At 53.2% G+C, this 57,671-nt stretch carries 56 protein-coding genes and 3 pseudogenes (1 of these 59 running past the window's edge); 31 read left to right on the top strand and 28 right to left on the bottom strand.

The genetic code is table 11. The features are described from left to right. The 4 genes from mobP3 to BMZ81_RS10390 all read right to left on the bottom strand — a co-directional run. On the bottom strand, positions 1-1,346 hold the 5' portion of the coding sequence (gene mobP3 / locus BMZ81_RS10405; protein ID WP_091131762.1) for a MobP3 family relaxase. 598 nt of this gene lie to the left of the window's left edge; the window shows 1,346 of its 1,944 coding nt (coding positions 1-1,346); its start codon is at positions 1,344-1,346; its stop codon lies beyond the left edge, outside the window. Further along, complete coding sequence (locus tag BMZ81_RS10400) at positions 1,334-1,762, bottom strand: hypothetical protein (protein WP_091131761.1); 429 nt, start codon at positions 1,760-1,762, stop codon at positions 1,334-1,336. Before BMZ81_RS10400 ends, mobP3 begins: the two co-directional genes overlap by 13 nt. 339 nt (positions 1,763-2,101) lie before the next feature. Further along, positions 2,102-2,557 (bottom strand): helix-turn-helix domain-containing protein, encoded by a 456-nt coding sequence (locus tag BMZ81_RS10395; RefSeq protein ID WP_091131758.1) that lies wholly within the window; start codon positions 2,555-2,557, stop codon positions 2,102-2,104. Further along, entirely contained in the window at positions 2,554-2,769 is a 216-nt protein-coding gene (locus tag BMZ81_RS10390) for a helix-turn-helix domain-containing protein (protein WP_091131757.1), read from the bottom strand. The genes BMZ81_RS10395 and BMZ81_RS10390 overlap by 4 nt, the downstream gene beginning before the upstream one ends. A 263-nt stretch (positions 2,770-3,032) precedes the next feature. Between BMZ81_RS10390 and BMZ81_RS10385 the strand changes: the two genes are divergently transcribed. After that, positions 3,033-4,244, top strand: coding sequence for a hypothetical protein (locus BMZ81_RS10385; RefSeq protein ID WP_091131754.1), 1,212 nt, complete (start codon positions 3,033-3,035; stop codon positions 4,242-4,244). Positions 4,245-4,331: 87 nt separating this feature from the next. Here BMZ81_RS10385 and BMZ81_RS10380 read toward each other — a convergent pair whose 3' ends face one another. The 6 genes and pseudogenes from BMZ81_RS10380 to BMZ81_RS10360 form a co-directional block, all read right to left on the bottom strand. Then, a complete protein-coding gene (locus BMZ81_RS10380; RefSeq protein WP_091131751.1) occupies positions 4,332-4,958 on the bottom strand; it encodes a TlpA family protein disulfide reductase in 627 nt (208 codons plus the stop codon). A gap of 8 nt (positions 4,959-4,966) precedes the next feature. Continuing rightward, complete coding sequence (locus BMZ81_RS10375; RefSeq protein WP_091131750.1) at positions 4,967-5,629, bottom strand: cytochrome c biogenesis CcdA family protein; 663 nt, start codon at positions 5,627-5,629, stop codon at positions 4,967-4,969. Then, a complete protein-coding gene (locus tag BMZ81_RS10370) occupies positions 5,617-5,829 on the bottom strand; it encodes a hypothetical protein (protein ID WP_091131747.1) in 213 nt (70 codons plus the stop codon). Before BMZ81_RS10370 ends, BMZ81_RS10375 begins: the two co-directional genes overlap by 13 nt. Continuing rightward, complete coding sequence (gene trxB, locus BMZ81_RS10365; RefSeq protein WP_242942623.1) at positions 5,826-6,734, bottom strand: thioredoxin-disulfide reductase; 909 nt, start codon at positions 6,732-6,734, stop codon at positions 5,826-5,828. The genes BMZ81_RS10370 and trxB overlap by 4 nt, the downstream gene beginning before the upstream one ends. Before the next feature lie 63 nt (positions 6,735-6,797). Then, positions 6,798-7,082, bottom strand: a pseudogene (locus BMZ81_RS14290) (thioredoxin family protein); the annotation flags it as partial. Positions 7,083-7,247: 165 nt separating this feature from the next. Further along, a complete protein-coding gene (locus BMZ81_RS10360; RefSeq protein WP_091131742.1) occupies positions 7,248-7,622 on the bottom strand; it encodes a desulfoferrodoxin family protein in 375 nt (124 codons plus the stop codon). A 176-nt stretch (positions 7,623-7,798) separates the two neighbouring features. Between BMZ81_RS10360 and BMZ81_RS10355 the strand changes: the two genes are divergently transcribed. After that, entirely contained in the window at positions 7,799-8,455 is a 657-nt protein-coding gene (locus BMZ81_RS10355; RefSeq protein ID WP_242942618.1) for a Crp/Fnr family transcriptional regulator, read from the top strand. A 43-nt stretch (positions 8,456-8,498) separates the two neighbouring features. Here BMZ81_RS10355 and msrB read toward each other — a convergent pair whose 3' ends face one another. After that, on the bottom strand, positions 8,499-9,668 hold the full coding sequence (gene msrB, locus BMZ81_RS10350) for a peptide-methionine (R)-S-oxide reductase MsrB (RefSeq protein ID WP_091131741.1): 1,170 nt from the start codon (positions 9,666-9,668) through the stop codon (positions 8,499-8,501). A gap of 194 nt (positions 9,669-9,862) precedes the next feature. Here msrB and BMZ81_RS10345 point away from each other — a divergent pair, with 194 nt between their 5' ends. Further along, the gene (locus BMZ81_RS10345; RefSeq protein ID WP_242942617.1) at positions 9,863-10,522 is read left to right on the top strand and encodes a Crp/Fnr family transcriptional regulator; all 660 of its coding nucleotides are present in this window, start codon (positions 9,863-9,865) and stop codon (positions 10,520-10,522) included. 56 nt (positions 10,523-10,578) lie between these two features. Here the strand turns inward: BMZ81_RS10345 and BMZ81_RS10340 are convergent, their stop codons facing one another. The 8 genes from BMZ81_RS10340 to BMZ81_RS10305 all read right to left on the bottom strand — a co-directional run bounded on the left by BMZ81_RS10340 (position 10,579) and on the right by BMZ81_RS10305 (position 17,800). Then, on the bottom strand, positions 10,579-13,128 hold the full coding sequence (locus BMZ81_RS10340) for a heavy metal translocating P-type ATPase (RefSeq protein WP_091131738.1): 2,550 nt from the start codon (positions 13,126-13,128) through the stop codon (positions 10,579-10,581). Positions 13,129-13,230: 102 nt separating this feature from the next. Continuing rightward, positions 13,231-13,989 carry a glucose 1-dehydrogenase gene (locus tag BMZ81_RS10335; protein WP_091131736.1) on the bottom strand — a complete coding sequence of 253 codons (759 nt, stop codon included), beginning with the start codon at positions 13,987-13,989 and terminating at the stop codon, positions 13,231-13,233. A gap of 89 nt (positions 13,990-14,078) precedes the next feature. Next, a complete protein-coding gene (locus BMZ81_RS10330; protein WP_091131733.1) occupies positions 14,079-14,654 on the bottom strand; it encodes a hypothetical protein in 576 nt (191 codons plus the stop codon). Then, entirely contained in the window at positions 14,651-14,860 is a 210-nt protein-coding gene (locus BMZ81_RS10325; protein ID WP_091131730.1) for a 4Fe-4S binding protein, read from the bottom strand. The genes BMZ81_RS10330 and BMZ81_RS10325 overlap by 4 nt, the downstream gene beginning before the upstream one ends. 130 nt (positions 14,861-14,990) lie before the next feature. Continuing rightward, positions 14,991-16,682 carry an FAD-dependent oxidoreductase gene (locus BMZ81_RS10320; protein ID WP_091131728.1) on the bottom strand — a complete coding sequence of 564 codons (1,692 nt, stop codon included), beginning with the start codon at positions 16,680-16,682 and terminating at the stop codon, positions 14,991-14,993. Next, positions 16,683-17,003, bottom strand: coding sequence for a rhodanese-like domain-containing protein (locus BMZ81_RS10315; protein ID WP_091131726.1), 321 nt, complete (start codon positions 17,001-17,003; stop codon positions 16,683-16,685). 12 nt (positions 17,004-17,015) lie between these two features. Continuing rightward, positions 17,016-17,321 carry a thioredoxin gene (trxA, locus tag BMZ81_RS10310; protein WP_091131723.1) on the bottom strand — a complete coding sequence of 102 codons (306 nt, stop codon included), beginning with the start codon at positions 17,319-17,321 and terminating at the stop codon, positions 17,016-17,018. A gap of 86 nt (positions 17,322-17,407) precedes the next feature. Next, a complete protein-coding gene (locus tag BMZ81_RS10305) occupies positions 17,408-17,800 on the bottom strand; it encodes a rhodanese-like domain-containing protein (RefSeq protein WP_091131721.1) in 393 nt (130 codons plus the stop codon). Between the two features lie 654 nt (positions 17,801-18,454). Between BMZ81_RS10305 and BMZ81_RS10300 the strand changes: the two genes are divergently transcribed. Both BMZ81_RS10300 and BMZ81_RS10295 read left to right on the top strand, forming a co-directional pair. Beyond that, on the top strand, positions 18,455-18,703 hold the full coding sequence (locus BMZ81_RS10300; RefSeq protein WP_091131720.1) for a hypothetical protein: 249 nt from the start codon (positions 18,455-18,457) through the stop codon (positions 18,701-18,703). Positions 18,704-19,165: 462 nt separating this feature from the next. Further along, complete coding sequence (locus BMZ81_RS10295) at positions 19,166-20,377, top strand: MalY/PatB family protein (protein WP_091131717.1); 1,212 nt, start codon at positions 19,166-19,168, stop codon at positions 20,375-20,377. A gap of 447 nt (positions 20,378-20,824) precedes the next feature. Here BMZ81_RS10295 and BMZ81_RS10290 read toward each other — a convergent pair whose 3' ends face one another. Then, entirely contained in the window at positions 20,825-22,483 is a 1,659-nt protein-coding gene (locus BMZ81_RS10290) for a sigma-54 interaction domain-containing protein (RefSeq protein WP_091131716.1), read from the bottom strand. Positions 22,484-22,831: 348 nt separating this feature from the next. Between BMZ81_RS10290 and BMZ81_RS10285 the strand changes: the two genes are divergently transcribed. The 19 genes from BMZ81_RS10285 (at position 22,832) to BMZ81_RS10195 (ending at position 41,761) form a co-directional block, all read left to right on the top strand. Beyond that, positions 22,832-24,298, top strand: a complete 1,467-nt coding sequence (locus tag BMZ81_RS10285) for a sodium-dependent transporter (protein WP_091131714.1) — start codon at positions 22,832-22,834, stop codon at positions 24,296-24,298. After that, positions 24,295-24,552, top strand: coding sequence for a hypothetical protein (locus BMZ81_RS10280; RefSeq protein WP_143072769.1), 258 nt, complete (start codon positions 24,295-24,297; stop codon positions 24,550-24,552). The genes BMZ81_RS10285 and BMZ81_RS10280 overlap by 4 nt, the downstream gene beginning before the upstream one ends. A gap of 76 nt (positions 24,553-24,628) precedes the next feature. After that, the gene (locus BMZ81_RS10275) at positions 24,629-25,366 is read left to right on the top strand and encodes an SDR family oxidoreductase (protein ID WP_177187280.1); all 738 of its coding nucleotides are present in this window, start codon (positions 24,629-24,631) and stop codon (positions 25,364-25,366) included. A 73-nt stretch (positions 25,367-25,439) separates the two neighbouring features. Next, positions 25,440-26,246, top strand: a complete 807-nt coding sequence (gene proC / locus BMZ81_RS10270) for a pyrroline-5-carboxylate reductase (protein ID WP_091131705.1) — start codon at positions 25,440-25,442, stop codon at positions 26,244-26,246. A gap of 38 nt (positions 26,247-26,284) precedes the next feature. After that, complete coding sequence (locus BMZ81_RS10265) at positions 26,285-27,199, top strand: sulfite exporter TauE/SafE family protein (RefSeq protein ID WP_091131703.1); 915 nt, start codon at positions 26,285-26,287, stop codon at positions 27,197-27,199. A gap of 112 nt (positions 27,200-27,311) precedes the next feature. After that, the gene (locus BMZ81_RS10260; RefSeq protein WP_091131701.1) at positions 27,312-28,505 is read left to right on the top strand and encodes a CD0519/CD1768 family membrane protein; all 1,194 of its coding nucleotides are present in this window, start codon (positions 27,312-27,314) and stop codon (positions 28,503-28,505) included. A 45-nt stretch (positions 28,506-28,550) separates the two neighbouring features. Beyond that, a complete protein-coding gene (locus BMZ81_RS10255; RefSeq protein ID WP_091131699.1) occupies positions 28,551-29,513 on the top strand; it encodes a thiamine pyrophosphate-dependent dehydrogenase E1 component subunit alpha in 963 nt (320 codons plus the stop codon). 25 nt (positions 29,514-29,538) lie between these two features. After that, complete coding sequence (locus tag BMZ81_RS10250; protein WP_091131697.1) at positions 29,539-30,513, top strand: alpha-ketoacid dehydrogenase subunit beta; 975 nt, start codon at positions 29,539-29,541, stop codon at positions 30,511-30,513. A gap of 13 nt (positions 30,514-30,526) precedes the next feature. After that, positions 30,527-32,011: a 2-oxo acid dehydrogenase subunit E2 gene (locus tag BMZ81_RS10245; protein WP_091131695.1), complete on the top strand. Its 1,485-nt coding sequence runs from the start codon at positions 30,527-30,529 to the stop codon at positions 32,009-32,011. A gap of 44 nt (positions 32,012-32,055) precedes the next feature. Beyond that, complete coding sequence (locus BMZ81_RS10240) at positions 32,056-32,859, top strand: SDR family NAD(P)-dependent oxidoreductase (RefSeq protein ID WP_091131692.1); 804 nt, start codon at positions 32,056-32,058, stop codon at positions 32,857-32,859. A 36-nt stretch (positions 32,860-32,895) separates the two neighbouring features. Further along, positions 32,896-34,326, top strand: coding sequence for a dihydrolipoyl dehydrogenase (gene lpdA / locus BMZ81_RS10235; protein ID WP_091131689.1), 1,431 nt, complete (start codon positions 32,896-32,898; stop codon positions 34,324-34,326). Next, positions 34,323-35,171: a cyclophilin-like fold protein gene (locus BMZ81_RS10230; RefSeq protein WP_091131686.1), complete on the top strand. Its 849-nt coding sequence runs from the start codon at positions 34,323-34,325 to the stop codon at positions 35,169-35,171. Before lpdA ends, BMZ81_RS10230 begins: the two co-directional genes overlap by 4 nt. Before the next feature lie 526 nt (positions 35,172-35,697). Further along, positions 35,698-35,883, top strand: coding sequence for a hypothetical protein (locus tag BMZ81_RS10225; RefSeq protein ID WP_143072767.1), 186 nt, complete (start codon positions 35,698-35,700; stop codon positions 35,881-35,883). A 16-nt stretch (positions 35,884-35,899) separates the two neighbouring features. Then, positions 35,900-36,607 (top strand): polyphosphate polymerase domain-containing protein, encoded by a 708-nt coding sequence (locus BMZ81_RS10220; RefSeq protein WP_091131682.1) that lies wholly within the window; start codon positions 35,900-35,902, stop codon positions 36,605-36,607. Next, on the top strand, positions 36,600-37,295 hold the full coding sequence (locus BMZ81_RS10215; protein WP_091131679.1) for a DUF4956 domain-containing protein: 696 nt from the start codon (positions 36,600-36,602) through the stop codon (positions 37,293-37,295). Before BMZ81_RS10220 ends, BMZ81_RS10215 begins: the two co-directional genes overlap by 8 nt. 19 nt (positions 37,296-37,314) lie before the next feature. Further along, positions 37,315-38,397, top strand: a complete 1,083-nt coding sequence (locus tag BMZ81_RS10210; protein ID WP_091131677.1) for a carbohydrate-binding domain-containing protein — start codon at positions 37,315-37,317, stop codon at positions 38,395-38,397. After that, the gene (locus BMZ81_RS10205; protein WP_143072766.1) at positions 38,370-38,783 is read left to right on the top strand and encodes a hypothetical protein; all 414 of its coding nucleotides are present in this window, start codon (positions 38,370-38,372) and stop codon (positions 38,781-38,783) included. The genes BMZ81_RS10210 and BMZ81_RS10205 overlap by 28 nt, the downstream gene beginning before the upstream one ends. Before the next feature lie 184 nt (positions 38,784-38,967). After that, entirely contained in the window at positions 38,968-39,951 is a 984-nt protein-coding gene (locus BMZ81_RS10200) for a lipoate--protein ligase (RefSeq protein ID WP_091131673.1), read from the top strand. Positions 39,952-40,294: 343 nt separating this feature from the next. Continuing rightward, on the top strand, positions 40,295-41,761 hold the full coding sequence (locus BMZ81_RS10195) for a carbon starvation CstA family protein (protein WP_091131670.1): 1,467 nt from the start codon (positions 40,295-40,297) through the stop codon (positions 41,759-41,761). Between the two features lie 204 nt (positions 41,762-41,965). Here the strand turns inward: BMZ81_RS10195 and BMZ81_RS10190 are convergent. From BMZ81_RS10190 to BMZ81_RS10165, 5 genes and pseudogenes are all read right to left on the bottom strand, one after another. Continuing rightward, a pseudogene (locus tag BMZ81_RS10190) lies at positions 41,966-42,559 on the bottom strand (cytidylate kinase-like family protein). A gap of 5 nt (positions 42,560-42,564) precedes the next feature. Next, complete coding sequence (locus tag BMZ81_RS10180; protein WP_091131663.1) at positions 42,565-43,947, bottom strand: MATE family efflux transporter; 1,383 nt, start codon at positions 43,945-43,947, stop codon at positions 42,565-42,567. A 1-nt stretch (position 43,948) separates the two neighbouring features. Then, positions 43,949-44,557: a TetR/AcrR family transcriptional regulator gene (locus BMZ81_RS10175; protein ID WP_091131661.1), complete on the bottom strand. Its 609-nt coding sequence runs from the start codon at positions 44,555-44,557 to the stop codon at positions 43,949-43,951. Between the two features lie 343 nt (positions 44,558-44,900). Further along, on the bottom strand, positions 44,901-45,620 hold the full coding sequence (locus BMZ81_RS10170; protein ID WP_091131659.1) for a response regulator: 720 nt from the start codon (positions 45,618-45,620) through the stop codon (positions 44,901-44,903). Beyond that, positions 45,613-48,300 (bottom strand): sensor histidine kinase, encoded by a 2,688-nt coding sequence (locus BMZ81_RS10165; protein WP_091131658.1) that lies wholly within the window; start codon positions 48,298-48,300, stop codon positions 45,613-45,615. The genes BMZ81_RS10170 and BMZ81_RS10165 overlap by 8 nt, the downstream gene beginning before the upstream one ends. 208 nt (positions 48,301-48,508) lie before the next feature. Between BMZ81_RS10165 and BMZ81_RS10160 the strand changes: the two genes are divergently transcribed. After that, positions 48,509-49,855 (top strand): TrkH family potassium uptake protein, encoded by a 1,347-nt coding sequence (locus tag BMZ81_RS10160; protein WP_091131655.1) that lies wholly within the window; start codon positions 48,509-48,511, stop codon positions 49,853-49,855. A 16-nt stretch (positions 49,856-49,871) separates the two neighbouring features. Then, a complete protein-coding gene (locus tag BMZ81_RS10155; RefSeq protein ID WP_091131652.1) occupies positions 49,872-50,519 on the top strand; it encodes a potassium channel family protein in 648 nt (215 codons plus the stop codon). A gap of 43 nt (positions 50,520-50,562) precedes the next feature. Here the strand turns inward: BMZ81_RS10155 and BMZ81_RS10150 are convergent, their stop codons facing one another. Next, a complete protein-coding gene (locus BMZ81_RS10150) occupies positions 50,563-51,699 on the bottom strand; it encodes an S-layer homology domain-containing protein (RefSeq protein ID WP_278308889.1) in 1,137 nt (378 codons plus the stop codon). 71 nt (positions 51,700-51,770) lie between these two features. Beyond that, positions 51,771-52,847 (bottom strand): annotated as a pseudogene (locus BMZ81_RS10145) (potassium-transporting ATPase subunit KdpA). A 287-nt stretch (positions 52,848-53,134) separates the two neighbouring features. On the opposite strand from BMZ81_RS10145, the gene BMZ81_RS14100 reads away from it, so the two are divergent. From BMZ81_RS14100 to BMZ81_RS10130, 5 genes are all read left to right on the top strand, one after another. Next, positions 53,135-53,299, top strand: coding sequence for a hypothetical protein (locus BMZ81_RS14100; RefSeq protein WP_177187279.1), 165 nt, complete (start codon positions 53,135-53,137; stop codon positions 53,297-53,299). 888 nt (positions 53,300-54,187) lie between these two features. Continuing rightward, complete coding sequence (locus BMZ81_RS14185) at positions 54,188-54,409, top strand: helix-turn-helix domain-containing protein (protein ID WP_207645625.1); 222 nt, start codon at positions 54,188-54,190, stop codon at positions 54,407-54,409. Between the two features lie 27 nt (positions 54,410-54,436). After that, positions 54,437-54,586 carry a hypothetical protein gene (locus tag BMZ81_RS14180; RefSeq protein WP_207645624.1) on the top strand — a complete coding sequence of 50 codons (150 nt, stop codon included), beginning with the start codon at positions 54,437-54,439 and terminating at the stop codon, positions 54,584-54,586. A gap of 119 nt (positions 54,587-54,705) precedes the next feature. Next, positions 54,706-55,227 carry an IS630 family transposase gene (locus BMZ81_RS10135; RefSeq protein WP_278308888.1) on the top strand — a complete coding sequence of 174 codons (522 nt, stop codon included), beginning with the start codon at positions 54,706-54,708 and terminating at the stop codon, positions 55,225-55,227. A gap of 204 nt (positions 55,228-55,431) precedes the next feature. Beyond that, on the top strand, positions 55,432-56,355 hold the full coding sequence (locus BMZ81_RS10130; protein ID WP_091131643.1) for a LysR family transcriptional regulator: 924 nt from the start codon (positions 55,432-55,434) through the stop codon (positions 56,353-56,355). Positions 56,356-56,863: 508 nt separating this feature from the next. Here the strand turns inward: BMZ81_RS10130 and BMZ81_RS10125 are convergent. Next, the coding region (locus BMZ81_RS10125) for an electron transfer flavoprotein subunit alpha/FixB family protein (protein WP_091133049.1) at positions 56,864-57,671 on the bottom strand (808 nt) is incomplete at its 5' end.

Raw genomic sequence — 57,671 nt, 5'->3', positions numbered from 1 at the left:
TGGCGGGCATTGACCAGGTTCGGTGTCAGCAGAGGACCGTCCCGCCACAGCTTCCCCATGAGATACTGCGCGTGCTTGTCGCCGTGTTCAGCCAGTTCTTTCAGGGCAGAGACAGCTTCATCGCGTTCCTCCAGCGTCAGGCTCTCATCACGGATGATGTCCCTCAGAGTCCAGTAGTCATAGGAGGCGTTGCGGAATTCCTCCGGCTCGCTTTCCTGCTCCACGCCCTTGCCCTCAAAGAACAGTTTGCACTGGCGGATATTTTCCGCTTCCTTGATGACGGCGTTTTTGATTGCACGGAACTCTTTCTGCTGTGACAGTGGCACACGCTTCTGTTCTTTGTCATGGTAGTACGCATCCACCTTGCCCTGAAGGATCTGCCACTGCTCATAGCACTTTTTCACGCTGGGGAGCCGTTCCATCTCATCCACGATCCTGTCTACCAATTTCTTTTGCGGCTTTGGGAGATACCCGTAGGACTTTTTGCCCTTTACATTTTCAAGATGCATCGCCAGTTCCAACATGAGCCGTTCTGCATCGGGATGGTTGCAGATCCTCTCCTTCATGGTCCTCACCAGTTCTTGCATCGCCTTCCGCGCTTCGCGTACCAGTTCGTCGCGGGACACCGACTTCTGTTCATAGAGGTGGAGCATCTCGTTTTGGAAGATGTGGTTGGTCAGCGTGGACTTGATCTGCCGGATGCCGTCCTTGCTGAGATATGCTTGTCCCGATTTTGCAGACCATGCCATCATATGCACATGGGGATGCTCGCCCTCGTCATGGAAAGCGGCGTACCAGCGGAAGTCGTTGGGCGGGATCTTCATCGCGGCGGCGATGTCGTTACGATGAGCGCGGAGCAGGTCACGCCATGCTGCGGCGTTATCGAAGCCCAGCCTTGTAGCATCCTCCCGCTTGAGGGAGATGATGTGGGTCCAGACATTGCCGGTGTAGTTCTCCATCTCCTTCATGGCGTTGTCCAGCACCACACCATCTTCGTCACCGAACAGACCGTGTTCACCCAGACGCTCCGCTCTCGGTCGAGTGGCGATGTACTTCATGTACTGGTCTGACTCTTGGAGCGCATCCCAGTTGGACTCCAGCGCCAGTGTGATGAACGCGGAGGCGTTAGCCTTGGTCGGCTTTGCGGCATAGTCCTCATACTCATAGAGCGTTTTGCTGTCAGGAAAGTCTTTCGTGAGTTTGTTGATGAGCTGCTCCTGCTTTCGTGTGGGCGGACGGTCATCCGGGATGATCTCTACTCTCTCCCGTGTTGCGATGTATTTGAGGTAACCGGACGCGCCGCCGGTGCTTTTGATGTAGGGACTCTTGAGGATCAGCTTTGCCATTCATCATCGCTCCAATCATCTTCGTCCCACAGCTGCGCGCGCTTTTCCAGAGAGACGCGGCCATTGGTCTGCTTCACATTTTTCACGCTCTGTGTGCGGCGGCGCTTCAGGTCATCCCAGTCAAGCTGCATGGTATCCGCAATGATACCCATCATCATGTCCAGTTCCACCGCGTACCGGAAGGACAGCGAGGAGAGATTCTTCTCCAGGATCTTGAGCTGTCCGTTCATAGCGGAGGCAATCGCCATGGGGAGCATGTCGTTGCGATTGGCTGAGAGCCAGTCCGCGTAGAAGCTGACGGCCTTGTCGATGAACTCATTCATGCTGCGGCAGTTATCCGCTTCGTACCACTGCTCAATTTTCTGCCTGGTCTCCGGCTCCGGCCGGTAGGTCAGGCGCTCTTTGTTTTCGCTCATATTTTTCCCTCCAATCTGTAAGATGTCGTATTAGATGCCGCCGAAAAGCCTGCAACTGTTGGGGGTTCGGGGACGGTAGACGCCAGCCGTGAACAAACGCCCCGAAACAGACGCCAGAAACCGACCACCTGAAAGCCCCCGCAAACTGCCCGCACTGCGGGCAGTTGTGACCCGGAATGATGCCGCTTGCGGCGTCATTCGTTTATCCTGCTTTTTCTTTCGTCCTCGCAACCTCGCCCGAAAGGGGGCAAAACCGCCCCCAACCCCCTCGCCGGGGCTGGGCCCCACCCGGCCCGGTCGGGGCGCACACAGCGGCCCACAGGGGCAAACACGGGGCGCTCATGCGCTTTGCCCATCGCCTGCCGGGACGAACTGGATGCCCAGCTTTTCGGCTTTGGCTTTCGCTTTCTGTTGCGCGGCGGCGAGGTCTGCTTTTGCGAATTGCCGGTCGTAGTACGCCTGTGTGACTTCATGCATGGGGATGAGGGTGTAGAGCAGGTTGCCGTTTTTCTTGATGCCCCGCTTGGTGATGATCTTCGTGTTCTCCGTGACGATGAGTCCTCGATCCTCCAGCAGTCGGACATAGGTTGCCACCGTGTTTCGGCAGTAGTGCAGCTTCTTTGCGATGGTTGCTGTGCTGGGATGACACTGACCGGTTCTGCGGTCTGCGTGACGCAGTAGATAGACATAGACCGCGATGGCTCCACCGGGCAGATCGAACTCGAGGAGTTCATTGGGAACTGGGAAACAATTTTTCACGTGTTCCCAACCCACGGGAGGTTTCGTTCTTCTCATGTGCGCTCACCACCCTTCGTGTGTTTCTCCACCCACTGGATGAATTTTTCTTTCGGAACCATCATGCGATTGCCGATGCGCAGAGTAGGAAAATCTTTTTCATGCATCAGCTCATATGCGCTGGATGGCGCGACGCCCAGAGTCTTTGCCACTGTATCTGAGTTGAGGAACAGGGGCAGGTCGTCGTAACTTTTATAGACAGATGATTTCATTTTTCGATTCTCATTCCTTTCTTAATTTTGAGTTGCCGCACACCGTACACCTTCCTGCCCCAGACTTTCTGCGGCGTTGTCCCGTGTTGGCACGCTCTCCTCTTGGCTCATGGCGATGCTTCCCTCGCGGTGTATGCACTCCGGCTGCGGGTATTCAGTTGTCGAGGTGCAGTGAAACTTTGCGCTTTCGCTGTTTTCGCTTTCATGTTAGAATAATTTCAGAGAGGTTTACATCAGGAAGTGATCTTTTAGGAGGTGTCGGCATGGCTTCGGAATTGTATTTGATGGAGATAGAAGATGGACGGTTTTCCGTCCTGCTTTGGGATGGCAGGACAGTAACGCAGATGCCCGCGATGACTCCCGCTGAGGCTTTGATCGCTTTTCCTGAACTGGACTATACCGACTACCGCAAGGTGGTGCGATGGCTGCGGGATGAGCATCCTCTGTTTGAGGAGCGAATCGACATTCCTGTGAGCGATTTCGAGGACTTTGTTGCAGAGGCAATCCTGCTGACACCTGACTTGTATGAGATCGATCCTGTGAGCGGATTTGTTGTGACAGACATTCTGCACCGGACTTTGCAGGCAGAGGATGACGGCACGGCGATGTTCCTGCTGACCGCTGGACAGCAGATCCTGCGGGTGATGGAGGAACCTCTGCGTGTACAGAACTACCTTCGGAATATCATGGAGGTCACCTTTGACGGCACAGCCGGATTGACACCGGCAGAGCAGTACGAAAAGCTGCGAGAGACTTACGCCGACATCGCACGGATCTGCGACCCGGCGAAGTTGCCGCGGCGAGAAGAACCCCTTTCGATCCGGCTCCGCAGTCTGATGGAACTTTGGATGCTGGTACTGGCGCTCTACTTTGAGCAAGACAAACAACGGATTTGCCGGTGTGACTACTGCTGGGGATATTTCATTCCGAAAACGAAAAAGGCCACCCGGTACTGTGACAGGGTGACTGATGGGCAGAGTTGCAAACAGCGCGGCGCGAATTTGGCGAGGTTGGATAAGACTTCCGAGGATGAAGCGCTCCTGATCTATAAAAAACTGCGGGACAGAATGTACTCCCGCCTGCTGCGGTGGATCGACGCGGCACCCTCTGAGCGTTCCAACCTGATCCCCATGGACTACGAGCAGTACGACCGGTGGAGCGAGAACGCACGGCTGGCGCGGGAGGAGTATGTCCAGGGGAAATTGACCGCGGAGGAATTTCTACGGAAGATAGACACCACCCATGAGCTGACAAGCTACGAAGCGGGCAAGATCGACCTGCCTGATGGCCCGAGCAGATGGCAGCAGCTCGTTGCGAGGAACTTCAGATTTGATCCGGAGAGATACTTCCCAGAAAAAATGGCACATCTGAATCTGAGTGACCCTGACCCGCAGTGGCAAATACTGACCGCCGATGACCTGCGGAGGAAAGCGCAGAAAGGACACCAAAGCCTGAAAGAGAAATACGGGAAATGACAAAAACCACGGGATCAGTTCAAGAGAACTGGTCCCGTGGATTTCTATTGATTTCAGCAGCGCAGAATATAGATACTATAGATACTATCACTCTGTTAGAATCATATCGATTCCCCTCTGAAGAGTCTCGGCGTTGATCGCTCCCGTTGCCTGGGCAATGCCGTAGCCCTCCGCATCAATAAACAGAGTGGTTGGCAGAGAATACACACCATAGGTCATGGCGGCATCGGCGTCCGTATCATAGTACACTGGGAAAGAGTAGCCCTGTTCCTCAATAAAAGAAGCGGCGCTCTCCAGCGTTTCCCGTCCAGAGGTCATGTTGACCATGAGGAAATGGACATCCTCTCCCAGTTCGGCGTAGGCATCATCGAAATCCGGCATCTCCATCTTACAGGGGCCACACCAACTGGCCCAGAAGTTGAGCACGACAGGCTTCCCAGTGAAATCAGACAAATGCACCTCGTTACCCTCCGAATCATAGACAGTGAAGTCGGGAACCAGAACCTTCTCCGGCTCCATTGACTCCTCCCCGGAACCGCCCGTGTCCTGCTGCGGTTCCTCCGACTGCTGGGCCGTCTGCGCTTCCGCACCGCCCTGTACGGACAGCTGATCCGGAGCGGCGTCCTGTGCCAGTCTGTTATAGAGTACATATGCTCCGCCCAGCAACAGGACGAAAACCAACGCTATGATCAAAAGCGGTTTATTCTTGTTCATAATACCTCCTAACTGAGCAGGCTGAGCAGCCGCCCAAGAGTCCCGGCAGCCATCAGGATACCGATCAGAATCAGCAGACTGCCGCTGACGATATTGATGACCTTATAATTTCTCTTAATCCAGTCGAAGGCGGATTTCAGCTTGTCGATCAGCACCGCGCTGAGAATGAATGGCACACCAAGTCCCAGTGAGTAGGCCAAAAGCATGAGGGTTCCGACCAATACGCTCCCCTGCTGGGATGCCAGCATCAGTGCAGAACCCAGAAACGCTCCAACGCAGGGCGTCCACCCAATGGAGAAGACCACACCGAACAGAAGTGCCGAAAAGAAGCCCGTGTTGTCGGTGTTCACAGCACGGTGCCCCCCTTTGAACAGATTCAGGTTGAACACACCCAGAAAATTCAAGCCGAAGACGATCACGATCAAACCGGAAACGATGTTAACTGCCGTCTGATATTCCCGAAGGAAGCTGCCGACCGTACCAGCCAAAGCACCGAGAATCACAAACACGATTGTAAAACCTGTGACAAATCCCAATGCCCCCTTCAGGGTTTTGCCGGTGGATCGCTCACCACCTCCGGCAAAGTAGGAGATGTAGATGGGGAGCATGGGCAGAAGACAGGGAGAAATGAAGGTGATGATCCCTTCAAGGAATGATATTACATACTGCATCCACCTTCACACCCCTTCCCAGACACACCGGACAGCAGCCATCCGAGCACGCCCATGTAAATCATAGAGCTTATGGGATTGGCTGTGATGGGGCAGCTTCCTGTGGCGCAGCCGATAAAGTAATAATAGCCGAATCCCGCAAGCGCGCCGCCCGCAGAAAACAGGACAGGTCTCAACCATCGTTTCGTTTTCTCTTTCATGTGGCACCTCCAGCCAAATATTCCTCCGCCATGTGTACAGCTGCCGCGCCGTCAGCCACCGCCGTCACCACCTGACGGACCAGCTTTGTCCTCACATCGCCCACAGCGTAGACACCGGGGATGTTGGTCTCGGTGGTTTCATTGGCGACCACATAGCCGCTTTCGTCCAATTCCAGCTGTCCTGCAACAAGCTCGGTGGCAGGCTTTCGACCTATGCTCACAAATACGCCGTCGCAGGTGATCTCGCTCTCAGCTCCGGTTTGTACATCCCGCAGGCGAACACCTGTCACTTTATCGTCATGCAGCAGTTCTACCACTGCGCTGTTCCAGCGGAACTCCACATTCTCTGTTTTCATCAAAGGTTCGTGATAGATCTTGGTAGCCCGCAGAGTGTCCCTGCGGTGGACAAGGATCACCTTTTTGCAGACTCGGGCGAGGATCAGCGCCTCAGCCGCTGCGCTGTTTCCACCGCCCACCAGCACCACGGTCTTATCCTTGTAGAACATCCCGTCACAGGCTGCACAATAGGCCACACCCTTACCGATCAGTTCCTTTTCACCGGTCACTCCAAGCTCTCTGGGGTTGGCTCCGGTGGACAGCACCACCGTCCGGCCATACACAGGCCCCTCACTGGTTTCCGCCTTCTTGATCTCACCGGAGAGATCAAGGGACAGCACCTCGACCAGGCGGGTCTCTACGCCAAAGCGCTCCGTACCCTTACGCATCTTCTCGCCCAGCGAGAATCCGTCGATGCCATTTTCAAAGCCGGGGTAATTGTCGATCTGTTCCGTGAGCGCCATCTGGCCGCCTGCCGACAGTTTCTCCAGAACAATGGTATCCAGTCCGGCTCTGGCGGCGTAGAGCGCCGCCGTGTATCCGCCGGGGCCGCCGCCAATGACGAGCATATCATAGATGTGCTTTTCTTCAGCCAGATCCCCGCTGCGCTGTCCAAGAGATTCCTCAATGAACGCTTCCAACTGTGCTCTGGACTCCGGGGCAACGATGGAGCCGAGAAGCTGTCCGTTCTGATACAGAAGCAGGGTGGGCACCAGTTCGATCTGCTCCTCCTCCGCCAGTGCCGGTTCATCATCGATATTGATTTCTCCAAAGAGGATCTCATCTTCATACTGCTGGGCGGTCAGTTCCAGAGCCGGTGCAAGGCGGCGGCAGTAGCCGCACCAAGGGGCCGAAAACTCCACCAAGACAGGCTTGGCAGACTCGCTGATATACTTTCGGTAGGCATGCGCATTCATATTTAAAATAGCCATCAAACACAGCTCCTTTTTCTTATGTTGGTGTTAGTATATCCCATCCTTCAATGTATTTCCGTGATGTTATCACGCAAAAAGCCCGCCGTGGTTTTCTCACGACGGGCTTCGCAAATCAGCAAACAGCCGATGAAGACATATATGCACGTATTACGCCTTCCAAAGGCTGTGCAGGTTGCAGTATGCGTAGACAGCCTCTACCTCGTCTCCCTCGCAGATGGCAAAGCAGACCTTCGGAGCATCGCCGGGCTGCAGGACTTTGCGCTGGTTGCCCTGCTTGGTCTGGAGAGATACCCACTCGATGTAGTGCTCGGGCTGCATGGGATGCTCCACTGCACCTACGGTAACGGTGACCAGATTGCCCTCCACAGTATAGACTGGGACATGCTTCTCCTGAGATGCATCGGTGGTGCCGGGGACGATCTCAGTCATCTTCTGGCCACAGCACATGACGGGGACGCCTGCGTCCTTAACCTTGGCGATGATATTGCCGCAATGCTCACAGATGTAGAATTTCTGTTCCATGATGTACCTCCTAAAAAATCGTTGGTTCGCGCAGTAGCCATCCCCAAATGGAGATGCCAGTTTTTTGCCTTCTAAACTATGATTATATTCTTATGCGGCGAACCTGTCAATGCAGGAATTGACAGGCTTTTATCCCTATTTTATAATAATAGCATGACGAAAGGGGGCGTAAAACCGTGGATCTCAAGGATTATTTCCCGGTCTGGGACCGGCTGACGGTGCCGCAGCAGGAAATCCTCTCACAGTCTGTCGTCCGCCGCATGTTCAGCAAGGGAGCCATCATACATAGTGGAGAAGCGGACTGCATCGGGATCCTGCTGGTTCGCTCTGGCCAGCTGCGGGCCTACAACCTCTCCAGCGAGGGGAGGGAGCTTACCATCTCCCGGCTGTTTGAGCGGGATATCTGCCTGTTCTCCGCCGCCTGCATGATGAACAGCTTCCAGTGCGATGTCTTTATCTCCGCGGAGAAGGATTCCGAGGTGTGGGCCATCCCGCCGAGAGTGTATAAGGCTGTCATGGAACAGTCCGCCCCTCTTGCCAACTATACCAACGAGCTCATGGCCTCCCGCTTTTCCGATGTGATGTGGGTCATGGAGCAGGTCATGTGGAAACGGCAGGATCAGCGTGTGGCCGCATTCCTGCTGGAGGAAGCTGCAATCGAAGGGACAGACCAGCTGAAGATCACCCATGAGAATATCGCCAACCATCTGGGCGCCCACCGGGAGGTGGTCACCCGGATGCTCCGCTATTTCCAGAGCGAGGGGATGGTGAAGTTGACGAGAGGCGGGATAGAGATCGTCAACCCAGGCAAATTACGGGAGCTTTCAGAATAGGATTAGGGGGACCGTGGGCTGTGCCTACGGTCCCCTGTGTGTTTTACGGCTCGAACAGATCCAGCAGATATCCGTAGCCCTCCGCCTCCATCTCGTCGTAGGGGACGAAGCGCAGGGAGGCACTGTTGATGCAATAACGCACACCGTTGGGAGACTCAGGGTCGTTCTCAAAGACGTGGCCCAGATGGGAGTTGCCCGCCCGGCTTCGCACCTCGACGCGAACCATGCCGTAGCTCAGATCCTCCAGCTCCACGATGGACGGTTCTTCAATGGGTTTGGTGAAGGCTGGCCAGCCGCAGCTGCTCTCATACTTGTCCGTGGAGGAGAACAGCGGCTCCCCGGTGACGATGTCCACGTAGATGCCCTTGGCAAAATGATCCCAGAACTCGTTCTGGAAGGCGTATTCCGTGCCGGCCTCCTGAGTGACATAGTACTGCTCCTCCGTGAGCTTATCCCGGATCACCTCCGCCGCTGGCTTCTGGTAATCGCCTGGGTCGATGCGCAGATTGGAGAACAGCGCCATCTCCTCCCAGGGGATATGACAGTAGCCGAAGGGATTTTTCACAAGGTAGTCCTGATGATACTCCTCAGCGGGGTAGTAGTTCAGCAGCGGGCCGATCTCCACAACGAATTTCTCGCTGCGGCTGCGCTCCAGCTCGGCGATCCGCTCCACGGTCTCCCTGGACTTGTCGTTGGTGTAATACACGCCGGTCTGGTACTGGGTGCCGACGTCGTTGCCCTGCCGGTTCTCCACCGTGGGGTCGATGACATAGAAGTATGCCAGCAGCAGGGCGTCCAGACTGACCTGCTCCGGGTCATACTCCACCCGCACCGTCTCACGGAAGCCGGTGTCCTCAGCGCAGACCGTCTCATAGTTGGCGTCCTCCTCACCGGTGCCGTTGGCATAGCCACTCTGGGCGTCGATGACGCCGGGGATGGACTGCATCAGTTGCTCCAGGCCCCAGAAGCAGCCGCCGGCAAGATATATCACATGTTCGCTCTCGTTGGAAAAATCCATGATCTCCACCTCCGTAGTATTTAATGCGGGCTCATTTGCCGACAACTCATTGGCTTCCGACCCTCCGTCTGCCACTGTCGATGCGTTTTGAGCGGGGGTTCCTCCTTGCTGAAGAGCGGAACAGCCGCCAAGAACTAAAAGCACGGCGAGTAGAAGAAGTCCCTGCTTGCCAAAGTTTCTATTCTTATGTTTCATTGAGCGCCCTCCTTTATGAAAGAAATGATTGGAAATACCAGGCTGGCCGCTGTCAGCAGCCGTCTGCCTGGTATGTGGATTGCTTTCTGATTTTATTGTAGGTGTAGAGTCTGCGCTCCGTCCGTGATATTATCACATAAGTTGACAGGCTGTGCAGAATTCATTATACTCATAAGCAAAAGGAGGGATAAAAAGTGGACTTTCAAAGTTATTTCCCGATCTGGAATAAGCTGACTGCATCTCAGCAGGAACGCATCCTTGGCAGTCTGATGGAACGCAAAATCAGTAAAGGAACCGTGATCCACAACGGCAGCATGGATTGTACCGGCCTGCTGTTGGTGAAATCCGGCCAGCTTCGGGCCTATATCCTCTCCGACGAGGGGCGGGAGATTACCATCTACCGCCTGTTTGATCGGGATATGTGTTTGTTTTCCGCCTCCTGCATCATGCGCTCCATTCAGTTTGAAGTGACCATTGAAACGGAAAAAGATACCGAGCTTTGGATCATTCCTGCGGAGATCTATCAGAGCATTATGGCAGAATCCGCGCCTGTTTCCAACTATACCACTGAGTTGATGGCAACCCGCTTTTCCGATGTCATGTGGCTCATGGAGCAGGTTATGTGGAAGAGTCTCGACAAGCGTGTTGCTGCGTTTCTTTTAGAAGAAATGTCCATTGAAGGGACTGATCAGCTGAAGATCACCCATGAAACCATCGCCAATCATCTCGGCTCCCATCGGGAAGTGATCACCAGAATGCTTCGCTATTTCCAGAATGAGGGGATGGTCAAGCTGTCTCACGGCATGATCGAGATCACGGATGCTGAAAAGCTGGAAGGATTAAATGATATGTGATCGGATGTCCGCCGTGCGTTTTGCACCGGCGGACATCTTTTGTTATTTCATGTATTTTAGCTGATCTCGGTCAACTGATAACCGGCAGTCTCGACAGCAGCCTTGAATACTTCGTCAGTCACATTCTGGGTCAGCTTTACTTTCGCTGCTTTTTCTTCAAGGTTTACAGCCGCTTCCTCAACGCCGGGGAGCGCCGCCAGTGCCTTCTGGACGTGCATCACGCAGTGCTGACACATCATGCCTTCAATCTGTAAAGTCTTTTCCATCGTTCGTTCTCCTTTCGCACATTCGACCACCACCGGCTCTGCCGGGACGGCGTTGCTATTTTCAACAGTATGCTTGGGTTTGAACCATCTGAGCCGAAGGGCATTGGTCACCACGAACACGGAGCTGAAGCTCATGGCAAAAGCACCTATCATGGGATTCAGCTTCAGGGCAAAGGGGATGAAGAACACGCCCGCTGCCACAGGGATACCAATGATGTTGTAAATGAATGCCCAGAACAGATTCTGCTTGATATTCCGAATGGTAGCTTTGCTGAGCTGGATGGCGGTGGAGACATCCAGCAGATCGCTTTTCATCAGTACGATGTCCGCCGATTCGATGGCCACATCGGTGCCCGCTCCGATGGCAATGCCCACATCGGCCCTCGCCAGAGCCGGGGCATCATTGATGCCGTCTCCCACCATGGCGACCTTCTTGCCTTCGCTTTGCAGACGGCGGATCTCCTGCTCCTTATCCTGAGGAAACACCTCTGCAATCACCCGGTCAACGCCTACCTGACGGCGGATAGCCTCGGCTGTCTTGGCATTGTCACCGGTAAGCATAACCACTTCAATGCCCATGTTGGACAGTTCCTGTACGGCCTGTTTGCTGGTGGGCTTTACCACGTCTGCCACGGCGACCACGCCGATGAGCTTTCCTTCTTGGGCAAAGAACAGCGGAGTCTTGCCATTTACAGCCAGATCTTCGCCTCGCTGGAGCAGTTCTCCACCGAAGATACCATGAGCCTCCATCAACCGACGATTGCCAGCCAGGCAAAGCTGACCGTCGATGATGCCGGTGATTCCCTGACCGGGGATCTGGTTAAAGTCGCTTACAGACAGATACGTCAGTTCTCTTCTTTCTGCTTCCGCCACAATGGCGTCCGCCAGTGGATGCTCAGACAGCTTTTCCAACGATGCGGCAATCTGCAGGAGTTCCTCTTCCCTGACGCTCTCGCTACACAGAATATCCGTGACCACCGGTGCGCCCTGGGTGATGGTGCCGGTCTTATCCAGAACCACAGTGTTGATGCTATGAGCGTTTTCCAGCGCCTCTGCGGATTTGATGAGAATACCATTGGATGCGCCCTTGCCGGTACCGACCATGATGGCTGTGGGTGTAGCCAGTCCCAGCGCGCAGGGGCAGGAGATAACAAGAACGGAAATGCCAATGGAGAGGGCGAACTCCAGCCCATGACCGGCGATCAGCCAGACGCTCGCGGACACCAGTGCAATGCCGATCACAATGGGGACAAATACGCCGCTGACCTTATCCGCCGATTTTGCAATTGGAGCTTTGGAGCTTGTCGCTTCATCCACAAGGCGAATGATCTGTGCCAGAGCCGTGTCGTCACCGACTTTTGTGGCCTGCATCTTGATGTAGCCGGATTTGTTGATGGTAGCACCGATTACCTTATCTCCGGCGTGCTTTTCCACGGGAATGCTCTCGCCGGTCAGGGCGGATTCATCCACGGAAGAGAAACCCTCCAGCACAACACCGTCCACAGGGATGGACTCACCAGCTTTTACGATAATGACCTCTCCAAGCTGCACATCCTCAACGGGGATCTGAAGTTCTTCCCCATCACGCTCCACGGTGGCGGTTTTAGGCGCCAAATCCATCAGCTTGGCAATGGCATCAGAGGTCTTTCCCTTTGCGCGGGCTTCCAAAGTTTTGCCCAGCGTGATGAGCGTCAGGATCATGCCTGCTGACTCAAAATACAGATCCATCATAAAGGTATGCACCAGCTCCATATCGCCGTGACCCATGCCGACGCCGATTTTGTAAATAGCATAAATACCATAGACAGTGGCAGCCCCGGACCCAATGGCAATCAGCGAGTCCATGTTAGGTGCGCCATGGAACAGGGTGCGAAAGCCCACCTTGAAGTATTTGCTGTTGACCGCCAGCACTGGGAGCAGCAGAAGGAACTGGGTGAAGGCGAAGGTCATGGCGTTATCCATGCCCAGCAGCCAGACCGGCAGGGGCCAGTTCATCATGTGTCCCATGGAGATATAGAAGAGGGGGACCGTGAACAGGGCAGAGAGGACCAGCCGCTGCTTCATGGCTTTGTACTCCGCCTGTGCCGTGCTGACTTCCGGTTTTGTTTCTTTGCCGCTCTTGCCAGAGGCCTTTAGGGTCACACCATACCCGGTGTTCTCCACCGCAGCCACGATGGCGGCAGTATCCAAAACGCCCTCGTCATAAGAGACTGCCATGCTGTTCTTCAGCAGGTTTACGGACACCTCCGCAACACCGGGCAGCTTTGCCACACACTGTTCTACTCTGGTGGAGCAAGCGGAGCAGGTCATACCGGTGATATCGAATTGTTCCTTCTGCATGTTCATCCCTTCTTTCCGGTTTGCAAAGTGTTGATATTTCGTTTTTCTGCCATAGGGGCGGCTGCCACGCAGCCGCCCCATAAAGATTTGCTCTGATTTGGATCAGCCTGCGGCCCAGCCGCCGTCTACCAGCAGAACATCGCCATTCACATAGCTGGAATCATCACTTGCCAGAAACAGCGCCGCAGAGGCGATCTGCTCCGCACTTCCGGGGGCGGGAGCGGTTGCCATCACATTCTTGACCCGGTTATAGCCGTTCATATTAGGCATCCCCATGGAGGTACTGATCTCCGTCACAATGCCGCCAGGGGCGATGGCGTTGCATCGGATCCCATTGGGCATATACATATAGGCCGTATTTTTGGTGAGAGATACGATGGCCGCCTTGGACGCTCCGTAAACGGCTCCGGCAGCGGTACGCATGGCACCCAAAGAAGCCACATTGATGATATTGCCACCATCGCCTTGCTCCAGAAACACCTGAACCGCTTTGCGCATGGAGTACATGGGACCGTACACATTCACGGCAAAGACCTGTTCGATCTTTTCATTTTTGACATCACCAATGGGACTCATATCGTCCATAATGCCTGCGTTATTGACCAGGATGTCAAGACGCCCAAACTCCTTAACGGCCAGATCAATGGCTTCATTCATGATTTCTTCTTTGGACACATCCCCAACAAAGGGAATCACTCTTCCTCCGTTGTCCTTGAGGGCTTCTGCCAGTTCATCCAGCCGCTCCTTGCGGCGGGCTACCGCGATGATGTTCGCGCCCTCTTTTGCAAATCGCTCAACGATTGCCTTTCCCATTCCGGAGGAGGCTCCGGTAACGACTACGGATTTTCCATTCAACTTCATATAGTTCGCCGCCTTTCTGTCAGTTGTTATTTTGAATTTTGATTATGGTTTTATTGTAACGAATCATTTTTCTGTTTTCCGTGATGACATCACACTTTGCCGTTCCGGGCCTTGCAGATCAGTTGGGTCATGGTCCCCATGGGGCAGTAGACACACCAGCTGCGGGGTTTGAACAGCACCATGGTGATCAGGCCGAGAACAGTGGAGGTCAGCATCACGCTGTAAAAACCAAAGGCAAACTGGGCCACGCCGGGATGGAAGAATGTTCCGTGATAGGCCCACTGCCAGGGCAGCTTGAAAGTCCACAGCAGCGTCACAACCTGCTTTAAGTCCTGCGCTTCCGCAAATACCAGATAGGTGTTCCAGAGCATCACAAAGAACATGGCAAAAAAGAAGACCAGAAATCCATAGCGGAACCACTTGCTTTTCATCCACTTTGGAATGTCCTTCTTTCGGGAGAGACCAAACCGACCGCCCAACAGGCCAAAAAGCTGGCCTCTGCCGCAGTAGCGATTGCAGTAGCCTTTTGTTCCCTTTGTAACCGAGATGATCAGAGGAATGAAAAAGCAGAACAGGCCCAGCCACGCAAACAGGATATTAAAAAAGCCCAGAATTAGATAGGTCAGCGAGACGATCCAGAGGTAATCGTACCAATGCTTTTTCATACGTTCACCTCCCGAATCTCGATGACGCTGGCGGGGCACTCCTTTGCGCACTTCCCACAGCCCACGCATTTATCCATATTCACCTGTGCCATAATGCCTTTCACGATCTGGATTGCGCCCAATGGACAGACTTTTACGCAGCAGCCGCAGGCAACACAATCCTCCTGCGCAACAAAGGCTTTTCGTTTCTTTCTGATAGCAGACATAAGCACCCTCCAGTCATTGATTGACATCATTATACCGAAGGAGTTCTAATCTTTCCGTGATGACATCACCTTTTTGAACAGCAGAAAAGCCACGCTCTCCCGGAGGAAAGCGTGACTTTCAATCCTGTATCTATTTGTCCATTCCGCAGGCATACGCTCTTTCGATCAATGCACGGTCGTTTGTTACCGTATCATAGAACCGGAACCCTCCGGCAAAATTGTAGGCTTCGTGGCCGTTAGCCTCCAGAATGCGGCAGGCAATGTAGCTTCGCAGACCGCTCTGGCAGGTCACATACACCGGCTTACCTGGCTCGATCTCATCCAGCCGATCCCGCAGGTCATCCAGCGGGATATTGCGGAATCCCTCCATATGCCCTCCAGCGTATTCGACCGGGGTTCTGGCATCCAGCAGAATCGCACTACCGTCTCTTGGAAGATGGTCAAAATCCTCCAGATACCACTGCTTCATGGTGCCGTTTGCAATGTTGTCGATCATAAATCCTGCCATGTTGACAGGATCCTTTGCGGAGGAATAGGGCGGTGCGTAGGCAAGATCCAGATTTTTCAGCTGGGTAGCTTTCAGGTCGGCATGGATGGCAGTGGCCAGCACATCGATCCGCTTATCCACGCCCTCATAGCCTACGATCTGAGCGCCCAACAGGCGGTAAGTATCTTTCTCAAAGACCACCTTCATGGTCATCAGCTTTCCGCCGGGGTAGTAGCCAGCGTGGCTCATGGGGGACAGAATCACCTTATCCACATCCAGACCGGCCTTTATCGCGTTGGTCTCGTTGATGCCGGTGGTGGCCGCGGTCATACCAAATACCTTGATGACACTGCTTCCCTGAGAGCCCAAATAGCGGCTGTCACCACCGCAGATATTGTCCGCGATAATCCGCCCCTGCTTGTTTGCGGGACCGGCCAGAGAGATCAGGGTGTCCTCTCCGGTGACATAGTGCTTTACCTGCACGGCATCACCTGCGGCGTAGATATCGGGTACAGAGGTTTCCATCCGGTCGTTGACCACGATGCTGCCCTTGATACCCAGTTCCAGCCCAGCTTCCTTCGCCAGTGCCGTGTCCGGCGTGACGCCGATGGCCAGTACTATCATATCTGCATGGAGGGGGGCATTGTCCTTCAGCAGCACATCCACGCCGCCGCCCTTTTCCTCAAATCCTTCCACGGTATAACCGAGCGCCAGCTTCACGCCGCGTTTACGCACCTCCGCGTGGATAAAGGATGCCATATCCGCGTCAAAGGGATTCATCAGCTGCTTGGGACGCTGGACGATGGTGACATCCATGCCCAGTTCCCGCAGATTTTCCGCCAGCTCCAGACTGATGAAACCGCCGCCTGCCAAAACAGCAGACTTGGGATGATTTTTGTTGATGTACTCTTTGATACGGAAGGTATCCTCCACGGTGCGCAGCGTAAACAGTCTGTCCAGCCCAACGCCGGGGAGCCGGGGCTGGGCAGGCTTCGCACCGGGAGACAGGATCAGTTTGTCATAGCTCTCCTCAAATTCCTCGCCGGTTTTCAGGTTCTTCACAGAAACTGTTTTGCGATCCGGGTGGATGGCCGTCACCTCATGGCGAACCTTCATGATCACACGGAAACGGGAGAAGAAACTCTCCGGCGTCTGAAGTGTCAGCTCTTCGGGATCGGTGATGACATCGCCGATGTAGTAAGGCAAACCGCAGTTGGCGTAGGAAACAAAACCTGAACGCTCGAACACTACGATCTCCGCCTGCTCATCCAGTCTGCGGATTCTTGCTGCGGCTGTGGCTCCGCCCGCCACGCCGCCTACGATCACAACTTTCATTCAGACCTCCACTTTCCCCGCATAAGCGGCAATCCCGCCGATGTTATTTACATTACGATACCCCATACGCTGCAGCAGACCGGCAGCCTGACGGCTGCGGGCACCGGAGTAGCAGTAGACAAATAGTACCGTATCTTTATTTTCCGCTACAGAAGCAACCTTGTCAATGGCCTGAAGCGGAACATTCTTGCTGCCGGGAATATGGCCGCCTCTGTACTCTTCAGAGGTACGGACATCCAGCAGGACAGCGCCGGGCGTGGCTGTATACTCCTTTACGCCTTGGTTGATATCGGCTTGTTTGAAAAAATCAAAGAATCCCATCGTCACACCTCCTTACAGCATCCCAAGAATTGCATTCTTGGGTCTTGCCCCCATAGCCTGATTGACGATCTTGCCGTTTTTCATGACAACCAGAGTGGGTATGCTCATTACGCCAAACCGGCTGGCCAGCTCGGGCTGCTCGTCCACATTCACCTTACCGACTTTGATATCACTACGCTCTTTGGCGATCTCCTCCACGATGGGAACGACCATGCGGCAGGGGCCGCACCAGGGAGCCCAGAAGTCCAGAAGGACGGGCTTATCGTAATTCATCACTTCGTTCTGGAAGTTGTTCTTGTTGATATTGATAGCGGACATATTCAAATCCTCCTTGTTTTTTCTTTATGGCTCTATCATAGCCGGATGCTGGCTGCGTTTCCGTGATGACATCACCTAAACTGTGCTTACTCGCCATCAGATACAGTTTCGCCCGGCCAGTCGTTGATACCGCCGAACTCCACAATGTTCGTGTAGCCCAAACCCACCAGCTTGTCCGAGGCCTGCTTGCTGCGGTTTCCGCTGCGGCAGTATACGAGAATCAACTGATCCTTGTCAGGCAGTTCCGGGATATCCTCAGTACCGATGGTCTCGTTGGGGATGTTGATCGCATCGGGAATGTGTTTGTCGGAAAACTCCTCCGGAGTACGGACATCCAAAATGATGTAATTGTTCTCTTCCTCCATCATGGCAATAGCCCCGTCCGTGCTGATCTGCCGGTAGCTGGCCTCCGATTCCGCAGGAGCCGCGCAGCCTGCCAGCAGCAGGAACGAAAACAAAAATGGGACTAACCTCTTCATAGCGATACCTCCTTGGATCTGGTACAGCAGTTCTGTTACCCGATCTCGATCATGTTTTGGATTTCTATGGCTGTATAATAACAGAATTCTCCGGTGTATTCTGTGATGACATCACTTAGTGGAAGATTTTGCGACCCTAATGATGCTGGGATAAATAATGGGGTTTATATTGATTACAGCAGCGCAAAATATTGATGTGGTGAAGATGCCCTTTTGAAGCCTTTCAAGCAGAAAGAGTCCTCCGCCGAGTGAGGCGGAGGACTCTCTGACCACATTTCCACCACAGACAGGTGTGGAAACAACGGAGATAGTGCTTAGAGAAAGTTCTGGAAAGCATTTGCTCCGGAACGAAAACAACTAAAAACGAGCGGAAATTGTTATAAAAAACATCAAAAATCGCTTGGTAAGGATGAGGTCGGCGGTTCAAATCCGCCCAGCAGCTCCAGAAAAACTCCTGAAATCGTATGATTTCGGGAGTTTTTTGCTTTTTTGACCAAAATAGTGCCTTGACTGCCTTCAAGCAGGTGTGTATGCTCTTGACTGGCAGGATCTGCATTCCTATCTTACGAGATTTTGGAGCGATGAATCCTCTGTGGGGTTTCTGAGCCTCAGCTGTTCTTTTAGGGAACGTTCCAGAGGGACGTGGAGCATGAGATGGGTGCTGTATCCCGTGCTCTGGGCTTTGCCCGGGTGCGCCCGGCCACTTTCCAGCAGATCCTTGTAGAATTTCTGCAGGTGCCGGGTAGTCAGCTTGCAATCGCCGATTTGGGGAATGGCGTAGGTTTCAAGGATGAACTGGTAGCGGGTGGCGGTGATAGTGCGAACATTATTAGGCTACCGGTGGCAAGCCAAACGCTCTGCTTGCCCAACCCAAGGGGAAAAAATTTCTTTTCCGATGAGTAGTTCGTCTCTCCGGAGCATTTGGCTGTGTACAGATATTGTTCACTACGAAATTTATGAGCCGCTCATAAACTTGCTAATATCTTGTTCAACGTGAGCGAGGTTCCTATAGTGGATACAGTTACCGCCAAGGGAAAATGTGTGATACGAAAAGTGTTCATCGCCCGGAATTTATGCAGTGGCTGCGGGGGCTGTTTCAACGGCGCCCTCCCCAGATACGGGAAAAATCATACTTATAAATTTCATAGTTACTTTAAAAAGGCACTCCGGTCTGGTAAAATAAGTGCAGAAAAGAGCGTGCCGCTCCTGCAGAGCATTTGCCAATGGGCCGGCATGTATCATGTGGAGGTTCTGAGCATTTTCTGTCCCAATGTCAAAAATGCGATTATTATAGCTGAGAGATCATACAAAAGCAGATGCAATACGCACCGCGGACAGGCGCGACATACGAAAAGGTGAACAACGATGTATAATTTTGATGAGATTATTGACCGAAGAAACACAAACGCACTGAACACCGACGGCTTCCGGGGCTATATCTTCCATGCCGGGCCAGAGAAGGTCTTTCCCTATAAAGATGAAGAGTTCGTTCGTATGTGGGTGGCGGACATGGAGTTCGGTACGGCACCGGAGATCCTGGATGCTCTGCGGGCAAGGATTGACCGGCGGATCTTCGGCTATACTGGCGTGTATGACGACGGATATTACCAGTCCTTCCGGAAGTGGTGTCTGGACCGCTATGGCTGGGAGCCGAAACAGGAAGAGCTATGCATCTCCCCCGGCATCATCCCCGCCCTGTACCAGCTGACGGAGATCCTATGTGGTCCCGGAGAGAAGGTGCTCATCAGTACCCCCGCCTACGGCTATTTCCTCCACGCCGCCGAGTATGCCCATAAGGAGGCGCTCTTCTCACCGCTTCGAAAAGACGGGAAGGGTGCGTTTTCTCTGGACTATGAGGATTTTGAGGCCAAGTGCGCCGATCCCAAGTGCAAGCTGGTGTTCTGGTGCAATCCCCACAACCCCACCGGCCGGATGTGGACCCGGGACGAACTCTCCAGGGCTGGGGCGATCATGGCTAAATACAACCTGTGGGTGGTGTCCGACGAGATCCACTGCGACCTGAGCCGGCAGGGGAAGCGGCACATCCCCATGGCTTCTGTCATGGAGGGCTACCCCAAGCTCATCACCTGCATGTCTCCCAGCAAGACCTTCAACATTGCGGGTCTGGCTTTTTCCAATATTCTGATCCGGGACTCCGCCACCCGTGCGCAGTTCCGGAACCGGGACAAACTCTTCGGTATGGTGAATCCCCTGTCCCTCACCGCCGCCAAGGCTGCCTACGATCAGGGCGGAGCCTGGCTGGAGGCGCTGCGAGCCTATCTGGATGAGAACTTCGCCTTTGTGAAGAGATTCTTGGATACAGAGCTGCCGGAGGCGGTAATGAATATTCCGGAGGCCACGTACCTGGCTTGGGTGGATCTCTCCCGGTGCCTGTTGGATGTGGAGGACCTGCCCGCCTTCTTCGCCAACGAGGCCGGTGTCCTGCTGGAGGGCGGCGACGCATTGTTTGTGGGCAACGCAAAGGGGTACATCCGCCTGAATCTGGCCATGCCCCGTTCCGTCATCCGCACCGGGCTGGAACGGATGCGGGACGCCATTCTCAGACACCGCCTGTAAGAATTGTCCTTGCTGTAATTTTTGAGCGATTATTTGGGCGCTTACTGCCGTTAACCCTACCATGCAGACGAAGCCAAAGCAATAACGGTATTGTAAAGAATTTGAAGTGGCCGATTTGACTACTTTAAACATATGTAGTAAGCTTAATGCAGAGTAACACTCTATCCGAAATTTGAAGTACGAGTCCAAACTTACTCAAATGTTTCTGGAAATGATTTATGATAGAGGCCGATGGCTGTTTTTCAGCTGCTTTAAAAATTGTTAAGCTTTTTCAGACAAAACCCGGTAGCCTTGCTATTAAGCAAGGCTACCGGGTTTTTTATTTCGAAACTCCCGTTACATCTCTGTAGTACTCACGGCGCACGAGGGAGTCCATTACAACCATGCAGAAACTGCGTATGCGTTAAATAGAATGCAAAAGCATCTGTTTATCCGCTCCTTTTGGGCTCACAGAGACTGAAAATGGTATTTCTTCAACTTATACTGCAGGGACTGACGGCTCAGTCCCAGAAAATCCGCTGCTTTGGTGATGTTGTATCCGCTTTGGTGCAAAGCCTGCTTGATCAGTTCCCGCTCATAATGCTCCAGGCATTGGGCCAGGCTCTGCGAATTGGGGGAAGACAAGGGTAATTCTCCCGTGAACTTATCTTCATGAACATAATGCAAACGGTTTTGAATATAGCCGGGAAGGTGGTGAATTTCAATCCGTGGACCAGAGGAGATGTTGACCGCAAATTCTATGACATTTTTCAACTCTCGGATATTTCCAGGCCAATTATACTGCATCAAGAGACTGAGGACTTTTTCAGAAATGGCATGAACCGGCTTACGTGATTTACGGGAGTAATAGGACAGAAAATGGTCGACTAGCTCTTCTAGATCGTCCATCCGGTCCCGAAGGGAGGGAACCCTGATAACTGAGGCAGCCAGACGGAAGAACAGATCCTGGCGCAGCTTGCCGGTTTGCATCAACTCCCAGGGATCCTGGTTGCAGGAGGCTATTACCCGCACATGACAGCTGCTTTCCTTTATCGCCCCCACTTTCATATAGACACCCTCCTGCAGCACCCGCAGCAGACGGGCCTGGGTGCTGAGGGACAGGGAATTGATCTCATCTAAAAAAAGGACACCGCCGTCTGCTGCGGCAAAGAGCCCTTCGGCGTTGACACTGCCCGTAAAGGCACCTTTAACTGTACCGAACAACGTGGCATCCGCCAGCCCTTCGGTAATCGTGCTGCAGTTGACGGAGACAAAGCAGCGGCCCCGGGAGGCAGAGTAGATGCTCTGGGCAAAAAGCTCTTTGCCGGTGCCGGTTTCACCGACGATAAAGACATTGCTCTCCTGCCCGGCGACCATTTTGGCCAGGTTGACGGCATCCATCAGAAGCTGGGAATGCCCCACAATGTCATCAAAATGGTAATACTTACAGGTAGCCGACGCCCTTTCCGATTTCCCGGGAATAATCTTCTGTATGACCTGAGTGGTTGAAACCAGCCGATCAATGGAACGCTGGCTGTATTCCAAATTCACCACTGCATCCAAGGTTCCCTTACAGTCAAAAAATGGAATGGCGGTGTTGAGAACTGTGACTTGAGCACCGTTGAGGGTAGTGAAGCTGTCCGCTTTGTTGTAAATCGCCGTGTGGCTGGACAGGGTGGCCAGCACCGTGCTCTGGATTTCGTCTGTCTCATAGATGGAGGTCAGCCGCTTGCCCAAGACATCCTGCCGTTTGATGCGGGACATTTCTTCGCTGGCGGCGTTGAGAAACATCAGCGTAGAGTCTCCGGAGTAGATTTGCACGCCCACATCCATCAGATCCAAGGTGAACTGATAGATTTCCTCGTTGCTGGAAAGCTGGAAGATAAAAACCAACAACTGCCGATCAGGGGAAAGCTCTCTTAGGGCATACTGCACCCATTGACCGTTGATGTAGCCGGATCCGGAATGCATTCCGCCAGCAATGCCGGGAAACACTTCCTCCATCTTTTGATTCAAGAGGGACTCAGCATTGCATTGAAGCAGTTGCTCAAACACCGGGTCATAGGCCAAAACAGAAGTGATGTGCTGTTCATCCAGAAGGAGTACCGCCAAAGAAAATCGGTTCATTGTTTACCCCCAATGCTGCTTCAGCGCAAAATAACTAAGATGACAATTACTTTTTACTAAGATATACTACAAGTGCTACAGAATTGCAAGTGCAAACGCAAAATATCTTGCGCATGAAATTTTTCCCGCAAGATATTTTGCGTTTATTTGCTTTTGTATCAGCCCAAATGCGGCGTTCCCATTTGTGAAGAGAAGCTATGAATTTAGCGGAACGATTCATGTAAATAAAGACATTTTGTAAAAAACGGGACTTTTTTGGAGTACGCCACAATGTGGCACAAAAATTGCTTACATATATGTTAGAAAGAAAAGAGCCCAATCATCAAAACAGAAAGGAGCATACAAAATATGTCAAAGAAACCCGTGGCCTTGGCAAAGCGCGACAACTGGGGAACCCGCATCGGTTTTTTGATGACCACTTGGTTTGCCGCCATCGGTATCGGCAACATGTGGCGTTTTCCCTTCCGCTGTGCGGGAAATGGAGGCGGCGCATTCCTGCTGCCCTATCTGGTGTTTATTCTTTTGATCTCTCTGCCTTCTGTCATTCTTGAGAGCGCCTCCGGCAAATATGGACACTCCTCTACAGTGGATACCATGGGAAAAATGTCCGGCCTGCGCGGCATTGGTGTCATGATGCTGCTGTTAAACATGTTTGCCGCCTACTACATTGTCGTGGTGTCCCAAAGCCTTTACTGGGTAATCGAATCTGCCCGAAATGTTTTTGCCGCTGTGAGTCCGGAGGAGGTTTGGAGCACTTACCAGGGCAACAAGGCCCTGTGCTTCGGAATGTTTGCCATCACGCTGATTCTCTCTGCCATTCCGCCCTTTTTCGGCATCCAAAAGGGTATCGAGCGGGTGGCCAAGTGGATTGGCGGTTTTGCCTTCATCATCATCCTGGTGGGGGCGGTTCGCGGTGTACTGCTTCCCGGTGCCATCGATGGCCTGGTCTACTATCTGACTCCGGACTGGTCCAATATGTTCACTGCATCCACGCTGACCTCGGCATTGAGCCAGGCCTACTTCACCTTCGGCGCCGGCTGGGGTTGGTTCCTGGTCCTCTCCTCCTATTTGAAAAAAGAATCTGACGCAGGATACGGGAACCTTACCACCTGCTTTGCTGACACCTCCTTTGCTTTGCTGGCCGGATTTGCCATTATCCCCACCCTATTTGCATGCGGCTATACCAGTGAAACGGTCAAAACGCTGGGGGCATCCACCGCATATGTAGCAATGCCTCAGGTGTTTATGGGCATGAAGGGAGGCTATATCATCTCCTTGCTGTTCTTCCTGGCCCTGTTTGTAGCGGCCTATTCCTGCGCGTACGTACTGATTGAAGTCATTGCCTGCTTCATGGTGGATACCTTACATATGTCCCGCAAGAAGGGAACTGTGGTTTCCGCATTGCTTTTGCTGGTTTGCGGTGCAGCTCCCAGCATAAGCGAGTCCTTGCTGAACAACCTGGACAATGTGTTCGGAAGCTATGTGCTGCCCACCCTGGTGACACTGCTGGTTGTGGCTGTAGGCTACCGTTTTGGCGGCGAGCGGCTGCGCATTATGGTGATCAACACCTTCGGGAATGGTTATATCGGCATGTGGGTGACCGTCTTGATCAAATATCTGGTTCCGGCAGTGAACATCTTCCTGATGGTGTGGTTTGCCCACAGCAACCAGGCCAGCGGTATCTGGTTCTTAGGCTATGGGGGACTGGGACTGACGTGGCTGATCACAGTGACGGTGGTTGCGGGCCTGTGGTGGTATGACAAGAAGCACAATTATCAGTGGGACGGTACCTTGACAAGTAAGGAGGCTTCATGATGCAGGTCGGAACATGGCTGATGCTGATGGTTTGTTTGATTTGGTTTGGCTGTTTTATCTATTTCACGGTCAAAGACTTGGGGGATGAGGGCAAAAAAAGCGCCATCATAGCCAGTGGAGAACCATTGGATCCCTACTTATTCTCCGGTGAAAAAGCCCGGGCTGAGGCAAGGGCACTGTATGGGAAAGATCCTGTCGTGAAAAAGTACTTTGACGAAAATGGCATTACGCCATTCCTTACCCGCCCAGAGTGAGAAAAGAGGATGAGAAGAAGCGAAAGTGGACGAAAAGCCGCTTGCTGAGAATTTTATAATGGGAGGTCGATTCTCTATGTTGCTCAAGGGGAAGAAAGTCCTGGTTACAGGCGGTGAACGAGGTATTGGCAGAAAGATTGCATTGACAGCGGCTGAAGAGGGCGCGGATGTGATCGTGACTGGCATTCTGGAAGCCGAGATGGCGGAGACCACCAAAATGGTTCAGGCGCTGGGCGTGAAGGCCTACATGGCCAAAATGGATATCACCAACTATGAAGAAGCGGAAAAGACCATTCAGAATCTGGCAGGCCAGACCGGAGGCATCGATGTTCTGGTGAACAACGCCGGTATCTTCCAGGAAGCATTTTTTGTGGATATGACACCCGCCCAATGGCATAAGACCGTTTCTGTGGATCTGGACGGCGTATACAATGTGACCCATGCCGCAATCCCTTATTTGATGGAAAGTAAGGGCTCCGTGATCAGCATTTCCTCTGTCGATGCATTTCAGGGCTGTGTCGGTTATGCGCACTACGCCGCATGCAAAGCGGCCATTGTAGGCTTGAGCCGAACGCTGGCAAAGGAACTGGGCGGTTCTGTGCGTTTCAACTGCGTGGCACCAGGCATCATTCAAACAGATATGACCAAGGACCGGATTGAACGGGATCTCGACACCTACCTTGCCAAGCTGCCTGTGGGCCGGGTGGGGTTGCCGGAGGATATTGCAAATGCGGTGGTCTTTCTTGCATCTGACCGTGCCAGCAACATCACCGGCCAAGTTATCCACTGCAACGGAGGCATGTATTTCGGCTAAAGCCCGGATTCATGAATAACAGCATCCCCTGATCTAGAAAAAACGGCGCAAAGTTTGAAAGGAGTCAAAAGAAATGGGCAAAAAAATTGGATTTATTGGCTGCGGAGTTATGGGCAAGTCTATCATGGGCGGTATTATTGGATCCGGCATTGCTGCCCCCGGCGACATCACGGCGTCGGATGTATTTATTCCCGGGCTGGAGGCAGCCAAGGCAGAGCTGGGCATCCATGTCACCACCGATAACAAAGAAGTTGTCAAGAACAGCGATGTGATCTTCCTGGTGGTAAAGCCCTATATTCTGAAAGAGGCCATTGCCAGCGTTAAGGACTGCATCACGCCCGACAAACTATTCATCTCCATCGCTGCCGGTCAGACACTGGAGATTCTGAAGGGATATTTTGGTGAAGGCGTCAAGACCATTCGCGTTATGCCAAACACCCCTGCGCAGGTCACCGCTGGTATGACTGGCGTGTGCCACAACGAGCTGGTTACCGAAGAGGATATGGAGTATGCCATGGAGCTGCTTAACGCCTTCGGTAAAGCAGAACAGGTTCCGGAGCATCTGCTGGACGCCGTCACCGGCATCAGCGGCTCCGGCCCAGCCTATGTGTTTTTGTTCATTGAGGCCTTGGCGGACGGCGGCGTACTGGAAGGCCTGCCCCGTGACCAAGCCTACACCTTTGCCGCACAGACGGTGTACGGCAGTGCAAAAATGGTTTTGGATACCGGTAAGCATCCGGGTGTTCTGAAGGACGCCGTCTGCTCTCCTGCCGGCACCACCATTGCCGCTGTGGCTGCGCTGGAGCGCAATAATTTCCGCAATGCCGTCATTGAGGCTGTGCATGCGTGCGCAGAACGGTCCCGCGAGATGGGCAAGTAAGTATCCATACGATTGAAAGGGAGAGGGGAACTGTACATATGAAGAGCAGTCATGTGGTTATTATTTTCCTGTGGGTGTTTGCGCTCCCGCTGATTATGCTGATGATCCGGGAATACCTGGCACGCAAGAAGGACGGCACCATCAGCAACAATAATATTTTTGTCTCTGCCGGCGCAGGATTCATCGGCAATTTCTGCGACGCACTGGGCATCGGTTCCTTTGCAGTCATCACCCCAATTCTGCGCGCCACAAAAAATGTGGATGACCGGGTGCTGCCCGGTACGCTGAATGCTGGCTGTGCAGTTTCTGTGGCCATTCAGGGTACGGTCTGGATGTCCGATATCGGCATCGAGACGAAGACGCTGGTGGTAACGCTTATCTGCTCCGTCATCGGCGGATTCCTGGGCGCATTCGTGGTGACCAAGTTGGACCGCAACAAGGTTCGTGTCGTCATGGGGGTCGCATTTGTAATTGTGGCGTTCATCCTGTTGAGCAAGCAGCTGGGATTTTTCCCAAATATCGGCGGTGAGGCCAATGGTTTTCATGGTACCAAGCTGGCGGCTTTTGCCGTGCTGATGGGCTGTTTTGCAGCACTGATGAATGCGGGCATCGGCATGTACGCACCTGCTATGGCACTGTGTGCTTTAATGGGGCTGAACCTGTCCTACGCATTCCCCTTGGCGGCCGGCGGCTGCTGCGCCATGATGCCCACTGCCGGTATCCGCAGCATCGTGGCAAAGGCCATTGATATCAAAGTTGCCATGTGGATGTTCTTGGGATCGATTCCCGGCGTCCTGATCGCGGCGCTGATCGTCAAGTCTATGCCATTGACCGTTCTGACCTGGCTGGTCATTTTCGTCCTGCTCTATACTTCGGCCTCTATGATCTTGGCTGCAAAGCAGAACAAGGGTGCTGGAGATCACTCCGCCGCGACAGAACCCAGCGCAGAGTAAGTAAGAACCATACAGAGCAGTTCCCGGCAGGACGGGTTGAAAAGACATCAAAAAGATCTATCAAGGATCCCATAATCTCTATCGTATTTTATGAAATTATGAGGTGTTTTTCATGGCACAAGAGCTCAAGAACAATCCGCTGATTAAGAAAGAAGTTTCTGCAGAGACTTTTGTTTTTGGTATCGTTCTTCTGGCCGCCATTGTATATCTGTGTATGGCGATGGGGATTTCCAATTTTGCATCCTGCCTGATGAAAACGGCATTTGATCTGCTGATCAACACGTGCTTCTACATCATGGCCATCGCAGTTATTATGGGTACCTTGGCATCCTTGTTCACAGAATTCGGTATCACCGCCCTAATCAACAAGATAATCTCCCCACTGATGAAGCCGCTGTTCGGCTTGCCCGGCTGCTTCAGCCTGGCTGCCGTGGCCTGCTTCCTCTCCGACTGCCCGGCAGGTATTCCCTTCGTCAACGATCCCGGCTTTGCCCGCTATGCAAAGCGGTATCAGGCGGTAGCTGTAAACTGCCTGGGGTTCACCTTCGGCATGAACCTGATCGTCTCCACCTATTTTCTGGGCCGTGGCGAGGAGTTTATCCCCGCTGTGATTATCGGTAATATTGCTTGCATCCTAGGGGGGATTGTAGCTGTACGCCTGATGCTGCATTGGGCGAAAAAGCAGTACGGCAAGGAGGCAGAGGCGCTGGATGTGCTGGTGGAACTGGGCAATATGGAAGGCGAGGAAAGCGTCTTTACCCCCGGCGAGCGTCATATCCGTGCTGGCAGTGTGGTGGACCGCGTCCTCAACTGCATCAATGACGGAGGCAAGGCTGGTGTGAAGCTGGGCATGGACATTATCCCCGGCGTGCTGGTGATCTGCACCATCGTTATGATGCTGACCTTTGGACCATCCACCGTAGACGGCGTCCAGGTTTATACCGGCGCGGCCTATGAAGGCGTGGCACTGCTGCCCAAACTGGGCGATTTGCTCAGCTTCATCTTGACTCCGCTGTTCAGCTTCTCCAGCCCCGAGTGTATTTCCCTGCCGCTGGTGTCTCTGGGTGCTGTGGGATCCGCCATGGGGCTTGCCGGCACCCTGTTTGACCAGGGCTTGTGCAATGTCCATGACATCGCCACGTTTATCGGCATCGGCTGCTGCTATGCGGGCTTCTTGGGCGGAGTAGCCTTTATGATGGAAGGCGTTCATGCCAAAGAATTGACGCTGAAGTGCGCTGCAGCTCAGGCAATCGGCGGTGTTGTGGCAGGCGTCATCGCCAACTATGCGTTCCTGATTTTCTGCTGAACCACCGTATTCACACGTTCAAGACTTTAAAAGGAGGAATCTGTTGTGTTTGACAACGAAACCATGAAGCTTCTCTATAAGAGAATGAACATTGTCCGTGATTTGGAGTACGCCCTGAAAGAACAGCATGCGGCCGGAAAGATCCGCGGCCCCGTCCACCTGTGCGTTGGCCAGGAGGCCACCGGCGTCGGCGCCGGTATCTGCCTGCGGGACGACGATTACATCACCAGCACGCACCGCGGCCATGCCCACTTCGTCGGCAAAGGCTTGGAACTCAAGCCCATGGTGGCTGAAATGATGGGCAAGGCCAATGGCTACTGCGGCGGACGCGCCAGCCATATGCTGATTGCCTGTAAGGAAAAGGGCGTTTTGGGCGGCTGCGGCATCGTATGCGGCGCGCTGGGCATCGGCGCGGGATACGGCCTGAGCTTTAAGATGGATAAGAGTGACCGGGTGTGTCTGAGCTTCATCGGCGACGGCGCCAGCAACGAGGGGATGTTCCATGAGGCGATGAATATGATGGCTCTGTGGAAGACCAATAACATCATTTTTGCTGAGCACAACATGTACGGCCTGACTGTTCGTGCAGACCGTCATTTGTCCGTAGTCAACATCTCCGATCGTGCCAAGGCATATGGCATTCCCGGTGTCACCATCGACGGCAATGATATCATCGAAGTCATCCAGGCTACCCAGGAAGCTGTCGCCCGCGCGCGCAAAGGCGAGGGACCCACGCTGATCGAAGCAAAGACCTATCGGATTTTGGGGTTCTCCACCGGCGATAAGGGCGGCTATCAGACACAGGAGGAGATCAACGCCTGGTCCACACCGGAAAAAGACGCCATTGCCCGCTACGGCAAGTATCTGGTCGACAAGAAGATCTGCACCTCCGAAGAGATCGCCGATCTGGCACAGGCAGCCAAGGATGAGGTGAATGAGGCTATCCAGTATGGCCTGGACAGCCCGTATCCGGAGGCTTCCACGCTGATGAACGGCATCTACGCTTGAGTTCGGAGAAGGAGGAAAAGTTGCTATGAGTAAAATTATGTATAAAGACGCCCTGCGGGACGCTTTGATCGAAGAGATGAACCGGGATCCCAGCATCTTTTTGCTGGGCGAAGATATTGGCGTTTACGGCGGCGCATTCCGCGTTACGGAAAAGATGATGGATATGTTCCCGGGCCGTGTCCTGGATACCCCTATTTCCGAGGAAGCCATCACCGGCGTGTGCATCGGCGCCGCCATTGCCGGCAAGCGCCCGGTGGGGGAGATGATGTACGAGGACTGGGTAGGCCTGACACTGGATCAGATGGTCAACCAGGCGTCTTTGCTGCATTACGTGTACAACGGCCAGGTCACGATTCCCATGGTCATGCGCATGCAGGGCGGCGCCCGGGCTTCTGCGTCCGCACAGCACTCCAAGAGCCTGGAGGCATGGTTTACCCATATTCCCGGCCTGAAGGTGATGATGCCCTCCAATGCCTATGATGCCAAGGGACTGCTGAAAGCTGCCATTCGGGATGACAATCCCTGCATCTTTATTGAGCACAAGCTGCTTTACGGCACCCGCGCAGAAGTACCGGAAGAGGACTACGTGATTGAGATTGGCAAGGGTGATATCAAACGCGAGGGCAGCGATGTGACCATCGTGGCCACCTCTGCCATGGTGCTGGAGGCGCTGGATGCTGCTGAGATGCTGGCCAAGGAGGGCGTCAGCTGTGAAGTGGTGGACCCCAGAACCCTGATCCCTCTGGACAAAGATATCATCCGCACTTCTTTGGAGAAAACCAATCACCTGGTGGTGGTCAACGAAGCCTGGAAGACCGGCAGCTTCGCCGGCGAGATTGCAGCCATCGTGGCGGAGGAGATGTTTGATCTGCTGGATGCTCCCGTGGTGCGTCTGGGCGCCCTGGATATGCCCATTCCTTATTCTCCTGCGCTGGAACCGCTGACCGTGCCCAATAAGGACACCATCGCGGAGGCCGTGCGCAAGATGCTGAACAACTAATGGAGGCAGGACCATGTCACAGAAAGTCGATTTACAAGTACTTGCCGGCGACTATGTCAAAAAGGCCTATATTGCAGAGTGGAAGGTAAAGGTCGGCGACAAGGTGAAAAAGGACGACGTTCTATTGTGCTGCGAAACCGGAAAGGTCACCGTGGACATTGCTTCCCCCTGTGACGGCGTGGTAGAACAGATTCTTTATCCCGCTGGGGAGGAAGTTGATATTTCTGAGGCAGTGGCGGTAATCGGTGACGGCAGCGGGATACCCGCTGCCACCCCCGCTTCCGTTCCTGCTGCGCCGGCGGATGAGGCTGCCTTTCATTCCGCTAACGGTGCATCTCAGAACGTAGACCTGCAGATTCTTGCCGGCGACTATGTCAAAAAGGCCTATATTGCAGAGTGGAAGGTAAAGGTCGGTGACAGGGTGAAAAAGGACGACGTCCTGTTGTGCTGCGAAACCGGAAAGGTCACCGTGGACATTGCCTCCCCCTGTGACGGCGTCGTGGAGCAGATCCGCTACCCCGCCGGCGAAGAAGTGGACATTGCGGAAGTTGTGGCTGTGATTGGCAGCGGCAGCGGTGACAACGCACTCGAACCCGCCGCAGCATCAACTGCCGCTCCCACCCGCGTAGCGGTCTCTCCCGTGGCTATGAAACTGGCCAAGGAATTGGGCCTGGACATCGCGTCTATGAAGGCCTCCTTAGGCAAGCCCAGAATCTCGAAAGAAGACGTGCAGGCCTATGCCGACTCCTTGAAGGCCGCTCCCGCCGCCCTGGAGACTCCCACCGCCCCGGCTGCACCTGCTGCCGCTGCAGATCCAACTGTGAAGGAGATTGCGGTGAAGGGCCGCCGCCGCGCCATCGCACAGAAGATGGCCGAGAGTACGTCCACCAAGCCCCGGGTTACCCATATGATGGACGTGGACATGGAGGAAATGCGCAGGATAAAGCAGGCTCTCTCCAAGAAGTACCCCGGTCAGCGATTTACCATGACCGGCCTTCTGGCCGTGGCCGTGTGCAAAGCGCTCAAGGACTTCCCCTGTATGAACGCCACCTATGAAAACGATGTTATCCGTGAGCATTCCGAGATTCGCCTGGGCATTGCGGTGGATATGCCGGAGGGATTGATTGTTCCCGTAATACATGGCTGCGGCGGTAAAAGCGGCAAGGAGATTTGCCAGGCGGTCGACGATATCGCCCAAAACTGCCGCAACAATCAGCTCCCGCCCAGCGCGTATATGGGCGGCACCTTCACCATCAGCAACCTAGGCAGTGAGGGTGTGCGGTACTTCACACCCATCATCAATGCACCGGAGGTGGCCATCTTGGGTGTGGGTTCCATGCGCAAAGAGCTGATGCTGGTGAACGGCCAGGTGGAGGAGCACCGGGTCATGGGCCTGTGCCTGTCCTTTGATCACCGGGCAGTGGATGGCGCGCCTGCCGCGCGTTTCCTGCGCACTCTGTGTGACTATGTGGAAAATCCCTTCCTGCTGAGTTTTTGACCCGCATGGGTTCTGCGCCGATGTATGGAGAAAGGAATTGAATTATGAAGCCGATCGTAAAAGAGACCGAGATTAGTAAGCTCTTTCAATTCACCGATAAAGTCACCATCATCACCGGGGCTGGCGGCCTGGGCGAGGTACTGGCGCTGGGCTTTGCCCAAGCTGGTGCAAAGATTATCCTGATGGATGTGATCGCAAGTAAATGCGCCGAAACAGTCAAGGCCCTGGCCGATGCTGGCTTTAACGCAGAGTACATTCTCACGGATGTGACAAACCCGGAATCCGTCAACGCCGCAGTGGAGCAAGTTGTGGAAAAATACGGCCGGATTGATATCCTGCTGCACACGGCCGGCGTCACCCGCAATAAACCCTGCCTGGACTTCACCAAAGACGACATTGATTTCATCCTCGGCGTGAACCTGAACGGAACCATTTACATGAACCAGGCGGTAGGCCGGGTTATGAAGCAGCAGTGCGATGGAAAAATCCTGGACATTGGTTCCATCGGCGGACTTCTGTCCCATATGGATCAGTCTATGCCCTATGAGGCCAGCAAAGCGGCAGTCCATCAGCTGGTTCGCTCCTTTGCAAACGAGATGGCACCCTATCATGTCAATGTCAACTCCATCGCACCCTTCTGGATCAACACGCCCATGATTGCCCACCAGCCAAAGGAATATTTTGACCGCGTGTTTGCCTTGACCGCTTTCGGACGCTGCCTGGAGCCTGAGGAGCTGCTGGGGGCAGCCCTGTTCCTGACTTCCGACGCGGCGAACTTCGTCACAGGCCAGGTATTGGCCGTGGATGGCGGATATTCCACCATTAAAACTATGCACAGTCTCGAATAAACCCCGCAAATCCGTTTTAACAAAGGGAGATTCACTATGCAAATCATCATCATCGGCGGCGGTCCCGGCGGCTATGTAGCTGCAATCCGGGCCGCCCAGCTGGGCGCACAAGTGACCCTGATTGAAAAAGAACATCTGGGCGGCACCTGTTTGAATATCGGCTGCATCCCCACGAAGTGCCTGCTGCACAGCGCGGAGCTGATAGAGAACATCAAAAACCAGAGTACGGACATTGGTGTTGAAGTGAGTGGTGTAAAGGTTAACTTTCCACAGATTATCGCCCACAAAAACGACATTTCCAAAAAGCTCACCAGCGGCGTTTCCGGCTTGCTGCGAATGAATAAGGTCAAGGTGGTAAACGGCGAAGCAACGTTTACCGCACCAAAGACCCTGTCTGTCACCAAGGCCGACGGCAGCAAGGAGACGATGACGGCGGACGCCATCATCGTTTCCACAGGATCGGTCAACGCCCAGCCGCCCATTCCGGGATTGAAGGAAAACCCCAACTGCATCGATTCCACCGGGGCACTGTCCCTGGAGAAGCTGCCCAAGTCCATGGTCGTCATTGGCGCCGGTGTCATCGGCCTGGAGCTGGCTTGCGCTTATGCGGCATTTGGCACCAGGATTACGGTGGTAGAAGCCTTGGACCATGTCCTGCCCATGCTGGACGGCGATCTAACCAAGGTGGGTATGACCCATATGAAAAAAATGGGTATAGAGTTCAACCTGGAGTGCCCGGTGCAATCTGTGGAGGATTCCGCTTTGGGCGCCAAGGTTGTGTGCAGGAACAAGACCGGCGAGCGCGTTTGCTTTGAGGCGGAGAAGGTCTTGGTGGCGATTGGCCGCAAGGCGAACACGGCCTCCTTAAACCTGGAGGCGGGGGGATTGAACAATGACCGGGGCCGCATTATCGTCAATGAGCGGCAGCAGACCTCGGTCCCCGGCGTGTATGCCATTGGCGACTGTGTCTTCGGCCATGCACAGCTGGCCCACACGGCCTCTGCCATGGGCGAGGTGGCTGCAGAGAATATCTGCGGCCTGGACAGCGTATACAAAGAAACCACCAATCCAACCTGTGTGTATATCGAACCGGAGGCCGCCTCTGTGGGCTTGACGGAGGAGCAGTGCAAGGCCCGGGGAATTGCGTATAAGGTCGGAAAGTTTCCGATGTCCGCCAATGGAAAGGCACTGATTCTCAACGGCGGCGAGGGTCTGGTCAAAATCATCGCCGGGGAAACGTACGGCGAGATTCTGGGAATGCACATTATCGGTCCCCGTGCCACGGATCTGATTGCCGAGGGCGCATTGGCCATCGGCTGCGAACTGACGGTGGATGAATTGATTTCCACCATCCACTCACACCCCACAGTTACAGAGACAATGCGGGAGGCTGCCCTGGATGCGGAGGGAATCTGTATCCACGCTGCACCCAGAGCAAAGAGAAACGGAAAGGAACTGTCCGTATGAAAACAATCCATCTGAAACTCAATGATAAAATTGCCTATTTTGAGCTTTTTGAAAAAGAAGCGCCCATTACCTGCCAGCGTCTGCTGGACATTCTGCCCCAGAAGATCGATATTCACTACGCCAAGTTTGCCGGCCAGGAAATCTTTGGCGTGCTGCCAATGATGGCCCCCATCGAGGGCGGCAAAAGTCTGAATGAGATCGACCAGGGGTGTGTGGCATTCTATCCCGACCGTGCATTCTTCTGCATTTACTATGGCGCACTGCAGGACGAGGAGGTTAGTATTACGGTAATCGGCCAGCTGCGGGCGGATCCGGACTTTATCGGCGAGATGGAAAAGTGCCGCTTCCGCCAGGGGGATATCCTGGAGATCTACGATCCGGATGCCGCGTCCAGAGCGTATGAGCCCCACAAGTTTTTGATCGACACCAAGATGAGCTGGACAAAGCTCCCGGACGATATCCGCCATGTGTTTGAAAAAAGAGGCATCGCACTGCCGGGAGGACCCATCATTTACTCTGACGGCGAATCCCGGAAGCTGGCAGATTTGGTCTATACCATGTATCTCTCCGCTCTCAACGGCGAGGAGTATGGCAAGGATTTCATCGCCCGGCTTCTGGACTACTGTGCGTTCAAAATTGGCGGCTGGTGCGGCATGACTGACTGCGCAGAAGATGTCCTGCGCTATAAAGATCTGCTGCTGGACGGCAGGCATGATCCAAAGGAGGTCTTAGTGGACTTTGTCTATTGGGTCAACCGTATGAGTATGTGGATCGATCTTCTGATCCCTTGGGAGGATGTGACCGAGCTGATGCGCCGACCCAATGACATCGTTCCGAACTTTTGATTCCAGAACGCTCCCTTCTGACTGAAAATGTCCCCAAGGCCGCTTCTGCGGTCTTGGGGACATTTTTGAAAAAACGTTGTTTTACGCGTCTGCGGGTGATGGAACCCTGCGCCTGGAAGATCCATGTCCGCAGTGCCGTAACTGGCGGAAAAGTGATCATATGCTGTCTCCGCCGCCGCAGGACGCGACGGTTTTTTTATTGAATACAGACTCCGCCAGCATCCATTCAGCCGTGAACCATAGCAGAATTCACAGCTGCTTCTGCGTTTCACGCCGGACGCATCACCGTACTTTCACGGGAGTATGACTGGCGTGGTCAGAAGACTGCTGCTCTTAGCAAAAGATATCATTTTCAGACGGAAGCCCCAAATTGTTTTGAAGGTTTCAGGCTGTTTTTATGGACGGCAGTTATGATTTTACACAGATACCCTCGGCGAACAAGGGGCAATACGGTTTTTCGGGGCTGAAATAACATCCAGCTTCGTGATCCTCGTTGCCGGGCGCCAGCCCGGCTGCCTCGTCTGCCTTGCTGGCTGCCATTTCCGCTCCCGAAAAACTCCGCAGGACTTTCCAGCGAGCAAAAATCGGCGCTGGCAAGGAAGAGGACGAAGGCGGGCTGACACCCGCCGAGGACGAGGACACCACCAGCGTTGATTTGGGCCGCTGGAAAGCGTGTTGTCCCTTGTCCGCCGAGGGTATCAAAAATCCTTAACGAAAGGAGTACATCCATGAGCGCACAGATGACCTTTAAACGGGTCGAATTGAAATATATGCTGGATGCCAATCAGAAAGCTGCGGTGCAGGGCCATGTACGGCCTGACCAATTCGGCCGGAATACCATCCGAAATATTTACTACGATACGGATACCTACCGGCTGATTCGCGCGTCTCTGGAAAGGCCTGTCTATAAGGAGAAACTGCGTATCCGCAGCTATCAGCAGGCGGCCCCGGACACACCGGTATTCATAGAACTGAAGAAAAAATTCAAGTCTGTGGTCTACAAACGTCGGCTGATACTGGCTGAGGGCCGGGCATCATCCTGCTTTGCCACAGGCAGCCGTTTACCGGTAGATAGCCAAATCGCCCGCGAAATCGACTATTTCTGCGCATTTTACGGCCGACTGTCCCCAGCAGTATTTCTCAGCTATGATCGGGAGGCATATTACGCCCCTGACGGGACAGACCTCCGGATTACTTTTGATAAAAACATCCTGTACCGGCAGGAAGATCTATCCCTCTGCTCGCCGGTATGGGGAGAGGCACTTCTCCAACCCGGCATGACGCTGATGGAGGTAAAAACCTCCGCGGCACTCCCGCTGTGGCTGACAGAGGTGCTGACCCGCGAACATCTTTATAAGACCTCGTTTTCAAAATACGGCACCGCATATCAGAAGATTGTGCGGGCCTCCCATAAAGGAGATACAAAGTATGCTTGATCATCTGTTCCGGGGCCTGTTTGATACAGACATGACCAGTATCATTTCCGTGGCGGACTTTTTGATTTGTATTGCCTGCGCTCTGGCCATTGGTTTGATTTTAGCGGCAGTCTATATGATTCACTCCCAGTACACCAAAACCTTTGTAGTGACACTGGCGATCCTGCCTGCAGTGGTGTGCGTGGTGATTATGATGGTCAACGGGAATGTCGGCACCGGTGTTGCGGTGGCCGGCGCATTCAGCCTGGTGCGTTTTCGATCCGTACCGGGAACGGTCAGGGAGATAGGCGCACTGTTTCTGGCAATGGGGGCAGGACTGATAACAGGAATGGGCTATCTCGCCTTTGCCGTCCTGTTTACGATCATGATGAGCGGAGTCCTATTGTTTTATAACCAGTTGGACTTTGATGCAAAGAAGAACAGCGCACTGTACAAAACCCTCCATATTACCATTCCGGAGGATTTGGACTATACGGGTGTTTTCGACGAACTCTTTCAACGCTACACCAAAAGCTATGCGGTAACCCAGGTCAGGACGACCAACATGAGGAGCCTCTTTAAGCTTACGTACAATATCACCCTGCGGGACGCTGCCAAAGAAAAAGAATTCATCGACCAGCTCCGGTGCCGGAACGGAAATCTGGAGATCTCCATTTCCCAGCAGGAAACCGGCGTGTCCAGCCTGTAATTGAGAGGAGTGGATCCATATGAAAAAAATTTCCGCGCTGATATCCGGCATTTTGGCCTGCATCATGATCCTGACCGCCTGTGACGCAAAGACCACAGACGGTACTTCCAGTGAAGAGGGAAAGAGGAGCGGCGACTTCCCAATTTTGGGCATGCAGGGTGTTGATGCAGCGGATATGTTTACCGATCGGGATCTGGACACTGGCTATGAGGATGCCGCGGCAGGGCATGTGACCCTAAACGGAAGATCTGCTGAAAGTGACACAGACGCGGTGCAGATTGCCGACGGGATCATCACCATCACCGAGGAGGGGACCTATGTCTTATCCGGCACCCTAAATGACGGTATGGTTGTTGTGGATGCAGAAAAGACAGATAAGATCCAGCTCGTCCTCAACGGTGTCAGTATCCGCAGCAGCACCTCTGCCGCCATTTATGTCAAACAGGCGGATAAGGTGTTTATCACTCTGGCGGACGGTACGCAGAACAGCCTGCAAAACGGCGGTCAGTATGTGAATCTCGACGACAGCAATATCGACGCCGTGGTATTCTCCAAGGATGATCTGACCTTCAATGGAACAGGGGCTGTGACCATCAACGGCGCCGCAAACGGCCACGGGGTGGTGTCCAAGGACGATCTGGTGATAGCCGATGGAACATATGAAATCGTGGCCGCCAGCCACGGACTCTCCGGCAAGGACAGCGTGCGTATCGCCGGGAGCTCCTTTGCAATTACCGCTGGAAAGGACGGCATTCACGCGGAGAATGACGAAAACACGGACTCTGGATTTCTCTACATTGCAAACGGTAAATTTTCCATCACGTCCGGCGGGGATGGCCTGAGCGGAGAGGGATTCGTACAGGTTGATGATGGCTGCTTTGACATCATTTCAGGCGGCGGAACAGCGGCAGCGGCGCAGACTGCGGAGGAAGATGCCGCCAGTGCCAAGGCAGTCAAGGGGACCGGCGGCCTGTATTTGAACGGCGGCAGTTTTACCATTGATTCGGCACGGAATCTACCCAGGGCGTTATCAGCACATCCTTTGAGGCACAGGGCGCAGGGAGTACCGTTACCTTGGTGGATGCTGAAGGCAACACGCTGATAAGCTGGACATCTGACAAACCCTTTGGCCATGTGGTCATCAGTCATCCGGATCTGGTGGTGGGTGGCACTTATACGCTGACTGCCGGAACCCACACCGAGGAGATCACCCTTGACAGCCTCGTATATGGGCCTTCCGGAGGCGGCATATCCGGAGGTATGGACGGAGTCCGGCCAAGCCGTGACTCTGGGGCCGGGAATGGAACTGCGCCAGACATGCCAGGACCGCCCAGCGGCGGCGGACCTTCGGGAGATTTGCCCGAAAGGCCATCTGGCGAAGACCTGTCTGGGGTACTGGAAGGAGAACCGCCCCAGGGGGAACGGGATGGCAGTCACGAGGCTATTGACGCCTCTAGCCCCGGGGAAACACAGGCCTCCGAGAGCTAACGCCAGGACAATCCGCCCCATCCCAAAAGCTTCCGGTTGCCAAGCGGAGATTGCCGCTACAGACGGACGGGAGCGAGCCGACAGTACGTAAAAGGGAAGACATTGCAATGCAAATGCAGGTATGGTAAAATTGCTTCTGTCATTCCAAATGAGAAAGGGCGGGATGGCAAAAAGGGGGCATTTTATGATTTACCTGGAGTCACCCAGCACAGATCCCTATTTTAACCTAGCGCTGGAGGAATATGTTTTTGAGCGGATGGACCGCAGGCAGCCATATTTTATGCTGTGGCAAAATGACAATACCATCGTTGTTGGAAAATATCAAAACACGGCGGAAGAGATCAATCAAAGATTTGTGGAGGAGCATGGTATCCGTGTGGCACGGCGCCTTTCCGGCGGCGGCGCGGTGTACCACGACAAAGGAAATTTGAACTTCACGTTTATCGTCGATCAAGACGAGCTGGAAGATTTCAACTTTAAGGTATTTGTGCAGCCCGTGATTCGAACGCTGGCAGCCTTTGGAGTGAAGGCGGAGTTCAATGGCCGCAATGACATCGTCATTGACGGAAAGAAATTTTCCGGAAATTCACAATATGCCAGCCGGGGACGACTGCTGCACCATGGCTGTATCATGGTGGATTCCAATCTGACCAATGTGGGAGATGCACTGCAGGTGCGGGAGGCCAAATTTGATTCCAAGAGTGTCAAATCCGTTCGGAGCAGGGTGACGACCATCAATGCCTGCGCACCGGTGCCCATTTCTGTGGAGGAGTTTAAGACCGAATTAAAAGCACAGATTTCACAAGGAGCGGCTATGCAGTCCCATACCTGGACGGAAGAGGAGCTGCGGGAAGTCCAAAAGCTACGTGGTGAAAAATACGCCACCTGGGAGTGGAATTATGGGTATTGTGCCGACTACGATATGCGGCGGGAGATGAAATTTCCGGCTGGACTGATCACGGTTTATCTGCAGGTGGACAATGGCCGAATTCAGCACATCCAGCTATTCGGTGATTTCTTTGGAAATGGGGATTTGAAGGAGCTGGAGGCTGCTATGGTGGGGCTTCCATTGGACGATCATTTGCAACAGGCGCTGGAGCAGCTGCATGTGGAGTCCTATATCAACGGCATTATGGCTGCCGATCTCTGCCAACTGCTTTTATATTGAGAACAAACTTGATACCAGAGGGCCTCTCCTTGATTCCAGGGAGAGGCCCTTGCTGAACTCCGGATATGCGCCGGCAAATCAGAGAGGAAACAGCACCTGAAAATACACGCTGGGCTCACAACATGGTTTTGCGAAGACAGGAAAATTTAATGTTAAAAAATGACGAAAAACCGAAGATTTTTGATAGATTTTTTAAGAGGTTTTTGTAAAAATTGCCATGGACAGCCAAAAAGAAAACGATTAGAATAACGCTGGTATGGGCGATATGACATGTGTGTAATGAAGGCCCATTCACTTCCCACAGAAACCAAACTGTGGGAGGAAAAGAAAAGGAGGAATCGGCGTGATCACATTTTTTGTCTGTCTGGCACTTTTGATTGTGGGCTTCCTGTTTTACAGTAAGCTGGTCGAAAAGGTGTTCCACATTGATGACCGACAGACCCCGGCTGTCGCACACCCTGACGGCGTGGACTATGTTCCCATGAAAACCTGGAGAGTCTTTTTGGTGCAGCTTCTGAACATTGCCGGTCTGGGGCCCATTTACGGCGCCATCGCCGGCGCTTGCTGGGGACCTGCCGTTTATCTTTGGATTGTGTTCGGCACAATTCTGGGTGGCGGCGTCCATGACTTCCTCTCCGGCATGATGTCCGAGCGGAATGACGGCAAGTCCATTTCCGAGGTTGTGGGCCTATATATGGGTAAGGTGATTACCTTTATTATGCGGGTCTTCTCCGTCGTGCTGCTGGTGATGGTAGGCGTGAACTTCGCCAAGGGCCCCGCCGATCTGCTGGCAAAGCTGACGCCCGATGCGCTGAATGGTACATTCTGGCTGGCAGTGGTTATGCTGTACTACTTGGCAGCGACCTTTTTGCCTATTGATAAAATTGTGGGCAAGCTGTATCCCATTTTTGGTATCTGCCTGATTATTATGGCCCTGGGCGTGGGCGGCGCAACACTGCTGATGCACGGCGCCGATATGCCGGAGATTTCCTTGGCAAATCTCGCCGTGGTACATCCCTCCGGCACGCCCAAGTGGGCAATGATGTTTGTCACGGTGGCCTGCGGCGCTGTGTCTGGTTTCCATGCAACCCAATCTCCCATGATGGCCCGCTGTATCACGGATGAAAAGCAAGGCCGTACCGTGTTTTATGGCGCTATGGTGGCCGAAGGCATTATTGCTTTGATCTGGGCTGCGGCCGGTGTGACATTCTATACCCATGGCGGCTCTCTTCTGGACGGAATGTCTGGCCTGGCCGCGGCAGTCGGCGCACAGGGCCAGGGTGGTGTTGTCTATGACATCTGCACCACTCTGCTGGGATCTGTGGGCGGCGTTCTTGCGATGATCGGCGTTATCGCTTGCCCCATTACCTCCGGCGATACGGCATTCCGTTCCGCCCGTCTGACCATTGCCGACTGGTTCCATATTGACCAGTCTGATACGAAGAAACGTGCTGCACTGGCCATTCCTCTGCTGGCCGTAGGCGCTGTCATTGTGGTGGCTCTGCCCTGGACGGTCCTCTGGCGGTACTTCTCCTGGTCCAATCAGACGCTGGCAATGATTGTGCTGTGGACGGGCGCCGTATTCCTGCACAAGTACGGATATCCTCCTATTGCGTGCCTGATGTCCGCACTGCCCGCCGCCTTTATGACAGCTGTATCCGTGACCTACTTCTTCCAGGCGCCCGAGTGCCTGAATTTGTCCACTTCCATTGCTTATCCGGTGGGCATTGTGGTAGCAATCGCACTTTTCATCCTCTTCTACGTTCAGACCTTTGTCCGGCATAAGGATGAAAACCAGGTCAAGGAATAAGCACTTGAAAAGAACCGGAGGAAACCTGCAAAAAAGCGCTCAAAGCGAAAGAAGCATACAGATAAAAGTGGTGACGGCATAAGCCGTCACCACTTTTACTTTTCAGACGTATTTGATTTGGAAGAAAGTCCCACTTCCAGGAAAAACGGCTGAAATGGATACCAAAGGAGGATGAAGTACTTTCAAAGCAGCGGCCCTTGTATCTTACAGAAGTGTTTGGTAGGTGGCCGCGATAAGTTTCACGGCATTTTCAATTCCGATAACACCGCTGTCAATACAGAGATGATAGTTTTCCGCTTTGCCGAACACTTGGCCGGTGTATGTCCTCAAATAAGACGCGCGGCGTCTGTCGGTTTCCTGCAGGATTTTTTCCGCCTGTGCTTCCTTTACCCCATATTCCTCAATGATGCGCTTTTGGCGAAGAGATGCATCAGCATAAATAAAGATGTTCAGGACATCGTCTCTGAAATTTAAAATCCGATTTGCACCACGCCCCATAATGATGCAGGGCCCTTTTTCGGCGAGTGCCTGCATGGTGTTTACCTGCGCAATGAACATGCGGTCATCAAGAGAGAGCGGAAACCCGGTTTGCCCGGACTCAAAAGTGTGGGCAAACCACCGGTCATTGCGGATCTCCGCATTTTCAAAAAAACACTCATGAATATTGCTGCGTTGAGCGGCCTCCTAGAAAAGCTGTTTGTCGTAAAACGGAATCTGCAGCCTTTCCGCCAGGAGCACACCGATCTTCCGGCCGCCACTTCCATACTGCCGGCTGATGGTAATCACGGATGCCTTCATTCATATCACGTCCTTTCCCCAATATGCATGTTTTTGGAAGCCATGTTTTTCATCGGCTTAATCAGGAAGATGCACACGAAGATGGTCAGTATATCAGCAGCTGGCTGGGAGAGGTATATGCCCCAAACGCCAAAAAAGTTTGGCAGTGTCAGAATGAACGGTATATAGAATAGGCCCTGGCGGAGCAGGGAGAGAAAAAGTCCCATTCGGGAGGAACCGATGGTCTGGAAGGTAATTGTCATCATATAACATAGGCCGAAGGCAGGATACAGGATTACTTGGGAGATCAAGAGCTTTGCGCCATAGCCGATAATCAAAGGGTTCTGGTTAAACAGCATGATAAGCGGCTTGGACAAGATGATATATGTCAACTCCACAAGGACTGTCAGTATCATGGAGCCCAGGAGGGCAAAACGGACGGATTCGTGGAATCGGTCCGTATTTTTGGCACCGAAAGCAAAGGAGGCCACAGGCTGATAACCCTGCATAAAGCCCATGATCACATAGCTGCCAATGAGAATGAGCCGTTGAACTACGCCATAGGCGGCAATGATGTTGTCGGCTTCGGGCAGATTGCTGGCGGCGATGTTGGTCAGAGAGGAAGCCACAGCCAGACAGATCTGAATGATTGCGGTGGGAATACCGATGAGCGTGACTGCTTTCACAAGACTCCAGCTGGGGCGGAAGGAATGGACGCGAATTTTGATAACAGACCTGCCGCTGAGATAGAACCCGGCCATGATGAAGAAGGTGACGAACTGAGATACCGTGGTGGCCAGGGAGGCGCCTGCAACGGCCATACCAAGGCCCCAGTCAAACATAAAAATGGGATCCAGAACCACATTCAGCAGTGCGCCGGTGATGACGGCGACAGAGGAAATTTTCACGGAGGATTCTGCCCGGGCAGCACAGTTCATGCTCTGGGCAGGCAGGTTGGCAAGCGCTGCAATAAACATCCAGAATGCGTATTCTTTAGCCTGCGGCAGAGAAGCATCCGACGCGCCGAAGGCGTGCATTAAAGGTTGGATAAAAAGAATGCCGAAAACGCACAGCAAAATACCAATGATCATTGAGATACCGATGATGGTGGTGACTGTGCGGCTGGCGCCGTCCGCATCCTTAGCGCCCAGCTGCCGGCCGGCCAGAACGGCGGCACCGGCGGCGAAGATATTTTCAATGGATACCATGATGAGCAGCAGGGGAACCGTGACCCCCACTGCCGTCAGGGCGATATCGTCGTGCAGCATGCCGATATACGCTGTGTCCACAATATTATAGACAGCTTTTGCAAGAAGTGCCAGCGTGGCCGGAACCGCCAGTTTCACAATGGCTTTTGACGGCTTCATACTGCCAAGAACAGATTCACTTTGTTGGTTGCTTTCGTACATTTCAGGTCTCCTCCCGTGCAATCACACCGTACAAAAGAATGTCTAAAGCCCGATGACAGCAATATTCACGCGCATCAAAGCTGCGTCCTGACGGTGGTTCGCTGGCATTGATAAAATCTTGAAATTGCCGGAAGGTTTCGATGACATCCTCGCGGGAAATATGGGGCCGCAGCGAGACAGGACGGAGAAGCTCCTGCAAAATTTCAACATTCAACGTATCAAAGGGTGCCTTTAGCTTCTGAATTGCGGACTTCAAGTGGGCTGGAGGCGTAATAACAGCCTCGCAAAACAGCCGCTGGTAAAGAGGATGCTCTTGAAAAAAACGGGATCTGGCGTTGAAATAATGACCAAGACCTTCTTCTACAGACACACCGTCAAGCTGTACATGTGTCTGCAAGTAGGCAGTCAGCTGTTCCAGACACTCGCCTACACAGGAAAGATAAAGGCCGTCCTTGGTCTCATAGTAATGATAAACGATTCCCTTGGAGATATCCGGAGAATTACAAATCACATTGATTGAACTTGCTCCGTATCCCTGCTTTGCAAACTCCTCCAGCGCACTGTCCAGGATACGCCGACGCATTTGCTGGTTCTTTTCTTCTCGTTTCAATCATATCACCTCAATAATTGACTACATAGTCTGTTTTTTAATATAGCATAAATAGACCATGTGGTCAATTATAAAAAATTCCAGATACCAAAACAGATGATGTATTCGGGATTCTAAACTATTTCGAGGTGTGCAGGCCAGTAGGCAATGCCGAATTCAAGTTGCCGGCGGCCGGACAGGAGCAGAAGTCGACAGGAAAATGCACACGGAAAAACGGTATGTCAACACACTGGATACGTACGGTCAGAAAAGGACGACGCACCTGAAGATGCGTCGCCCTTTTTGCTGCCATTGCACGGCCAAAAGATGGTTCGGGACGGTGGAGAGGAGAGGCTTCCATGCTTTACGAGGGGTCACCTTCTTGCTTTTGCTGAATCATCCGGTACCCTACGCCAATGTGGGTTTGGATATATTGAGGGTGGCTTGGATCGGCCTCCAGCTTTTTTCGCAGGGTGGCCATAAACACTCGCAGGGATGGTGTATCCGAAGCGGCGGAGCTGCCCCATATCTCATTTAGAATATAATTGTGGGTCAGTACCTTGCCGGTGTTTTTGGCAAGCAGGCAGAGAAGCTTATATTCAATGGGAGTCAAGTGGATCTCGCTGCCGTCCCGGTAAGCACAGCCGGCTGCATAATCGATTTTCAGCCCCCCGTTTTTATAGACACTGGCCTTATCAAAAGTTCGCTCACTGTCATATCGTACCCGGCGCAGTGCCACCCGCAGCCGAGCCAGCAACTCTTCCACAGAGAAGGGCTTGGTCAGATAGTCGTCAGCTCCGGCATCCAGAGCTGCCACCTTGTCGCTGTCTTCACTGCGGGCGGAGACTACGATGATAGGCAGATTGCTCCAGGCCCGGACCTTTTTGATGATATCCACACCGTCCATGTCAGGCAGCCCCAGATCCAGCAGCATCACGTCCGGGCGAAAGCTGAGGGCGTCCATAACCGCCCCCGCGCCTGTATTGGCACGGTGGTACTGATAGTTCTGGGTTTCCAGGGTGGTGGCAATCAAATTGCCGATGGCTACATCATCCTCCACCACTAAAATCTGCGGTTTATTCATAAGGCGTCACCTCCGAAGCGCGCAAGGTAAATAAAAAAATTGTGCCGTGGGGCGGGTTATCAAGAGCGGAGATGCTTCCGCCGTGGGCCGCCACAATAGACCTGCACAGGGAAAGACCAAGGCCCAGTCCGCGCCGTCCGTCACCCCGGGCATTATTGACGGTATAAAACATATCGAAGAGTTTCTCCCGGGCCTCCTTGGGGATGCCGGGGCCGTTGTCGGCGATTGCCACTTGAACAAACCGCCCTGCTTTTTTTGCCGACACAAGAATGCTGGATCCCTCCGGTGTATATTTGATGGCGTTGTTAACAATGTTAATAACCACTTGGACAATGAGCTGGGCGTCCATGTCCGCCATCAGCAGGTCATCTTTTAGATCCACGGAGATATGGTGCTTGCCGGCATTCCGGTCCAGATGGGACAGGGCCTCTGTAAAGACTTCGTCCAGCAGCTCCGGCTGAATGTTCAGCTTCATGGCTCCATGTTCCATTCGTGTAATGGACAGAAGGTTCTCCACCAGGCTGATGAGCCACATGGAATCATCATAGATGGAGACATAGAGGGCCTGACGCTTTGCTTCGTCCAGCACCTTACCATTCTCCATCAGAATACCGGCATTGCCGGAAATGCTGGTCAGCGGGGTGCGCAGATCATGAGAAATCGCCCGCAGCAGATTGGCCCGCAGGGCTTCCTGCTGGGCGGTTTCCTCTACCCGCTGCTTGGCCCGGATCATCCGCTCCTTTTCCAGGGCCAGTCCGCACTCGTCCAAAATGGCCACCATCAGATTTTTTTCAAAGGCATCCGGCTTTCGGGCGGGGGCAATGACGATGCCGGCCACAGCCAAAACCTGTTCTGCTCCCCGCACCGCCAGATAAAGGCACTTGGAGCTTGGCAGGGTGCCGGTAGTTGCGCCAGCGTGTTTGCTGTTTTTTCGCACCCAATCGGCCACCGCTCGCTCTTCTGGAGTCAGATATCCGTCCATATTCGTACCAAAAACGGCAGGGAAGCACATAGCCTCGGCCAACTCACCGTCTTCCCCTACCGGGTAGAGAAGCAAATCCCGCTCCAGCAGCTTTCCAAGCTGTGCAGCAGTAACGGCGAGAATGGCAGCAGTGCCCTCGGACTTTTGCAGCTTCCGGCTGGTTTCCAGCAAAACCTCGGTGCGGTATGCCTTGTTGGCACTTTGGGTGGCCTGCCGCTTGATACGGGTAGTCAGGGAACTGCCCAGCAGGGCCACGATAAACATGATGCCAAAGGTGGCAAGATAACTGGGATCGCTCATGAGAGTAAAATAGGGGTGGGTAAAGAAGAAATTAAAGATCAGGACGGAGAGTACGGAGGAAAGCAAACTGTAACTGCGGCCCGTGGTCACCATGGACACCCCCAGCACGCCCAGAATATAAACCATGATGATGTTGTCGTTTTTAAAGCCCAACCCACGGAACAAATATCCCACGGCAGTACACAAAGCCAAAAGACTGAACATTCGCAGGCTATCTGTCCAGGAAAACCGTTCCTGCACCGGGCGGGATGCCAGCTTCCGGCGGGAGTTTGGCACAGACTGATCCGGAATGATATAGATATCCAGATCCGGAGCCAGTTCATTGAGCCGATCCACCAGATTCTTGGAGGACAGCAGGAACCCGCGCTGTCTCGGGCTGCGGCCCAAAACAATTTTGGAAATGCCACTGACCCGGGCATACGCTGCGATCTGGATGGCAGGGTCATCACCGTAGACCGTAGCAATTCGGGCGCCCAGTTCCTCCGCCAAGCGCAGGTTGGCCAAGAGCTGTCCGCGCTCCTCCTCACTCTGGCTGGAAGCAGCGGGCTCTACAAACAGTGCGGTAAAGAATCCGTGGAAGGCCTCCGCCATGCGGGCGGCGGTGCGGATAACCTTGGCGTTGGAGGGCGCTCCGGAAAGGCAGATGAGAATGTGTTCTCCCGTCCTCGCTTTGGTGCCGTCACCAGCGCCGGCGCCGCGCTCCAGGCGGTCCGCCGTTCTGCGCAGGGCGATTTCCCGCAGGGCGGCCAGGTTTTTGCCTGTAAAGAAGTGCTCTGTGGCCTGGCTGGCCTGGGCTTCTTGATAGATTTTACCGGCCCGCAGGCGATCCAGCAGGTCGGCCGGCTCCAAATCCATCACTTCCACCTGGTCGGCAGAGTCAAATACTGAATCCGGAATACGCTCAGTCACGGTAACGCCGGTAATGGAGGCAACTACATCGTTGAGGCTTTCCAAGTGCTGAACGTTGACGGTGGTGTAAACATCGATTCCAAAGCGGAGCAGTTCCTGTACGTCCTGATACCGCTTGGCATGGCGGCAGCCCGGGGCATTGGTGTGGGCCAGCTCGTCCACTAGGATAAGCCGGGGCCGGCGGCGGAGAGCTCCATCCAAATCAAATTCCTGCAGATCCATGCCTTTGTAAGAAACCACTTTGGGCGGCAGCTGCTCCAGCCCCTCCAAAAGCGCCGCCGTCTCAGGACGGGTGTGAGGCTCGATGTACCCGGCCACCACATCCACACCGGCATCCTTGGCACGGTGAGCGGCTTCCAGCATGGCATATGTTTTACCTACTCCAGCGGCATATCCGAAAAAAATTTTCAGTTTTCCAGTAAACTCGGGTTCTGTACACTGGATATTTTTCAATAAGGCCTCGGAGTTTGGACGTGTCAGTTCCGGCATCACGGCACCTCGCAGCAATTTCGTTTTATTCAGTATAGCACAGCTAATATCAGTATAGTATTGGCTTTTTCCGCACCGCGTTAAAAAGATATAAAGACGCCTCTTAATGCGAACTTAATGCCATACCGATTCCCTTAACCAAATCCTCATTCCACCCATGCTATAATCAAACTATATCTATAGCTGTATCTGTCTAAGGAGACATACTATGCCTTTTTGGAAAAATGAGCGGATTACCCCGGCGCAGGTCATCATTCTGGGCTTTCTTTTTTTGATCTTGGGCGGCTCATTGCTGCTGACGCTCCCATTTGCCGCCAATGGCCCCGGCGGAGCGCCTTTCTTTGACGCACTGTTCACCGCTACCTCTGCCACCTGTGTCACTGGTTTGGTCATCCATGACACGGCCCTGTACTGGTCGCCCTTTGGGCAAATGATCATTCTTCTGCTTATTCAGATTGGCGGCATGGGCGTAGTCACCATGGCGGTTGCTATCTTTATGTTTTCGGGTCGAAAGATCGGCCTGAAGCAGCGGTGGGTCATGCAGGAGTCCATCTCTGCGCCCCAGGTGGGTGGTATCGTTCGGCAGACCCGATTCATCCTCAAAACGGCCTTTACCATGGAGGGAGCAGGTGCCTTGCTTCTGGCCCTGCGATTTGTTCCGCGCTTTGGGCTGATAAAAGGGCTTTGGTATGCGGTGTTCCACTCGGTTTCCGCGTTTTGCAACGCCGGGTTCGATCTGATGGGCACCCATGACGGGCCGTTTGCCTCCCTCACGGCTTATGTAGGGGATCCTCTGGTGAGCCTGACTATCTCCGCTCTCATTATCCTGGGCGGCATTGGCTTTCTCACCTGGCACGATATTCGGGAGCATCATCTTCACTTTAAGCACTACAGGCTTCAGAGCAAGCTCATTTTTTGCACAACAGGGGCGCTGCTGCTGGGCGGCTTCCTGTTTTTTGCCCTGTATGAGTTCCACCGGCCCCAGTGGACGTCTCTCTCCGCTGGAGAGCGGATTCTTGCCGCCGTCTTTCAGTCGGCCACACCCCGTACTGCTGGGTTTAACACGGTAGACTTGGGACGGATCAGCCAGCCAGGTCAGTTACTTATCATCCTGTTGATGATTATCGGAGGAGCACCTGGATCTACGGCGGGCGGTTTCAAGGCCACCACCTTGGCGGTCCTGCTTCTTAGTGTCCGGGCAGTATTTCAGCGCCGGGGAAACGCCCAGTGTTTTGGGCGCCGCCTGTCGGACGACGCGCTTCGCAGCGCCATTTCTATTTTCCTTCTGTATCTGCTGCTGTTTTTGACTGGCGGCATTCTTATTTGTGCCATTGACGAGGTATCGTTGATGACCTCCCTCTTTGAGACTGCTTCAGCCATCGGCACCGTGGGACTATCGCTTGGCAGCACGGCGTCACTGTCTGTCCCGTCCCGCCTGATTCTCATTTTCCTCATGTATTTTGGCCGGGTGGGAGGTCTGACATTGATCTACGCGGTATCTGCAAATGGAAAAAGCACCGCTCAATATCCGTTGGAGCAGGTGACGGTTGGCTGAAAAAAGGAGTTGTGACATGAAATCTGTCTTATTGATCGGACTTGGCCGCTTTGGGCGGCATATGGCGCAAAAGCTTCAGGCGCTGCATCACGAGGTGCTGGCCATTGACAAAGATGAGCAGCGGGTTAACGACGTCCTGCCCTATGTGACCAACGCCCAAATCGGCGACGGCACCAACGAACAATTTGTTGCCTCCCTGGGCGTCCGCAATTTTGACTTGTGCGTGGTGGCCATCGGGGATGATTTCCAAAGCTCTTTGGAAACCACCGCCCTGCTGAAGGAAAACGGCGCGCCCTTTGTCCTCTCCCGGGCCACCCGGGATGTCCACGCCAAGTTCCTTCTGCGCAACGGCGCGGACGATGTGATCTACCCGGAGAAGCAGATGGCCTCTTGGGCGGCGGTGCGGTACAGCAGTGACCATATTTTTGACTATGTGGAGCTGACGCCGGATCACTCGATTTTTGAGACGGCAGTGCCGGCCTCCTGGGTGGGAAAGACCGTGGTGGAGCTGGCCGTCCGGCAGAAGCACCACATCAATATCCTGGCGACCAAGCGAAAGGGAAAGCTGGAGCCTCTGCCCGGTGCTGCTCACTGCTTTCAGGCGGACGAGACCATGTTTATTCTGGGAGATAATCGGGACATCCAAAAGTTTTTACATCTTTAAAGCGGGAACAAAACAGCCCCGGGAGTTACTCCCGGGGCTGTTTTTATATGCAGGAAGCTGTATTCTGCAAATACCGCATCAGGATGACCGCTGCCTGGGCCCTGGATACCTGCCCGGCCGGAAGCAGGTTGCTGCCAGCCGGGCCGCCGATCACGCCGTTTTCTACGGCCCAGCTCATGGCTTCGGCAGCGTAAGAGGATACTGCATGATAGTCCGCAAAGTCATCCAGTGCAGTCTTCGAGTCCGGACAACCGGAAAAGCGCCAAAGAGACGTTACGAACTGCTGACGGCTGACAACGGCAAATGGTGTGCTTCCGTCACTGACGCCGCTTTCCATCGCCCAGATCCTGGCCGCCATGGAGGCGGGCCGATGCCCGGACATACGGGCCAAAACCATCCACAGATGCTGCCGGGTCATAAACGCATCCGGGCTGAAAGCTGTGCTGGACGTGCCGGAAAACAGGCGGTTCTGATAGACATACATCACCCCGCTCCGGTACCAGGCATCCGCCGGCACATCGGTAAATGGCAGCGCGCCGTTTCCATAGATGACGGAAAATACCGGCTGCATCTCCGGAATCCAGGTGTTTGCCGCCCGATCATAGAAATGGGTGTCGGCATTCACGGCGAATGGAATGTCTGCATCTGTCAGCACTTGGGCCATGTAGGGGGCAAATACGGCCTGCTCCTGTACGGTGTAATCGTCACCGTCGTTATAATTTCCGGGCATCCAGGCGCCCACCCAGGTGGGGACATCAGTTGCCTCCTGCCATGCCAGGGCCAGGGTGATCTTCTCCTGAATGAGCTGCTTTTCGGCGTCCGTTCCCGTGGTCCACAGCTTGCGCTCGTTATCCTTGGAGGGGCCGACGGCATAAAAGTGCCATTCTGCCATCAGATAGCCGTTGGCTTGCGTGGGAATGGTCAGATCCTGAAGATAAGCGGCATCAGAGCGCACCCGGGGAGAGATCATGACAATCCGATTGGGATTGGTCTTGCGCACGGTAGAGACCAGCTGCTCATAGATCTCATTGAGACGCTCCGGCTGGTTATTCAGCGCGTCGGTGACCTCGATGATGAGATCAAAGGACAGCAGATAAGAAGTGCCCTGAAAATGCTCCGCCACAGCCCGCCACCAGGTCTCTACCTTGCGGAGATTTTTATCAGATGGGTCGTTTTTCAGCTCATCGGCCTGATAGGCAATAATGGGAATGAGTCCGAAATCTGCAACACATAAAATCGTTTCCTTTTGTTTTAGAGTCCTCCGGCCGTGGCGACAATCAGGTCGATGGCCTTAATGGCGATAAAGGGGATCACGATGCCGCCCAGGGCCACCACCAGCATCATAAATATGGCCAAAAAAATGGCGATGCCCTGTTTTCGCTCCTTTACCATTTTCCCGAAGGAAAAACACAGCGCCACGGGGATAAGTAGAATCAGGGTCATCTCGATGAGATTGCTGGCGGCGCTGGGGTTCTCGAAGGGATAGGCAGAGTTGGCGCCTAGGATACCACCGCCGTTGGTGCCAGCCTGCTTGGGGGGTACTTGGCTGGCCTGTGGATAAAGCGGCAGGTACTGCTCCGTAACAATGACGGCATCTGGGATCGCCTCACCGTCCACGGTGACCACTCCGTCATCAAGGTCGACCTTTGCATCGGGCAGAAGTTCATAGCCATCCACCGTCTCTGTGACGGCAATGGGCTCCAGCATCTCCACGGCCTTGCCGCCGCTCAGAGACTAGGGAACGCCCAACGCCATCAAGACCACGGAAGACACCAAGGAAATCGGAAGCATAATGTACAGGATCGCGCGGACGAGGTCTGTCCAGAAATTGCCGATACTGGTTTCCCGGACCCGCATCAACCCACGGATCAAGGCAAACAGCACCGCGATGCCACAGGCGGCGGAGACAAAGTTTTGTACGGTCAGTCCGACGGCCTGGGACAGATTGGAGAGGGCTGCCTCGCCGGAATAGGTCTGCCAGTTGGTGTTTGTGACGAAACTGACGGCAGTGTTGAATGCCAGGTGCCAGCTGAGCCCCTCAACTCCTTGGGGGTTCCAGGGCAGGACGCCCTGAAGCAGCAAAATGGCAAACAGCGCCAGCAGACCTAGCGCGTTAAAGACCAGTGTGGAGAGGAGGTATTTCTTCCAGCTCATATCCTCACGGTCATTAATCCGCAATAGCTTATAAATTCCGTGCTCACAGGGACGGAGCAATTTGGAGAGAAACACGGCCTCTCCTGCCATTGCCTTTGCAATATATCCGCCCAGCGGGACAGCCAGCACCACCAGAATGGCCAGATAAAGGATGTATTGTACTATCGAGTTCACAGGATCACTCCTTCTTCATCAGAGTCCAGCCCAGATAGACCAGGACAGCGATTACCAGAATACCAATACCAATCAAAACAATTTGCATATCATTTCCTCCTTTGATATGTCCTTATGGTAGCACCAGGAAAATAAAGGTGCCATTTGAGGAGACCGTGCTGCTATTAAGATTTAGTGAATGCAGCGCGAATTATGACGCATAGTTTATGCCGTTTTAATGTGAACCACAAAATGCTAATCTCACACAAATGCTGGAAGTGGTATCTTAAAAAAGAGGAAGTGATCCTGTGATAGCTTTGGGTTTAATTGGCGGACTTCTCTATATCGGCATCCTCGGCTTCTGGATAGTGGGAAAGGTTGGCTGCTTTCTGGATAAGGGTGGTATTCTGCCTTATTGGGACGAAGAGGAGGAACAGCACACATGTGAGCAATCAAAAAACACGCGGCTATAAATAAAAACGCGCAAAGTAGAAAAGGCCCCTGAGTCCATTGCGGGCTCAGGGGCTTAGTGGGCATAATTACTACTTGAAATGCCGTGCCAGCGGCACATATGCAGCTATGCGCCAATTTGGAGCAACGCCCCCCAAAAAACGCCAAATGGGGCGGCGACGTAAAAATATTTATGTGAGAGAACACCGGAGTTTATAGGGAGACATTCAGTTGCCTGCTATCTAGAGGGAGGACCGTGGATTTGTAATAATATAACCGAAAAGCTTGGGCCCCTTGCTTGGTGGGAAGCGGGACAGGAGCCTGCTCGAGATATACATGAAAAAGCCCCCCGGATCCAGAAAAACCAGCTTCTTTCCCTTTACCAGAAAGTAGTTTCCCGCATGATGGCGGCATACTCTGGGTTGGTTCCCGAGGTACCACTTGTACTTTTAAGTTGCTAGGCAGTCTAGTTTGAGGTATCCTTGCAAATGAAGCTATTACCATTTGCGTTGAGTGCTTTTCTCCGGATTCGGCTATACTGAAATATCAATATAGAAGTTCAATTTGCCTTTGGAAAGAATAATTGTTTCAAGTATATTGCAGGAAATCACCTGATATTGAAACTAAGCATTATAAGCCTGAAATTCAGCGATGCACGAGATATTCAGCCAACAAATATTATGCGTTTAAAGGAAAGCGGACTCTAGCAATATTACTTGTTGAGGAACCCTAGTGCTATCAGATCCTAACCAAATATTAGGATTGATTGTATAAAGACATTGGTTTAAAATTGATTATAGACGTACAGCAAGATACCTGATAATTTGAGGGTAATCTTTAATACTAGTTACTAACAAAAATGGCTTACCATGGCGATGGAAATGTCGTAAAATGGAACAGGGTGATGCGCTATGGCAGCGAGATATGAGATTACAGCGGAACAGAAAGCCGAGTTGAAGGCGGCGCGGCGGAACAACAAGAACAATCGGGTAGAAAATCGGCTTCGAGCCCTTTTGCTACGCGCCCACGGGAAACTGACCAAGGAAATCAGTGCGATGACCGGGTATTCCAGCTCCACCGTGAGCGTACTTGTGTCGAAGTATGTTCATGGCGGCATCGAGGCGATTACATAAAACCACTACACCGGTAATCGGCGCAACATGAGTGTTGAGGCGGAGGCTGCACTGCTTGAGCCGTTTCGGGAGCGTGCTAAGAAGGGGCAGGTAGTCACAGTTTCGAAGATCGCCGCAGCTTATCAGGCGGCCGTGGATCACCCCGTCGGCGACAATCAGATATACTATGTCCTTTGAAGACACGGTTGGCGTAAGGTTATGCGGCTTAGCCGGCATCCGAAGAAGGCAAGTGACGAGGCAATTGAGGCCTCAAAAAAATTAACGAGCGAGTCAACGCCGTAAAGTTTTCCACAGGCTTGACAGTTAGGCTCATGTTTCAGGACGAAGCCGGTTTTGGGCGGATCAACAAACCCAAATACTGCTGGTGCGAAAAGGGCGTGAGACCGGCGGTGCCGTGCCATCACATCCGGGAATACCGGTATGCCTACGGCGCGGTGGAGCCCTTGACGGGCGAATCCTGCTTTTTGGTCATGCCCTATTGCAACACCGTCTGTATGAACCTGTTTTTCAAGGAGCTGTCGGCCCAATTCGCCCACGACATTGTGTTTCTGTGCTGCGACGGCGCAGCTTGGCACAAGTCGAAAACCCTCGAGGTGCCTGAAAACATCATTCTTTTCCACATACCGCCCTATACCCCCGAGATGAACCCTATTGAACCCATCTGGAAGGAGCTGCGCAAAAGAGGCTTTCACAATGAAGTGTTTGCTACGCTCGAAAAAGTCGTAGATCGGCTTTGCGAGACAATTTGCGCCCTCTCCCCAGATTCCATCAAAAGCATCTCTTCCCGCAATTGGATAGTTGATTGTTTTAATCAGTAACTAGTATAAATCAAGTGTTGATTTGAAAGCTGCGTGTTTCTGTTTTGAGTGGGCTGATGTAAACCTTTTGTCAGGCGAGTACAATTGATTTTTAATCCATACTGGACAAGGAACACCAAGCTTTTACATCGACGGCAAAAGGCTGCTATACCCTCAGCTGTTTTACTGCGATGAAGAATCTCTCTGGAAAGAAGGTGGTCTTGAATGGATCTTAGGTTATTGGAGAATATTGTTACGATTGCGGAAGAACACAGTATTTCACGCGCTGCCGGACGTCTGTTCATCTCTCAACCTGCATTAAGCCAGCAACTTTCAAAGCTTGAAGCACAACTCGGCACCCCGCTTTTCTTCCGGGGAAAGCAGGATATTTCTTTGACACAAGCCGGCGAGATCTATGTAAAAAATGCTATCAAAATTCTCGCCATTCGAAACGAGACCTATAATCAAATATACGACATTGCCTCCAATCGAAAGGGTACATTTTCCATCGGGGTTTCGCCCGGTCGCAGCCCGATGATTGCCTCGATGGCCTATTCCAAACTTTTAAAAGAATTCCCGGATTTCAATGTACGGGTTTTTGGCCTCGATAACGCGAAGACAGAAGAGATGATACTTCATCGTAAGCTGGATCTTGGCTTTCTCCTTCTCACGGATGAAGAGGTTTCTTCGAATCTTCCCTTTTCTTATATCTCCCTCGGTCGGGAGGATATGTACTTAGTGACTTCCCGGAATCACCCACTGGCTTCCCGTTATTATCAGGGTTCGGAATGCCCCCTGATCGATTTAAAGCTTTTTCAGCACGAATCTTTTGCTCTGCCCACGAAAGGAGCCAAAATCCGTCGCTTTGTCGATGATCTCTTTGCTTCTCAAGGAATCAGCCCTACCATTCGCTATGAGGTTTTTAATGTACAGGCAATTCGCACTGTTGTCAGCAGAAGCAATCTTTGTACCATTATTCCCTCTGGATTCTTGTCGAAAGATAATAATCTTATCCACTTTCGTTTAAAACCCAATCGTTTTATGGATTTTGCAATCGCCTGGAATTCCAATCACCACATGATCACAGCAGAACAATATTTCATCGAACTATGCCAAAATATACACCACGAAAATCAATTTATTGAATAATTCCTCTCGCATTAAGATAAAGGGCTAATAGGTTCTCCCTTCCGACTCCCCCAAAAATGAGGTGCACAAAACGAGAAAACTGCAACGGAGTTTTCCAGCGAAATCCGTGGCCCAAACTAGAATATCGTGATCCGGTGCCCCACGGAGATGATTTAAAATTTGTGGGATGCGAAGGAACTATGGTAAACGGCAAATGCCTGGTACTTATAACCGGCGCCCGGCTTCTCTCTAAATTAGCAGGGCGTATCCATCTGCCTGTGTGTTCCTGTCTGGATAAGGTTGTTTGCGAACATATCTGCACCCGACTGCGTCAATTGGGACTCCTGCTGGAGCATACATAGAAAACGCCTCGTTCGCCAGAAAGAACTCCCCAGAAAAAGAGATGAAATAAGATATAAAATGCAGCTTACAGGTATCAAGGTACCTGTAAGCTGCATTTTGTATCTTATGTGAGGCGGACGCTTCCTGTTTAAAAATCTTCAGTCTTGTGTAGCCGCAAGGAAAGTCCTTATACGCTCTGGCTGGCCTTATAAGCCTTAATGGCCTCAGTCAGCTTGGGGACAATGACATGCAGATCGCCCACAATACCCAGATCGGCAATCTTCATCATCGGGCAGGATTCATCCTTGTTGATGGCAATGATGAATTCAGAGCTCTCCATGCCAGCCAGATGCTGAATAGCACCGGAGATGCCGCAGGCAACATACAGGTTGGGGTGGACAGTTTTACCAGTCTGGCCAACCTGACGGCTCTTCTCAATCCAGCCATTGTCAACGCCGATGCGAGAGGAAGAAACCTCGCCGCCCAGCTCTGCAGCCAGTGCACGCAGAGGCTCATATCCCTCAGGACCGCCAACACCACGGCCGCCGGAAACCAAGATCTTGGCGTCGGTGATATCAACAACCTTCTTGTCGTCGTGCACGACTTCCAGGATCTCCACATTCATGTCGTCCATGCTCAAGCCGGCGTCGAAGGTCACGATCTCGCCCTTGCGGGTGGTGTCCTTCTTGGGCATCTCCATCACGCCGGGACGCACGGTCGCCATCTGAGGCGTATACTTCCGGCACACGATGGTGGCCATCACGTTGCCGCCGAAAGCAGGACGGGTCATCTTCAGGAAACGGTCGGAGGTATCCAGTGCATCAACCTTCTCAGGCTGCAGAGACAAAGAGGTAGAAGTGCGCAGATACTCCTGGTACTTCTTCACATCAATGTCCAAACGGGTGGTGTCTGCCGTCAGACCAGTGTGAACACGGCCCGCTACGCGGGGAGCCATGTCACGGCCGATGCTGGAAGCACCAAAGAGAACGATGTTG

The organism is Oscillibacter sp. PC13, assembly GCF_900115635.1.
GTDB lineage: Bacteria > Bacillota > Clostridia > Oscillospirales > Oscillospiraceae > Oscillibacter.
This window is presented reverse-complemented; position numbering and strand designations above follow the sequence as displayed.

Excerpts from the sequence above, each read along its gene's own strand:
- BMZ81_RS10400 (WP_091131761.1), bottom strand. The coding sequence starts at position 1,762 with ATGAGCGAAAACAAAGAGCGCCTGACCTACCGGCCGGAGCCGGAGACC.
- BMZ81_RS10395 (WP_091131758.1), bottom strand. The coding sequence starts at position 2,557 with ATGAGAAGAACGAAACCTCCCGTGGGTTGGGAACACGTGAAAAATTGT.
- BMZ81_RS10390 (WP_091131757.1), bottom strand. The coding sequence starts at position 2,769 with ATGAAATCATCTGTCTATAAAAGTTACGACGACCTGCCCCTGTTCCTC.
- BMZ81_RS10385 (WP_091131754.1), top strand. The coding sequence starts at position 3,033 with ATGGCTTCGGAATTGTATTTGATGGAGATAGAAGATGGACGGTTTTCC.
- BMZ81_RS10380 (WP_091131751.1), bottom strand. The coding sequence starts at position 4,958 with ATGAACAAGAATAAACCGCTTTTGATCATAGCGTTGGTTTTCGTCCTG.
- BMZ81_RS10375 (WP_091131750.1), bottom strand. The coding sequence starts at position 5,629 with ATGCAGTATGTAATATCATTCCTTGAAGGGATCATCACCTTCATTTCT.
- BMZ81_RS10370 (WP_091131747.1), bottom strand. The coding sequence starts at position 5,829 with ATGAAAGAGAAAACGAAACGATGGTTGAGACCTGTCCTGTTTTCTGCG.
- trxB (WP_242942623.1), bottom strand. The coding sequence starts at position 6,734 with ATGCTCGTCATTGGCGGCGGCCCCGGCGGATACACGGCGGCGCTCTAC.
- BMZ81_RS10360 (WP_091131742.1), bottom strand. The coding sequence starts at position 7,622 with ATGGAACAGAAATTCTACATCTGTGAGCATTGCGGCAATATCATCGCC.
- msrB (WP_091131741.1), bottom strand. The coding sequence starts at position 9,668 with ATGAAACATAAGAATAGAAACTTTGGCAAGCAGGGACTTCTTCTACTC.
- BMZ81_RS10340 (WP_091131738.1), bottom strand. The coding sequence starts at position 13,128 with ATGCAGAAGGAACAATTCGATATCACCGGTATGACCTGCTCCGCTTGC.
- BMZ81_RS10335 (WP_091131736.1), bottom strand. The coding sequence starts at position 13,989 with ATGAAGTTGAATGGAAAATCCGTAGTCGTTACCGGAGCCTCCTCCGGA.
- BMZ81_RS10330 (WP_091131733.1), bottom strand. The coding sequence starts at position 14,654 with ATGAAAAAGCATTGGTACGATTACCTCTGGATCGTCTCGCTGACCTAT.
- BMZ81_RS10325 (WP_091131730.1), bottom strand. The coding sequence starts at position 14,860 with ATGTCTGCTATCAGAAAGAAACGAAAAGCCTTTGTTGCGCAGGAGGAT.
- BMZ81_RS10320 (WP_091131728.1), bottom strand. The coding sequence starts at position 16,682 with ATGAAAGTTGTGATCGTAGGCGGCGTGGCGGGCGGAGCCACAGCCGCA.
- BMZ81_RS10315 (WP_091131726.1), bottom strand. The coding sequence starts at position 17,003 with ATGGGATTCTTTGATTTTTTCAAACAAGCCGATATCAACCAAGGCGTA.
- trxA (WP_091131723.1), bottom strand. The coding sequence starts at position 17,321 with ATGTCCGCTATCAATATCAACAAGAACAACTTCCAGAACGAAGTGATG.
- BMZ81_RS10305 (WP_091131721.1), bottom strand. The coding sequence starts at position 17,800 with ATGAAGAGGTTAGTCCCATTTTTGTTTTCGTTCCTGCTGCTGGCAGGC.
- BMZ81_RS10300 (WP_091131720.1), top strand. The coding sequence starts at position 18,455 with ATGGGTGCTGTATCCCGTGCTCTGGGCTTTGCCCGGGTGCGCCCGGCC.
- BMZ81_RS10295 (WP_091131717.1), top strand. The coding sequence starts at position 19,166 with ATGTATAATTTTGATGAGATTATTGACCGAAGAAACACAAACGCACTG.
- BMZ81_RS10290 (WP_091131716.1), bottom strand. The coding sequence starts at position 22,483 with ATGAACCGATTTTCTTTGGCGGTACTCCTTCTGGATGAACAGCACATC.
- BMZ81_RS10285 (WP_091131714.1), top strand. The coding sequence starts at position 22,832 with ATGTCAAAGAAACCCGTGGCCTTGGCAAAGCGCGACAACTGGGGAACC.
- BMZ81_RS10280 (WP_143072769.1), top strand. The coding sequence starts at position 24,295 with ATGATGCAGGTCGGAACATGGCTGATGCTGATGGTTTGTTTGATTTGG.
- BMZ81_RS10275 (WP_177187280.1), top strand. The coding sequence starts at position 24,629 with ATGTTGCTCAAGGGGAAGAAAGTCCTGGTTACAGGCGGTGAACGAGGT.
- proC (WP_091131705.1), top strand. The coding sequence starts at position 25,440 with ATGGGCAAAAAAATTGGATTTATTGGCTGCGGAGTTATGGGCAAGTCT.
- BMZ81_RS10265 (WP_091131703.1), top strand. The coding sequence starts at position 26,285 with ATGAAGAGCAGTCATGTGGTTATTATTTTCCTGTGGGTGTTTGCGCTC.
- BMZ81_RS10260 (WP_091131701.1), top strand. The coding sequence starts at position 27,312 with ATGGCACAAGAGCTCAAGAACAATCCGCTGATTAAGAAAGAAGTTTCT.
- BMZ81_RS10250 (WP_091131697.1), top strand. The coding sequence starts at position 29,539 with ATGAGTAAAATTATGTATAAAGACGCCCTGCGGGACGCTTTGATCGAA.
- BMZ81_RS10245 (WP_091131695.1), top strand. The coding sequence starts at position 30,527 with ATGTCACAGAAAGTCGATTTACAAGTACTTGCCGGCGACTATGTCAAA.
- BMZ81_RS10240 (WP_091131692.1), top strand. The coding sequence starts at position 32,056 with ATGAAGCCGATCGTAAAAGAGACCGAGATTAGTAAGCTCTTTCAATTC.
- lpdA (WP_091131689.1), top strand. The coding sequence starts at position 32,896 with ATGCAAATCATCATCATCGGCGGCGGTCCCGGCGGCTATGTAGCTGCA.
- BMZ81_RS10230 (WP_091131686.1), top strand. The coding sequence starts at position 34,323 with ATGAAAACAATCCATCTGAAACTCAATGATAAAATTGCCTATTTTGAG.
- BMZ81_RS10220 (WP_091131682.1), top strand. The coding sequence starts at position 35,900 with ATGAGCGCACAGATGACCTTTAAACGGGTCGAATTGAAATATATGCTG.
- BMZ81_RS10215 (WP_091131679.1), top strand. The coding sequence starts at position 36,600 with ATGCTTGATCATCTGTTCCGGGGCCTGTTTGATACAGACATGACCAGT.
- BMZ81_RS10210 (WP_091131677.1), top strand. The coding sequence starts at position 37,315 with ATGAAAAAAATTTCCGCGCTGATATCCGGCATTTTGGCCTGCATCATG.
- BMZ81_RS10200 (WP_091131673.1), top strand. The coding sequence starts at position 38,968 with ATGATTTACCTGGAGTCACCCAGCACAGATCCCTATTTTAACCTAGCG.
- BMZ81_RS10180 (WP_091131663.1), bottom strand. The coding sequence starts at position 43,947 with ATGTACGAAAGCAACCAACAAAGTGAATCTGTTCTTGGCAGTATGAAG.
- BMZ81_RS10170 (WP_091131659.1), bottom strand. The coding sequence starts at position 45,620 with ATGAATAAACCGCAGATTTTAGTGGTGGAGGATGATGTAGCCATCGGC.
- BMZ81_RS10165 (WP_091131658.1), bottom strand. The coding sequence starts at position 48,300 with ATGCCGGAACTGACACGTCCAAACTCCGAGGCCTTATTGAAAAATATC.
- BMZ81_RS10160 (WP_091131655.1), top strand. The coding sequence starts at position 48,509 with ATGCCTTTTTGGAAAAATGAGCGGATTACCCCGGCGCAGGTCATCATT.
- BMZ81_RS10155 (WP_091131652.1), top strand. The coding sequence starts at position 49,872 with ATGAAATCTGTCTTATTGATCGGACTTGGCCGCTTTGGGCGGCATATG.
- BMZ81_RS14185 (WP_207645625.1), top strand. The coding sequence starts at position 54,188 with ATGGCAGCGAGATATGAGATTACAGCGGAACAGAAAGCCGAGTTGAAG.
- BMZ81_RS14180 (WP_207645624.1), top strand. The coding sequence starts at position 54,437 with ATGAGTGTTGAGGCGGAGGCTGCACTGCTTGAGCCGTTTCGGGAGCGT.
- BMZ81_RS10130 (WP_091131643.1), top strand. The coding sequence starts at position 55,432 with ATGGATCTTAGGTTATTGGAGAATATTGTTACGATTGCGGAAGAACAC.